At 64.1% G+C, this 55,092-nt stretch carries 58 protein-coding genes and 1 pseudogene; 24 read left to right on the forward strand and 35 right to left on the reverse strand.

Features of this window, described 5'->3' with window-relative positions; translation table 11 throughout:
- Positions 1–70 precede the first annotated feature (70 nt).
- Positions 71–1,048, reverse strand: coding sequence for a magnesium transporter CorA family protein (locus AC0L20_RS23710; RefSeq protein ID WP_473292720.1), 978 nt, complete (start codon positions 1,046–1,048; stop codon positions 71–73).
- A gap of 336 nt (positions 1,049–1,384) precedes the next feature.
- On the opposite strand from AC0L20_RS23710, the gene AC0L20_RS23715 reads away from it, so the two are divergent.
- Positions 1,385–2,071: a L,D-transpeptidase gene (locus tag AC0L20_RS23715; protein ID WP_456765485.1), complete on the forward strand. Its 687-nt coding sequence runs from the start codon at positions 1,385–1,387 to the stop codon at positions 2,069–2,071.
- A gap of 37 nt (positions 2,072–2,108) precedes the next feature.
- Here the strand turns inward: AC0L20_RS23715 and AC0L20_RS23720 are convergent, their stop codons facing one another.
- Positions 2,109–3,218, reverse strand: a complete 1,110-nt coding sequence (locus tag AC0L20_RS23720; protein WP_473292723.1) for an extensin family protein — start codon at positions 3,216–3,218, stop codon at positions 2,109–2,111.
- 65 nt (positions 3,219–3,283) lie between these two features.
- On the opposite strand from AC0L20_RS23720, the gene AC0L20_RS23725 reads away from it, so the two are divergent.
- Together AC0L20_RS23725 and AC0L20_RS23730 are read left to right on the forward strand one after the other, a co-directional pair.
- Entirely contained in the window at positions 3,284–4,912 is a 1,629-nt protein-coding gene (locus tag AC0L20_RS23725) for a fatty-acid--CoA ligase (RefSeq protein WP_473292725.1), read from the forward strand.
- 172 nt (positions 4,913–5,084) lie between these two features.
- Positions 5,085–5,939 carry a DUF1499 domain-containing protein gene (locus AC0L20_RS23730; RefSeq protein ID WP_007594716.1) on the forward strand — a complete coding sequence of 285 codons (855 nt, stop codon included), beginning with the start codon at positions 5,085–5,087 and terminating at the stop codon, positions 5,937–5,939.
- Positions 5,940–5,946: 7 nt separating this feature from the next.
- On the opposite strand, the gene AC0L20_RS23735 is transcribed toward AC0L20_RS23730, so the two are convergent.
- From AC0L20_RS23735 to AC0L20_RS23750, 4 genes are all read right to left on the reverse strand, one after another.
- Entirely contained in the window at positions 5,947–6,870 is a 924-nt protein-coding gene (locus tag AC0L20_RS23735; RefSeq protein ID WP_473292729.1) for an MBL fold metallo-hydrolase, read from the reverse strand.
- A gap of 177 nt (positions 6,871–7,047) precedes the next feature.
- Complete coding sequence (locus AC0L20_RS23740; protein WP_354057047.1) at positions 7,048–8,262, reverse strand: acyl-CoA dehydrogenase; 1,215 nt, start codon at positions 8,260–8,262, stop codon at positions 7,048–7,050.
- Between the two features lie 183 nt (positions 8,263–8,445).
- A complete protein-coding gene (gene ribB, locus AC0L20_RS23745) occupies positions 8,446–9,522 on the reverse strand; it encodes a 3,4-dihydroxy-2-butanone-4-phosphate synthase (RefSeq protein WP_027568700.1) in 1,077 nt (358 codons plus the stop codon).
- 174 nt (positions 9,523–9,696) lie between these two features.
- Positions 9,697–11,424, reverse strand: a complete 1,728-nt coding sequence (locus AC0L20_RS23750) for a cation:proton antiporter domain-containing protein (protein ID WP_473292731.1) — start codon at positions 11,422–11,424, stop codon at positions 9,697–9,699.
- A 67-nt stretch (positions 11,425–11,491) separates the two neighbouring features.
- On the opposite strand from AC0L20_RS23750, the gene AC0L20_RS23755 reads away from it, so the two are divergent.
- Positions 11,492–12,019: a DUF3124 domain-containing protein gene (locus AC0L20_RS23755; protein ID WP_473292734.1), complete on the forward strand. Its 528-nt coding sequence runs from the start codon at positions 11,492–11,494 to the stop codon at positions 12,017–12,019.
- A 65-nt stretch (positions 12,020–12,084) separates the two neighbouring features.
- Positions 12,085–13,317, forward strand: coding sequence for an aminotransferase-like domain-containing protein (locus tag AC0L20_RS23760; RefSeq protein WP_473292735.1), 1,233 nt, complete (start codon positions 12,085–12,087; stop codon positions 13,315–13,317).
- A gap of 4 nt (positions 13,318–13,321) precedes the next feature.
- Here AC0L20_RS23760 and AC0L20_RS23765 read toward each other — a convergent pair whose 3' ends face one another.
- Positions 13,322–13,594 carry a helix-turn-helix domain-containing protein gene (locus tag AC0L20_RS23765; RefSeq protein ID WP_018456224.1) on the reverse strand — a complete coding sequence of 91 codons (273 nt, stop codon included), beginning with the start codon at positions 13,592–13,594 and terminating at the stop codon, positions 13,322–13,324.
- Positions 13,595–13,752: 158 nt separating this feature from the next.
- Between AC0L20_RS23765 and AC0L20_RS23770 the strand changes: the two genes are divergently transcribed.
- Entirely contained in the window at positions 13,753–14,205 is a 453-nt protein-coding gene (locus tag AC0L20_RS23770) for a hypothetical protein (RefSeq protein WP_473292741.1), read from the forward strand.
- Positions 14,206–14,301: 96 nt separating this feature from the next.
- Positions 14,302–14,529 (forward strand): hypothetical protein, encoded by a 228-nt coding sequence (locus tag AC0L20_RS23775; RefSeq protein ID WP_247466757.1) that lies wholly within the window; start codon positions 14,302–14,304, stop codon positions 14,527–14,529.
- A 68-nt stretch (positions 14,530–14,597) separates the two neighbouring features.
- On the opposite strand, the gene AC0L20_RS23780 is transcribed toward AC0L20_RS23775, so the two are convergent.
- The 8 genes from AC0L20_RS23780 to AC0L20_RS23815 form a co-directional block, all read right to left on the reverse strand.
- On the reverse strand, positions 14,598–15,416 hold the full coding sequence (locus tag AC0L20_RS23780; protein ID WP_473292744.1) for an aldo/keto reductase: 819 nt from the start codon (positions 15,414–15,416) through the stop codon (positions 14,598–14,600).
- 147 nt (positions 15,417–15,563) lie between these two features.
- Positions 15,564–17,129 (reverse strand): alkaline phosphatase D family protein, encoded by a 1,566-nt coding sequence (locus AC0L20_RS23785; RefSeq protein WP_473292746.1) that lies wholly within the window; start codon positions 17,127–17,129, stop codon positions 15,564–15,566.
- A gap of 119 nt (positions 17,130–17,248) precedes the next feature.
- On the reverse strand, positions 17,249–17,662 hold the full coding sequence (locus AC0L20_RS23790) for a hypothetical protein (protein ID WP_473292855.1): 414 nt from the start codon (positions 17,660–17,662) through the stop codon (positions 17,249–17,251).
- A 113-nt stretch (positions 17,663–17,775) separates the two neighbouring features.
- Entirely contained in the window at positions 17,776–18,777 is a 1,002-nt protein-coding gene (locus tag AC0L20_RS23795) for an NAD(P)H-dependent flavin oxidoreductase (protein WP_473292749.1), read from the reverse strand.
- Between the two features lie 93 nt (positions 18,778–18,870).
- Positions 18,871–20,490, reverse strand: a complete 1,620-nt coding sequence (locus AC0L20_RS23800; RefSeq protein ID WP_473292753.1) for a DHA2 family efflux MFS transporter permease subunit — start codon at positions 20,488–20,490, stop codon at positions 18,871–18,873.
- A complete protein-coding gene (locus AC0L20_RS23805) occupies positions 20,487–21,641 on the reverse strand; it encodes an HlyD family secretion protein (RefSeq protein WP_456765497.1) in 1,155 nt (384 codons plus the stop codon). The genes AC0L20_RS23800 and AC0L20_RS23805 overlap by 4 nt, the downstream gene beginning before the upstream one ends.
- A 200-nt stretch (positions 21,642–21,841) precedes the next feature.
- Positions 21,842–22,000 (reverse strand): hypothetical protein, encoded by a 159-nt coding sequence (locus tag AC0L20_RS23810; protein ID WP_007594751.1) that lies wholly within the window; start codon positions 21,998–22,000, stop codon positions 21,842–21,844.
- A 24-nt stretch (positions 22,001–22,024) separates the two neighbouring features.
- Positions 22,025–22,399, reverse strand: a complete 375-nt coding sequence (locus tag AC0L20_RS23815; protein ID WP_456765499.1) for a PRC-barrel domain-containing protein — start codon at positions 22,397–22,399, stop codon at positions 22,025–22,027.
- A 156-nt stretch (positions 22,400–22,555) separates the two neighbouring features.
- Here AC0L20_RS23815 and AC0L20_RS23820 point away from each other — a divergent pair, with 156 nt between their 5' ends.
- The 7 genes from AC0L20_RS23820 to AC0L20_RS23850 all read left to right on the forward strand — a co-directional run bounded on the left by AC0L20_RS23820 (position 22,556) and on the right by AC0L20_RS23850 (position 27,844).
- Positions 22,556–24,343: a thiamine pyrophosphate-requiring protein gene (locus tag AC0L20_RS23820; protein ID WP_473292761.1), complete on the forward strand. Its 1,788-nt coding sequence runs from the start codon at positions 22,556–22,558 to the stop codon at positions 24,341–24,343.
- 8 nt (positions 24,344–24,351) lie between these two features.
- Complete coding sequence (locus AC0L20_RS23825; protein ID WP_473292765.1) at positions 24,352–24,579, forward strand: hypothetical protein; 228 nt, start codon at positions 24,352–24,354, stop codon at positions 24,577–24,579.
- Positions 24,580–24,668: 89 nt separating this feature from the next.
- Entirely contained in the window at positions 24,669–25,220 is a 552-nt protein-coding gene (locus tag AC0L20_RS23830) for a DUF4142 domain-containing protein (RefSeq protein ID WP_085352563.1), read from the forward strand.
- A 206-nt stretch (positions 25,221–25,426) separates the two neighbouring features.
- The gene (locus AC0L20_RS23835; RefSeq protein ID WP_473292769.1) at positions 25,427–26,317 is read left to right on the forward strand and encodes an SDR family oxidoreductase; all 891 of its coding nucleotides are present in this window, start codon (positions 25,427–25,429) and stop codon (positions 26,315–26,317) included.
- A gap of 110 nt (positions 26,318–26,427) precedes the next feature.
- Positions 26,428–27,012, forward strand: a complete 585-nt coding sequence (locus AC0L20_RS23840; RefSeq protein ID WP_473292771.1) for a phosphatase PAP2 family protein — start codon at positions 26,428–26,430, stop codon at positions 27,010–27,012.
- The gene (locus AC0L20_RS23845; protein ID WP_456765503.1) at positions 27,009–27,356 is read left to right on the forward strand and encodes a DUF3147 family protein; all 348 of its coding nucleotides are present in this window, start codon (positions 27,009–27,011) and stop codon (positions 27,354–27,356) included. Before AC0L20_RS23840 ends, AC0L20_RS23845 begins: the two co-directional genes overlap by 4 nt.
- Entirely contained in the window at positions 27,356–27,844 is a 489-nt protein-coding gene (locus AC0L20_RS23850; protein ID WP_473292776.1) for a DUF3147 family protein, read from the forward strand. Before AC0L20_RS23845 ends, AC0L20_RS23850 begins: the two co-directional genes overlap by 1 nt.
- On the opposite strand, the gene AC0L20_RS23855 is transcribed toward AC0L20_RS23850, so the two are convergent.
- Positions 27,841–28,008, reverse strand: coding sequence for a hypothetical protein (locus AC0L20_RS23855; protein WP_473292780.1), 168 nt, complete (start codon positions 28,006–28,008; stop codon positions 27,841–27,843). The two genes, AC0L20_RS23850 and AC0L20_RS23855, sit on opposite strands and share 4 nt — an antisense overlap.
- 175 nt (positions 28,009–28,183) lie before the next feature.
- Between AC0L20_RS23855 and AC0L20_RS23860 the strand changes: the two genes are divergently transcribed.
- Positions 28,184–28,432, forward strand: a complete 249-nt coding sequence (locus AC0L20_RS23860; RefSeq protein ID WP_456765506.1) for a hypothetical protein — start codon at positions 28,184–28,186, stop codon at positions 28,430–28,432.
- A gap of 136 nt (positions 28,433–28,568) precedes the next feature.
- On the opposite strand, the gene AC0L20_RS23865 is transcribed toward AC0L20_RS23860, so the two are convergent.
- Together AC0L20_RS23865 and AC0L20_RS23870 are read right to left on the reverse strand one after the other, a co-directional pair.
- Positions 28,569–28,775 (reverse strand): hypothetical protein, encoded by a 207-nt coding sequence (locus AC0L20_RS23865; protein WP_007594775.1) that lies wholly within the window; start codon positions 28,773–28,775, stop codon positions 28,569–28,571.
- Between the two features lie 318 nt (positions 28,776–29,093).
- Positions 29,094–29,288: a hypothetical protein gene (locus tag AC0L20_RS23870; protein ID WP_027516515.1), complete on the reverse strand. Its 195-nt coding sequence runs from the start codon at positions 29,286–29,288 to the stop codon at positions 29,094–29,096.
- Between the two features lie 96 nt (positions 29,289–29,384).
- On the opposite strand from AC0L20_RS23870, the gene AC0L20_RS23875 reads away from it, so the two are divergent.
- A complete protein-coding gene (locus AC0L20_RS23875; protein WP_473292785.1) occupies positions 29,385–29,897 on the forward strand; it encodes a DUF4142 domain-containing protein in 513 nt (170 codons plus the stop codon).
- A gap of 17 nt (positions 29,898–29,914) precedes the next feature.
- Here the strand turns inward: AC0L20_RS23875 and AC0L20_RS23880 are convergent, their stop codons facing one another.
- Entirely contained in the window at positions 29,915–30,196 is a 282-nt protein-coding gene (locus tag AC0L20_RS23880) for a hypothetical protein (RefSeq protein ID WP_473292789.1), read from the reverse strand.
- A 279-nt stretch (positions 30,197–30,475) separates the two neighbouring features.
- On the opposite strand from AC0L20_RS23880, the gene AC0L20_RS23885 reads away from it, so the two are divergent.
- Together AC0L20_RS23885 and AC0L20_RS23890 are read left to right on the forward strand one after the other, a co-directional pair.
- Positions 30,476–36,763, forward strand: a complete 6,288-nt coding sequence (locus AC0L20_RS23885; RefSeq protein WP_473292791.1) for a HAMP domain-containing protein — start codon at positions 30,476–30,478, stop codon at positions 36,761–36,763.
- Positions 36,764–36,776: 13 nt separating this feature from the next.
- Positions 36,777–38,267, forward strand: a complete 1,491-nt coding sequence (locus AC0L20_RS23890; RefSeq protein ID WP_473292793.1) for an HWE histidine kinase domain-containing protein — start codon at positions 36,777–36,779, stop codon at positions 38,265–38,267.
- Here the strand turns inward: AC0L20_RS23890 and AC0L20_RS23895 are convergent.
- The gene (locus AC0L20_RS23895) at positions 38,264–38,485 is read right to left on the reverse strand and encodes a hypothetical protein (RefSeq protein WP_018456200.1); all 222 of its coding nucleotides are present in this window, start codon (positions 38,483–38,485) and stop codon (positions 38,264–38,266) included. The two genes, AC0L20_RS23890 and AC0L20_RS23895, sit on opposite strands and share 4 nt — an antisense overlap.
- 138 nt (positions 38,486–38,623) lie before the next feature.
- Between AC0L20_RS23895 and AC0L20_RS23900 the strand changes: the two genes are divergently transcribed.
- Complete coding sequence (locus AC0L20_RS23900) at positions 38,624–38,881, forward strand: hypothetical protein (protein ID WP_473292795.1); 258 nt, start codon at positions 38,624–38,626, stop codon at positions 38,879–38,881.
- Between the two features lie 95 nt (positions 38,882–38,976).
- On the forward strand, positions 38,977–39,225 hold the full coding sequence (locus AC0L20_RS23905; protein WP_007594791.1) for a hypothetical protein: 249 nt from the start codon (positions 38,977–38,979) through the stop codon (positions 39,223–39,225).
- Between the two features lie 89 nt (positions 39,226–39,314).
- Here the strand turns inward: AC0L20_RS23905 and AC0L20_RS23910 are convergent, their stop codons facing one another.
- Entirely contained in the window at positions 39,315–39,524 is a 210-nt protein-coding gene (locus AC0L20_RS23910; RefSeq protein ID WP_473292859.1) for a hypothetical protein, read from the reverse strand.
- Positions 39,525–39,542: 18 nt separating this feature from the next.
- Positions 39,543–39,764: a hypothetical protein gene (locus AC0L20_RS23915; protein ID WP_473292798.1), complete on the reverse strand. Its 222-nt coding sequence runs from the start codon at positions 39,762–39,764 to the stop codon at positions 39,543–39,545.
- A gap of 115 nt (positions 39,765–39,879) precedes the next feature.
- Here AC0L20_RS23915 and AC0L20_RS23920 point away from each other — a divergent pair, with 115 nt between their 5' ends.
- Together AC0L20_RS23920 and AC0L20_RS23925 are read left to right on the forward strand one after the other, a co-directional pair.
- Positions 39,880–40,092: a DUF3072 domain-containing protein gene (locus AC0L20_RS23920; RefSeq protein ID WP_473292802.1), complete on the forward strand. Its 213-nt coding sequence runs from the start codon at positions 39,880–39,882 to the stop codon at positions 40,090–40,092.
- An 86-nt stretch (positions 40,093–40,178) separates the two neighbouring features.
- Positions 40,179–40,493 carry a DUF6496 domain-containing protein gene (locus tag AC0L20_RS23925; RefSeq protein WP_473292805.1) on the forward strand — a complete coding sequence of 105 codons (315 nt, stop codon included), beginning with the start codon at positions 40,179–40,181 and terminating at the stop codon, positions 40,491–40,493.
- A gap of 6 nt (positions 40,494–40,499) precedes the next feature.
- Here the strand turns inward: AC0L20_RS23925 and AC0L20_RS23930 are convergent, their stop codons facing one another.
- Both AC0L20_RS23930 and AC0L20_RS23935 read right to left on the reverse strand, forming a co-directional pair.
- A complete protein-coding gene (locus AC0L20_RS23930; protein WP_007607279.1) occupies positions 40,500–40,862 on the reverse strand; it encodes a hypothetical protein in 363 nt (120 codons plus the stop codon).
- Positions 40,863–41,131: 269 nt separating this feature from the next.
- Complete coding sequence (locus AC0L20_RS23935) at positions 41,132–42,667, reverse strand: Do family serine endopeptidase (RefSeq protein WP_473292808.1); 1,536 nt, start codon at positions 42,665–42,667, stop codon at positions 41,132–41,134.
- Between the two features lie 208 nt (positions 42,668–42,875).
- Between AC0L20_RS23935 and AC0L20_RS23940 the strand changes: the two are divergent.
- Positions 42,876–43,711 (forward strand): annotated as a pseudogene (locus AC0L20_RS23940) (universal stress protein).
- Between the two features lie 115 nt (positions 43,712–43,826).
- On the opposite strand, the gene AC0L20_RS23945 reads toward AC0L20_RS23940, so the two are convergent.
- The 9 genes from AC0L20_RS23945 to AC0L20_RS23985 form a co-directional block, all read right to left on the reverse strand.
- Positions 43,827–44,039 carry a hypothetical protein gene (locus AC0L20_RS23945; protein WP_456765519.1) on the reverse strand — a complete coding sequence of 71 codons (213 nt, stop codon included), beginning with the start codon at positions 44,037–44,039 and terminating at the stop codon, positions 43,827–43,829.
- A 198-nt stretch (positions 44,040–44,237) separates the two neighbouring features.
- Positions 44,238–44,975: a ribulose-phosphate 3-epimerase gene (gene rpe, locus AC0L20_RS23950; protein ID WP_473292813.1), complete on the reverse strand. Its 738-nt coding sequence runs from the start codon at positions 44,973–44,975 to the stop codon at positions 44,238–44,240.
- Positions 44,972–45,907, reverse strand: a complete 936-nt coding sequence (gene cbbX, locus AC0L20_RS23955) for a CbbX protein (protein WP_473292815.1) — start codon at positions 45,905–45,907, stop codon at positions 44,972–44,974. The genes rpe and cbbX overlap by 4 nt, the downstream gene beginning before the upstream one ends.
- Before the next feature lie 98 nt (positions 45,908–46,005).
- Complete coding sequence (locus tag AC0L20_RS23960; protein WP_473265135.1) at positions 46,006–46,413, reverse strand: ribulose bisphosphate carboxylase small subunit; 408 nt, start codon at positions 46,411–46,413, stop codon at positions 46,006–46,008.
- 11 nt (positions 46,414–46,424) lie between these two features.
- A complete protein-coding gene (locus AC0L20_RS23965) occupies positions 46,425–47,885 on the reverse strand; it encodes a form I ribulose bisphosphate carboxylase large subunit (RefSeq protein ID WP_027516500.1) in 1,461 nt (486 codons plus the stop codon).
- A gap of 30 nt (positions 47,886–47,915) precedes the next feature.
- Positions 47,916–49,001, reverse strand: coding sequence for a class II fructose-bisphosphate aldolase (gene fba / locus AC0L20_RS23970; RefSeq protein WP_473292820.1), 1,086 nt, complete (start codon positions 48,999–49,001; stop codon positions 47,916–47,918).
- A 14-nt stretch (positions 49,002–49,015) separates the two neighbouring features.
- Complete coding sequence (tkt, locus tag AC0L20_RS23975; protein ID WP_473292823.1) at positions 49,016–51,037, reverse strand: transketolase; 2,022 nt, start codon at positions 51,035–51,037, stop codon at positions 49,016–49,018.
- Positions 51,038–51,053: 16 nt separating this feature from the next.
- Positions 51,054–51,929: a phosphoribulokinase gene (locus AC0L20_RS23980; RefSeq protein ID WP_473292826.1), complete on the reverse strand. Its 876-nt coding sequence runs from the start codon at positions 51,927–51,929 to the stop codon at positions 51,054–51,056.
- A 12-nt stretch (positions 51,930–51,941) separates the two neighbouring features.
- The gene (locus tag AC0L20_RS23985) at positions 51,942–52,979 is read right to left on the reverse strand and encodes a class 1 fructose-bisphosphatase (protein WP_473292829.1); all 1,038 of its coding nucleotides are present in this window, start codon (positions 52,977–52,979) and stop codon (positions 51,942–51,944) included.
- A gap of 121 nt (positions 52,980–53,100) precedes the next feature.
- Between AC0L20_RS23985 and AC0L20_RS23990 the strand changes: the two genes are divergently transcribed.
- Positions 53,101–54,072: a LysR family transcriptional regulator gene (locus tag AC0L20_RS23990; RefSeq protein WP_473292831.1), complete on the forward strand. Its 972-nt coding sequence runs from the start codon at positions 53,101–53,103 to the stop codon at positions 54,070–54,072.
- A 257-nt stretch (positions 54,073–54,329) separates the two neighbouring features.
- Here the strand turns inward: AC0L20_RS23990 and AC0L20_RS23995 are convergent, their stop codons facing one another.
- Both AC0L20_RS23995 and AC0L20_RS24000 read right to left on the reverse strand, forming a co-directional pair.
- The gene (locus tag AC0L20_RS23995; protein ID WP_473292833.1) at positions 54,330–54,539 is read right to left on the reverse strand and encodes a hypothetical protein; all 210 of its coding nucleotides are present in this window, start codon (positions 54,537–54,539) and stop codon (positions 54,330–54,332) included.
- A gap of 138 nt (positions 54,540–54,677) precedes the next feature.
- On the reverse strand, positions 54,678–55,088 hold the full coding sequence (locus tag AC0L20_RS24000; protein WP_473292835.1) for a DUF4118 domain-containing protein: 411 nt from the start codon (positions 55,086–55,088) through the stop codon (positions 54,678–54,680).
- Positions 55,089–55,092 lie beyond the last annotated feature (4 nt).

Consider the following 55,092-nt stretch of genomic DNA (forward strand, 5'->3'; position numbering starts at 1 on the left):
CCGCAATCCCGCTCTATTCTGCGACACCAGACACTGTGTCTCTGCGTCCCGCGTAAGGTCTCGGTAGCTATTACAGCCACTTCTTCCACTTGAAGATCCAGTACGGAACGATCGCCGCGATCAACATCAAGACCAGCGCGTACGGATAGCCGTGCGCCCATTCGAGTTCCGGCATCGACTTGAAGTTCATGCCGTAGATCGAGGCGATCAGCGTCGGCGGCATCAGGACAACCGCCATGACCGAAAACAGTTTGATGATGTTGTTCTGCTCGAGATTGACGACGCCGAGCATGGCGTCGAGCACGAAGGTGATCTTGCTGGAGAGATAGGAGGCGTGATCGGTCAGCGAGACCACGTCACGCTGCATGGTCTTGAGCTGCTCGCGCATGTCCTTCGACCATTTCACGCCCTCCACCACTGCGGAAAGGAAGGCGACGACGCGGCCGATCGAGACCAGGCTCTCGCGAACCTTGGAGGTCAGGTCGCCCTTGCGGCCGATCGAGATCAGGATTTGCGAATATTGCTTGGCGTGACCGTGGCGCTCGCTCTCCGGCTCGAAGATGTCATGCGAGACCTGATCGATCTCGGCGCCGCAGCGCTCCAGGATGTCGGCGCAGCGGTCGATCACGGCATCGAGCAGTTCCATCAGCACCATCTCGCCGGTGATGGCCGGCGTGCAGGAACGGGCCAGCTTGGCCTCGACCAGCGCAAAGGGCTTGGGCTGGTCATAGCGCACCGTTACCAAGCGGTGGTCGCCGAGAATGAAGGTCACCGCCGTGGTCCGGGGCATATCGGTATCGGAGTGGCACATCAGCGTCGCGGTCATGTAGCGCGCGCCGTTCTCCATATAGAGGCGGCTGGAGATCTCGATCTCCTGCATGTCTTCCCGGGTCGGGATCGCGATCCCCGACAGCTTCTCGACGGCTTTGTCCTCGGCCGCGGTTGGGTTGACGAGGTCGATCCAGACCGCATGCTCCGGTACTGCCGCGAGATCCTCGACGATGGCCTTCTTGAGGGAGGACTCGGAGGGAACAAACACAGAAAACATGCACAACTCCAGGAGGGGCCTGCGACAGACTGACAGCCCTTAGCGCGATTCTGACAAGTTGATGATGACAAGCACATTAACGGGGCGTTTGCATTTGTGGCGACGCCGTGGCCCAACTGTGGCACAGAATCGACACATGCGCCCGTTTTGCCCAGAAACCGACTCTGGCCCGCAAAACTTGCGGCAGAAAAGCCACAGGTAAGGTCTTGCAGCGCGGGAGAAGCTTCGTAAGGCTGGAATTGTGGCAGATTTCAACGATAATAGGGCCAACGGAATCGTGGAATTGGGCTTGCTCAAGCCCTGCGAAAGCTTGCTGTTGTTGATTGGAACCAAATCATGTCGTCGCTGAAAGTTACGCTCGGTATTTTGGCCGCTGGCCTGATGCTGTCGGGCTGCATGCAGGCCACACATTACGAGGCGACCGACACCAAGGCGTTCAAGCCGAAAGACAAGGAACTCCTCGCCAAGGTCAGGTATGAGAAAACTGCGGTCGCAGAGCCGTTCCGCCGCGCTATCGTCGATTACCACCGCAAGGAATCGCCGGGCTCGATCGTGGTCGATTCCGACAACCATTACCTCTACTACGTCATGGATGGCGGCAAGGCGATCCGCTACGGCATCACCGTCGGTGAAGAAGCGATGGCTTGGTCGGGCATCGCCAAGGTGGGCAGCAAGACCGAGTGGCCGGCCTGGCACCCCACCCCCGGCGAAATTTCGCGCCTGGGCGTGCCCACCTTCGTCGCCCCCGGTCCGGACAATCCGATGGGCTCCCGCGCGATGTATCTCTACTCCGGCGGCAAGGACACATTGTTCCGCATTCACGGCACCAATCAGCCGGAATATATCGGTGCCTCGATCTCGTCGGGCTGCATCCGCCTGACCAACGAGGACGCGATCGATCTCTATGATCGCGTCAAGGTCGGCACCCTCGTTGTGGTGCTCGAGCCCAAGCACGGCGACTCGCCCTACAATTCACGGCTTGCGCTCGGCAGCAGCCAAACCGGCCAGGCGGGCAGCTACTGATCAGGTACCTGATCTCAGACCTTCAAAAGCGCCGGTTTCACCGGCGCTTTTTTGTTGCCGGCCTGTGTGGCTGGGTTTTGTTGCCGTCGGCCGCAGGCTTGTCCGCGGGCGCAGGAGATGTCTCCGCCGCCTCGTCGTCCAATCCTTGCTTGGCCTCGGGCTTCGCTTCGGGTTTGGCCGCGACCTCACGCGGCGGCGCCTCCTCGGGCCGTTCCGCCGGCAGCAGCGGGGCAATTTGCGGCAGGGGATCCCAGACGTTCCACTGACATATCCGGTAGTCGTTGCGCCGCTGCGCCAGGTCGAGATGGATATGGTCCTCGTGGTACCAGTCCGAGCCGGGGCCGAGCACGGTCGAAAAGCGCGAGCAGACCGAATGCAGCACGCGCTCGCGCACCTCGCGCGACATGGTGCGATCGGTCAGGCCGATCGACTGCCCGTTAGCGAGCTTGATGGCGCGGACATCGATCGCATTGGCCTTGCCGTGCTCGGACAGCATGGCGCCGACAACGCGGTTGCGGCCGCGGCACTCGAAGCTGTCGAAATTGTCGAGATCGCTGATCGTCGAGCCGAGGCTCGCGGCCAGCGGCACCACGTCCTTGCGCACCCAGTCGGCGATTGCGGACGCCATGGTGCAGCGGAGGATCGCCGCCGGCTTGACCGCCACCCTGCGCTTGTCCGGCAGCACGATGGCTTCGAGCCGCACCAGATCCTCACCGCCGCAGGCGCCGGGGCCGCGGATATCCGGGATCGAGGGCGCGATCGCAATCTCCTCGGTCAGCGCGAGGCGGCACGCCGAGGCCTGCTTCTCGGGCGGCGGCGCGGCCTCGGCGGGCTTGGCGGCGCCAGGTTTGTCCGCAGAAGGCTTGCCCTCGGTCTCCGCAGGAGCCTCGTCCGATGCCTTTGCTGAGGCCTTGGGCGCCTCCTCGGGGCGAGGCCTCGGGAGCGGGATCTTGCCAGAGATATTGCCGGAATGAACCGCCGCGCGCGACCGTGGTGCGGCAATACCAAAGATGTCCAGCGGAGACCCATATTTGCGCGCCTCTGCCCGGTCTCCGAGCCCGAGCGCAACGGTAACCATTGCCGCGCCGATGGACATATAGCCGCGACAAGACCATTTGCGGCGAAAGGCGGGCAGGCTAAGACTCATGACAATTCTTTGGCCCAACGCTGAGAGCGACAATCCGCCCAGCGGCTTCTCGGAGGAACGACGGAATGCTTGGTTTGATGCAAGACTGGCCCCTGCTCTGCCACCGGATCATCGAACACGCCGCCAAGATTCATGGCAAGCAGGAGGTCGTGACGCGATCGGTCGAGGGACCGATCCATCGCACCACCTATGCCGATATCCACAAGCGGGCGCTCAAGGTCTCGCAGATACTGGAGCGCGACGGCATCAAGCTCGGCGACCGTGTCGCAACGATCGCCTGGAACACCTGGCGCCATCTCGAGGTCTGGTACGGCATCATGGGGATCGGCGCCATCTGCCATACCGTCAATCCCCGCCTTTTCCCCGAGCAGATTGCCTGGATCATCAACCATGCGCAGGACCGCATCGTGATGACCGACATCACGTTCATTCCGGTCCTGGAGAAGATCGCCGACAAGCTGACAAGCGTGGAACGCTACGTCGTGCTCACCGACAAGGCGCACATGCCGCAGACGACGCTGAAGAACGTGGTCGCCTACGAGGACTGGATTGCGGAGGCCGACGGCAAGTTTAAATGGAAGGACTTTGACGAGAACACGGCGGCCGCGATGTGCTACACATCAGGCACCACCGGCGACCCCAAGGGCGTGCTGTATTCGCATCGCTCAAACGTGCTGCACGCGCTGATGGCGAACAATGTCGATGCGCTCGGTACCAGCGCCTCCGAGACCATGCTCCCCGTGGTGCCGCTCTTCCACGCCAACAGCTGGGGTATTGCCTTCTCCGCGCCCTCGCAGGGCACCAAGCTCGTCATGCCCGGCGCCAAGCTCGACGGCGCCTCGGTCTACGAGTTGCTCTCGACCGAGAGGGTGACACATACCGCCGGCGTGCCCACGGTTTGGCTGATGCTGCTCCAGCACATGACCGCCAACAATCTGAAGCTGCCGGACCTGAAGATGGTGATCTGCGGCGGCTCGGCGATGCCGCGCTCGATGATCAAGGCCTTCCTCGACATGGGCTCGAACGTCCGCCACGCCTGGGGCATGACCGAGATGAGCCCGATCGGCAGCGTCGCGGCGCTGAAGCCGCCGTTCCAGAATGCGACCGGCGAGGCGCGGCTCGACGTGCTCCAGATGCAGGGCTACGCGCCGTTCGCCGTCGAGATGAAGATCACCGACGATGCCGGCAAGGAGCTGCCGTGGGATGGCACGACCTTCGGCCGCCTCAAGGTCGCCGGCCCGGCCGTCGCCAAGGCCTATTACCGGGTCGACACTGACATCCTCGACGAGGACGGCTTCTTCGACACCGGCGACGTCGCGACCATCGACGAAGCCGGCTACATGCGGATCACCGACCGCTCCAAGGACGTGATCAAGTCCGGCGGCGAGTGGATTTCCTCGATCGAGCTGGAGAACCTCGCCGTCGGCCATCCAGCCGTGGCGGAAGCCGCCGTGATCGGCGTGTTCCATCCCAAATGGGACGAGCGTCCGCTGCTGATCGTGCAGCTAAAGCAGGGCCAGCAGGCCAGCCGCGAGGACATCCTGAAGTTCATGGACGGCAAGATCGCCAAATGGTGGATGCCCGACGACGTTGCCTTCGTCGACGGCATCCCCCACACGGCGACGGGCAAGATCCTGAAGACCGCGCTGCGCGATCAGTTCAAAGAATACCGCTTCCCGAACGCGGCGGCGTAGCCGGCCAAACCAAACACCGTCATTCCGGGCGATGCCAACGTCATCGAACCCGGAATGACAGGCCGTAACATCCCGGGAACCCTTGAATTTGCCTCGGGGCCGTGGTCTCAACGGCCCATCGTCGTGCCCGATCGGCCGGCATCGCCCTCAAGACCCCGGCAGAGCTCACCCGATGGCCCGCAGGTTTTCCGCTCCCTATCAGTCGGAGCCCGTGTCCAGTCTCGCGAGCTGGGCGCGCAATCTGGCCGTGTTCGCGGTGGTGGCGGTGGTGGTCTCGATCATCATCGTCCGGTTCGGCTTCCTGGAGATGAAGCCGGCACTCGCGACCTTCTTCGGCGGGCTCGGGATTGCGGCGCTCTCGATCCTGTTCGGGCTCGCCGGCTTTGCCGCGATCTGGCAGAACGGCTCGCGCGGCATGGCGCGCATCCTGCTTGCCTTCCTGATCGACGGCGCGATCCTCGCCTATCCGGCTTATCTCGGCCTGCAATACCGCAAGCTGCCGGCGATCCACGACATCACCACCGACCCGATCGACCCTCCGCGCTTCGACGCGCTGGCCCGCCTGCGCACCGGCGATGGCGCCAATACCGCGGTGTATGCCGGCCTCTACTCGGCCGAGCAGCAGCGTCAGTTCTATCCTGATATCGAGCCGATCGAGCTCGAGATTTCGGTCGACCGCGCCTATGCGATCGCGCTTCAGCTCGTCAACAAGCGCAAATGGCTTGTGATCGACGAGCGCGCGCCGCAGCCGCCGCGCCGCATCGGCCGTATCGAGGCGGTGGCGCGCTCGCCGATCATGGGATTCCGCGAGGACATCGCGATCCGCGTCGTGCCCGACGGCGAGGATTCCCGCGTCGATATTCGCTCCGCCTCGCGCTATTTCGAGAGTGACCTCGGCAGCAACGCCGCGCGCGTGAAGAAATTCATCGACGATCTCAACACCGCCGCCGATGCCGACGCACTCAAGCCGGTGAAGAAGACGCCGGTGGCGCCGCCGAAGGCGCCGGCGAAAACTGTGAAGAAGTAACGGAACGCTAGGCGTTCGCCATCCGATAGGTCCCGCCGATCACGGGATCGCCGTCCGTCGCCACCACGCCGCGGGCGACCAGATCTTCCAGATGCGCCAGCACGGAGTAGCCCGCCGCAGTGGTGAGCCTCGGGTCGATGCCGATATAGATCGCCCGGACCATGGTCGGGATGTCGGTCTCGCCCTTGGCAAGGCGGTGCAGGATGGAGGCCTCGCGCGCCTTGCGGTGACGGATCAGGAAGCGCACGAAGCGCGGACCGTCCGGAATTTCGGGCCCGTGGCCGGAGAAATACACATCCTCCTCGCGCGCGGCGAGACGATCCAGCGATTCCATGTAGTCGATCATCGAGCCGTCGGGGGGCGCCACGATCGAGGTCGACCACCCCATCACGTGATCGCCGACGAAGTTGAATTTCCGCTCGGGCCAGGCAAACGCAAGGTGATTGGCGGTATGACCGGGTGTCGCCACGGCCTCGAGCCGCCAGTCGTCGCCTTCGACCACGTCGCCGTGGGCGATCCTGATATCGGGCGCGAAGTCGCGATCGGCACCGGATTCCGGGTTGTGCTTCTCGCTCTCGAAACGCGGGCGCGAGGCGCGGTGCGGGCCTTCGGCGTAAACTGGCGCGCCGGTCGCCCGCTTGATCCGCGCGGTGTTCGGCGAATGGTCGCGGTGGGTGTGGGTGACGAAGATATGGCTCACCGTCTCGCTGCTGACAGCATCGAGCAGCGCCGCCGCATGCGCCTCGTCGTCCGGACCGGGATCGATGATCGCGACATTGCCCCGGCCCACGATGTAGCTGACCGTGCCGGTGAAAGTGAACGGGCTCGGATTGTTACAAAGCACCCGCCGCACGCCGGGGCGGACTTCCTCGACGATGCCGGGCTTCAGCGGAAAGTCGCGGTTGAACGGGACGTCGTCATTGTCGGACATGGCTTGCTCATACCTTGCTGACTTCGTCATGCCCGGCCTTGTGCCGCGCATCCACGTTCTTCGCGTGGTCTAAGACGTGGATGGCCGGGACGTCTAGCGCGAAGACGCGCTTCGCGCTTCTGCCCGGCCATGACGCAATTCGAGAGTTCAGCCGCATCGCCCATTCAGGCGGTTTGCTCAGAAAAACGCCTGAATACCCGTGATCGCGCGGCCCAGGATCAGGGCGTGGACGTCGTGGGTGCCCTCGTAGGTGTTGACGGTCTCGAGGTTGTGGACGTGGCGCATCACGTGATACTCGATCGAGATGCCGTTGCCGCCGTGCATGTCGCGCGCGACGCGGGCGATGTCGAGCGCCTTGCCGCAATTGTTGCGCTTCATGATCGAGATCATCTCGGGCGCGAACTTGCCCTCGTCCATCAGGCGGCCGACGCGCAGCGAGCCCTGGAGGCCCAGCGCGATCTCGGTCTGCATGTCCGCGAGCTTCTTCTGCACGAGCTGGGTCGCGGCGAGCGGCTTGCCGAACTGCTTGCGGTCGAGCGTGTATTGGCGGGCGCGGTGCATGCAGTCCTCGGCCGCGCCGAGCACGCCCCAGGAGATGCCGTAGCGGGCGCGGTTGAGGCAGCCGAACGGGCCCTTGAGGCCGGAGACGTTGGGCAGCAGCGCGTCTTCCGGAACCACGACGCCGTCCATCACGACCTCGCCGGTGATGGAGGCGCGAAGCGACAGCTTGCCGCCGATCTTCGGTGCCGACAGGCCCTTCATGCCCTTCTCCAGCACGAAGCCGCGGATCTGGTTGTCGTGCGCGGCCGACTTGGCCCAGACCACAAACACGTCGGCGATCGGCGCGTTAGAGATCCACATCTTGCTGCCGGTCAGCCGATAGCCGTCAGACACCTTCTCGGCGCGGGTTTTCATGCCGGCCGGATCGGAGCCGGCGTCAGGCTCGGTCAGCCCGAAGCAGCCGACCCACTCGCCGCTGGCGAGCTTCGGCAGGTACTTCTTGCGCTGGTTCTCGTCGCCATAGGCGTAGATCGGATACATCACCAGCGAGGACTGCACCGAGTTCATCGAGCGGTAGCCGGAATCGACCCGCTCGATTTCGCGCGCGACGAGACCATAGGCGACGTAGCCTGCATTGGCGCAGCCATATTCCTCCGGCAACGTGATGCCGATCAGGCCGAGCTCGCCCATCTCATTGAAGATCTCGCGATCCGTCTTCTCTTCGAGATAGGCCTTGGCGACGCGCGGCAGCAGCTTGTCCTGGGCGTAGGCGCGCGCGGTGTCGCGCACCATGCGCTCGTCTTCGGTGAGCTGCTCGTCGAGCAGGAACGGATCGTCCCATTGGAAAGAAGCCGAACTCGGCTTGTCCTTGGCCTGAGGGCGCGCGGTCATGAAACGTCCTTTCGTCTGGTTCCGTCAAAATTTGCCCGACAACGTAAAGCGCCGCGGCAACAAGTGCAATTGCGTTGCAGATGATCGGGTCTGCGTGAATCCCGGGGGCCCGCGAGGCGCGCCTCGGGGGATGCGCTTCGCGCACCCCGGGGGATGCGCTTCGCAAACCCCGAGATGACAGCGCTAGCTTTCGAGCAGCTCGTTGGCGACGATCTCGATGCCGAAGCCGGAAAGGCCCTTGTAGTCGTGCACCGAGGAGGTGAGATGCCGGATCGAGGTGACGCCGAGATCGCGCAGGATCTGTGCACCGACGCCGACTTCACGCCACTGCCGGTTGCGGTCGGCCTCGGTCGCGCTCTCGTCGGGCAGCGGCGCCACGGGGACACCGGCCGCACCGTCGCGCAGATAGACCAGAACGCCACGGCCGGATGTCTTGAAGTGCTCGAGCACCGCCGCCATGCGCTTGTGGCCGGTGAAGATGTCCTTGACGATGTTCGGCTTGTGAAAGCGTGTCAGGACGTTCTTGCCGTCGCCGACGCCATTGTAGACGAAGGCGACGTGGGCGATGGAATCGAACGGCGAGCGGTAGGCATAGCCCTGCAGCGGCCCGATCGGGCTTTCGGTGACGAAGGTGGAGACCCGCTCGATCAGCTTCTCGCGCACCTGGCGATAGGCGATCATGTCGGCGATGGTGACGTGCTTGAGCTTGTGTTGGGCGGCGAAGCGGGCGACCTGCTCGCCCTTCATCACGCTGCCGTCGTCGTTCATCAACTCGCTGATGACGCCGACCGGCGGCAGGCCGGAGAGCTTGCACAGATCGACCGCGGCCTCGGTATGGCCGGAGCGCAGCAGCACGCCGCCGTCCTTGGCGATCAGCGGGAAGATGTGGCCCGGACGGGCGAAATCGTTGGCGCCGGCGTTGGGATTGGATAGCGCGCGGCAGCACGAGGCGCGCTCCTCAGCCGAGATGCCGGTGCCGCCGTCGGGCTTGTAGTCGATCGAGACTGTGAATGCGGTGGTGTGCGCGGAATCGTTGTGGGCCACCATCGGATCGAGCCGCAGGCGGCGCGCGTCTTCGGTGGTGATCGGCGCGCAAACGATGCCGGAGGTGTGGCGGATGATGAACGCCATCTTCTCGGCGGTGCAGAACGAGGCGGCGACGATCAGATCGCCCTCGCCCTCGCGGTCATCGTCGTCGGTGACGACCACGAGCTCACCCCGGGCAAAGGCCTGCAAGACTTCCTGGACGTTATCCGGCATTTCCCAATCTCTATCGGTTATGGCCCGGAGGCTTAGCCGGACTTGGGCCGGGGCGCTAGTGTCCCCGGCGCAACCGCATATGCCGGACCGCAGCCCTGCCCGGCGGGCGGCTTGCACCGGGCATTCCAGAGATATGGGCGCGGAAAAGCCCGGTGAGAAGCCGGCCGGGCTCGATCAGGGCAGCACTTCGCGCCGCTCGCCGAGCCGCTGATCGAGCTCGGCACGCTTGTCGGCCAACAGGCCGGCTTGAGCGGCCTCGATCACCGTGAACAACTCATGGGCGTCGCTGAGCCTGGTCACGGTGACATAGCTGGCGCCAGCCGCGTAGAGTTCGTCCACATCCGACAACAGATCGGCCGTGGCAATGATCATGGCGGTCGGGTTGAGGGTGCGGACGTGGCGGACCAGTTTCTCGTTGCTGGCACCCTTCAGAAGCGCATCCGGTACGCTGAGGATGATCATCTCGGACTTGCCGACGCCGGCATGGAGCAGCGTGTCGGCGCTGCTGATATCGCCATAGATCACGTGCAGGCCGCGCGAAAGCAGCGTCTGGTACACATTGGGGTTGAAGTCGATCACGGTGATCTGCTCGAGCAGCACCGGTGCCTGCCGTTCGATCTCGGCCAGCAGCGCGCTCGCCGCACGGAAAAAGCCGAGGATGACGATGCGGCGCGCCTCGCCATGGCCTTCGTGCCCTTCCTCGCCTTGGCCGTTGCCGTGGTCGAGATCGCGCAGGCCGATCCGCTTCAGGGGGCCGATCGCCCAGCGGGTGATCTCGTCGCTGCGGGTCATCACGAAGGTCGAGAGCACCGCCAGCACCACGAAGGCGAAGGAGGCCGCATTCGCCGTCTCGGCCGCGATGTGGTGGGCGGCGACGCCGGTCTGGATCACCACCAGCGAAAACTCGGAGATCTGCGCGAGATTCAGGGCCGGCAGCAGGCTGGCGCGTAGGCCCTGCTTCATCAGATAGAGCGGGGCGAAGGTGGTGAACAGGCGGCTCACCACCGTGAACCCCGCGATCATCAGGGCAAGCCCGATCACGGAGAGGCCGGGCACCGGAATGGTCATGCCGAGCGCAACGAAGAACAGCGTGATGAAGAAATCGCGAAGCGTAGTGACCTTGGCCGTGACGTCGAGCGCATAGGGAAAGGTCGAGAGCGAGACGCCGGCGATCAGGGCGCCCATCTCGCGGGACAGCGACAGCCGCTCGGCGGTCTCGGCGACCAGGAAGCACCAGGCGAGCGCGCCGAGCAGGATCAGTTCGGGGCGGCGGGCGATCTGGTGAAACAGGCGCGGCAGCACGTAGCGGCTCACCAGCAGCGCGGCGGCGACCAGCACCGCGACGCGGCCGATCGAGAGCAGGATGACGCTGATTTCCAGATTGGCAAGGCTCGGCTGCACCGCCAGAAAGAGAATGGCGAAGATGTCCTGCAGCACCAGCACGCCGAGGGTGATGCGGCCCGGCAGCGTGTCGAGCTCGCGCTTCTCGTAGAGCACCTTGACGATGATGACGGTGCTCGATAGCGCGCAGGCAACACAGAGGTAAACCGCATCGAACTGTCCGCCGCCGAGCGACAGGCCGATGCCGGCGAAGAACAGCACCCCGAGCAGGCAGCCGCCGAGGAGCTGGCCGCCCGCCGCGAACAGGATGACCTTTCCCGCCCGCACGATCTTCTTCAGGTCGATCTCCAGGCCGATCATGAACAGCATGAAGATCAGGCCGAGCTCGGAAATGACGCTGATCGATTCCTGCGACTTGACCCAGCCAGCGCCAAATGGACCAATGCAGAAGCCGGCGATAAGGTAGGCCAGGATCAGTGGTTGCCTGGAGAAGTGGGCAAGCAGGCCCAGCATCCAGGCAAACAGGATACAGAGAGTGATGTCGCGAATGAGCTCGTGCATGCCAGATTGGTCCGTTTTGCCGCACCCTAGTGATCGAGTGCGGCGCGGCAAGCGAGCAATTCGTCACATGCGGATGGGGCTCGCCATTGCAATGCTGCTATGCCCCCTCGCCTCCTCAGTACCGGCAGCCGCTCAATCCAAGGTCAATATCGAACAAAGCTTTGCCGATTCCCTCACCACACTGCCAAAAGAAGAACTCGCCGTCTCCGGCGGGTTCTACGTGCCCGCCTACTCCAGCGTCGCGATGAGCCAGGGCAAGCTGCGCGTCGACTTCTCGGTGACCCTGAGCGTGCACAACGCCTCCGAGACGCAAGCGCTGGTGGTCAAACGCATCGCCTATTTCGACACCGCGGGCAAGCAGGTCGAGAGCTATCTGAAGGCGCCCGTCGCGTTGAAGCCCCTCGCCACCGTCTCGATCTTCATTCCGACCGACGACGTACGCGGCGGGACCGGAGCCAATTTCCTGGTCGATTGGGCCGCAACAAGCGAGATCGCCGAGCCTGCCGTCGAGGCCTTGATGGTTGGCGGCGTCGCCAATGCGCATTACGCTTTCATCAGCCAGGGCCGTCCGACCCGGACGGTCGGCAAGAAATAAGCAAGAAGCACGACTGACCGGCGCAAAGCCGGCAGCCTGACAAGAATAGAACGAGGAACGCTCCCATGACGTCCAGCTTCGATTTTGCGCCCCTGTTTCCCGCAGGGCTGCCGGCCCCCTCTGCGCGCTGGACGGGCCTCGCCAAATACAGTTTTGTCGGCGGCAATAACGACTCCGAGCAGCTGCCCCTCGATCAGCTGATCGAGGCGGCTAACCTGGCTCTGCAACGCGAAGGCCGCTCGCTTGCCACTTACGGGTTGGCACATGGTCCCCAGGGCTATCTGCCCTTGCGCGAATTCCTGGTGACGAAACTCAAGCGCGATGCCGGCATCAACTGCACGGTTGACGATCTCCTGATCGTGTCCGGCTCGCTGCAGGCGCTCGACCTCGTCAACGCCACGCTGCTGACGCGCGGCGATACCGTGATCTTCGAGCAGGATAGCTATCAGGGCTCGCTGACCCGTTTGGCACGGCTCGGGGTCAACGTGGTTGGCATTCCCCTCGACAAGGACGGCATGCGCATGGATGTGCTGGCCACGACGCTCGCCGAACTCAAGGGCCGCGGCATCCGGCCGAAATATATCTACACCATTCCCACCGTGCAGAACCCGACCGGCAGCATCATGCCGGAGGGCCGCCGCACCGAGCTGTTGCGGCTGTCTACAGAATACGGCGTGCCAATTTTCGAGGACGATTGCTATGCCGATCTGGTCTGGTCAGGGCAGCGGCCGCCGGCGATCCATGCGATGAGCCCGAACGGCGGCGTGATCCATATCGGCTCGTTCTCGAAGTCGATCGCGCCCGCGTTGCGCGTCGGCTTCATCGTCGCGCCATGGGATGTGATGTCGCGGATGCTGGCGCTGAAGACGGACGCCGGCTCCGGCGCACTGGAGCAGATGGTGCTCGCCGCCTATTGCAAGCCGCATTTCTCGACCCACGTGCCGGCGCTGACGAAGGCGCTGCGCACCAAGCTCGATACGCTGATGGAGGCTGTCAACGAGCAGTTCGGGACGGCAGCCGAGTTCGAGGAGCCCAAGGGCGGCATCTTCCTGTGGGTGAAGCTGCCCGATCAGGTGGATACGCTGAAGCTATATCAGGCCGCGCTTGCCGCCGGTGTATCGATCAATCCGGGGCCGGAATGGTCGACTGACAAGAACCATTCCAGATCGCGACTGCGGCTGTGCTTTGCGAGCCCCTCGCATCAGCAGATCCGCGAGGGCGTCGCCGTGCTGGCCGATATCTGCCGCAAGGAGTTCGGCGTGCCGGCCCGCAGCGCCAATGTGGAGAAGCGGGCCTGAACCTTCAGACGATCTGGGGCTGGCTGCCGTGGATCGCGGAGGCCAGCCGCAGCAGCAGGACGATCGAGACGTTGCCCTTGCCGGCCTCGATCTGGGCGATGTAGCGCTCGGAAATCCCGGAGCGGCGGGCCAGCTCCCGCCGCGACAGGACGCAGCGCATGCGCGAGGACTTCAAGCGGTCGCCCAGCTCGGCCAGAAATGCACTCTCGGAATAAGGCGGCACGGCACAGCTCCCCGGCAGCACCTCGCCTGCGAAATCCCTGACTTGATTCAGCATCGGTCTATCCAGTTTCGCCTTCGGGAACGCCATCCTACCGGGGAAACGGGCCGCCTCATTGACGCGGATCAAATTCGCGCGCGAATGGCGGTCAGCGTGGACGATTGCGCGCAGGATGCTACACTTCGGAATTATTCGGAGGTGGGGCTTTTCAGGACATGACGAGTTGTTTGAGCCGCTGGATCGCGGCAGCAGTGCTGTGGGTTGCGTTCACGCCCCCGGCCGGTGCCGAGTCGCTTGCGGCGACGGTCGAGCAATGGGGCCTGCTCGGCTCATGGGCGGTCGATTGCGCGGTCCGGCCCGACCGCGACAAGGGCGCGCTGTTGACCTACGAGATCCGGAAGGACGGAAGGGTGATGTACCGGCGCAATTTCGGCGAGGCCAAGGACGAAAACGAAGTGGTATCGGCGATGGTCAGCGCCGATGGCCTGCTCAATGTGATGGTGTACTTCCCCTTGCTGCAGCAGACGCGCGAGTTTGGCCTGCTCCTTTCGAAGCAAGGCAGCTTGCGCGCGATCTACAATCGCAGCGAGCGCGGCGAGTACACGATCAGGGACGGCAAATACGTCGCGACCGGCGCGCCAACACCTGCACAACAGCACTGCGATTAACCGACCTGAACAGGCGTTCAGAATTCTCCTGCGATTCCTCCGGAACGTTCCCGCGAATGCGCCGTTTAGATTTGCATTCCATTGGAGGAGGACATCATGAAGAAGATTGGTTATGTGCTTGCCGCTGTCGGCGCGCTCGCGGTTGCACTGCCGACGCTCGCCAGCGCGGAGACGGTGGTCATCAAGCGCGGAGGTCATCATCACGGCATGTACGGCGCCCGCGCCGAATACGGCATGCATCGCGATCACGGCTGGCATCGCGGCTGGCGCCATCGCGACCGCGTCGTCGTGATCAAGCGTGGTCACCGTCATCATTGGGACTAATGCGCAACGCAATATGGAAATGGCCCCTCACGGGGCCATTTCTTTGCGTGTACCAAACGCTGGCGCGGTCAGTCCCATGCCGGCGCGAAACCGGGATTGACGCAGCGCTTGTCCTTCGGCAGCGCGGCGATCCTGTTGCGGTCGGCATCGTCGAGCGTGATCTTCAGCGCGTCGAGATTGGCCTGCTGACTCTCTCGCCGCGAGGCTTTCGGGATCGCGGCGACACCGTCTTGGTCGAGCAGCCATTTCAGCGCGACCTGCGCGGCGGTCGCATTGTGCCTGGCGCCGATCTCGGCCAGCACCTCGTCTGACGCGATGCGTCCCTGCGCCAGCGGGCAATAGGCGACCAGCGGGATCGACTTGGCGTTGAGATAGGCCAGCACCTTCGATTGATCGAGCATGGCGTGGTATTCGATCTGATTGCATGCGATCGGCGCCTTGATGTCCTCGACCGCGATCTTGAGCAGCGCCGTGGTGAAATTGGCGACGCCGATCGCCCGCGTGCGCCCCTCCTCCTTCAGCTTCATCAAGGTCTCGAACACCGCGCCCCAGTTCGCCGCCTTGGAGGGCCAGTGCACGAGATAGAGATCGACATGGTCGAGCCTGAGCTTGGTCAGGCTGGTGTCGAAGGCGCGGCGGATGGCGTCGGGGCTGAGGTTCTCGTGCCAGACCTTTGTCGTGACGTGCAGCTCGCCCCGCGGCAGCCGGGCCGCGGCGAGCGCCGCGCCGATCGATTCTTCGTTGCCGTACATCTCGGCCGTATCGATATGGCGATAGCCGATCGACAGCGCACTCTCGACCGCCGCACGGCAGGCATCGCCCTGCATGCGAAAGGTCCCGAGGCCGAGCTTGGGCATGCTGATGCCCTGTGTCTTGAGATGGTCCATGAAAAGGCTCCTGACATCGTTCAGCCCGCCGGAGGCCAGCAGCGATGCTGCGTGAGCAGACTCTTTGGGGGTGGAAAAGAGGTGGCGGGAATGGACAGCATAGCGCGGCAGGCGCAATGCGGCCAATCAAGATCGGGTTAGCACCCCTCAGGAATGCTGCGCCACCACGGCTGGACGCGCCTGCGGCTGCGGCACGATATCGACCGACCAGAGGTCGCGGTTGTCGACGTCCTTCAGCGTCACGGTCATCACGCCGGTCCGGCCATCGATGTCGACCTTGCCGAAGAACTGCAGTCCGAAACAGGGCGCGAGGTTTTCGCCCTGCGCCTCGCTGCACCCGTTCTGGTACATCGCGACCGGACCAAAGGTATTGTCGAGCTCGCCCGGACTCCAGGTGCCGGCATGCAACGGTCCCGAGACGAACTCCCAGAACGGTTCGAACTCCTGGAATTGCGCCCTGTTCGGATCGTAATAATGCGCGGCGGTGTAATGCATGTCCGCGGTGAGCCAGACGATGTTGCGAATTCCGGCGCGCTTGATCGACGCGAGAAGATCGGCGATCTCGTGCTCACGCCGGTCGGGCGACCCATTCCCCAGTGCAACCGCATCGAGGCTGACCAGCCCGATCGGCAGGTCGGCCGCGATCACCTTCCAGGTCGCGCGCGAGGCGGCGAGCTCACGCTTCAGCCAGGCGAGCTGTTCGGCGCCCAGGATCCAGCCGCGGTGATCGTCGCCCTTGTTCCAGCTATCGTCGCGATAGCTGCGCATGTCGATCATGAAGACGTCGAGCAGCGGGCCATAGGCGATCTTGCGATAGACCCGCCCCTTTCGCGCGCCGATGTCGCGGATCGGCATGAAGTCGAAGAAGGCGCGGCGGGCGCGCGCCACCAGGCGCGGGGTGCCGTCATCCTCATGGCCGGCGGCGTCATAGCTGCCGGTCGGCGACCAATCGTTGGTGACCTCGTGGTCGTCCCATTGCGCGAACATCGGCACCTCGGCATGGAAGGCGCGGAAGTGCTCGTCGAGATGGTTGTATTTGTAGTTGCCGCGGAACTGCGCCAGCGTGTGCGCGACCTCGGATTTCTCCTCGGTCACGACATTGCGCCAGATCTCGCCGTTCGGCAGCTTCTGCTCGGAGGCAATCGTGCAATCGGCGTAGATGTGATCGCCGGAGTGGATGAAGAAGTCCGGACGATTGTCGAGCATGGTGCGATAGCTGCGATAGCCGCCGCGCGATGTGTCGATGCCCCAGCCCTGCCCCGCCGTATCGCCGGACCACAGGAACGAGATCGACCGGCCGGCGGCCGGCGCAGTGCGGAAATGGCCGATGCGGCTTTCGCCGGCGATGCCGGTCGCGATGTCGTCGAAGCGCACACGATAGAAGATGTCCTGCCCGGGCGGCAGATCGTTCAGCAGCAGCTTTGAGGTGAAGTCGGCATCGGGCGACGCATCGCGCGAAGCCGACGCGATGACGGTCTTGAAGCTTTCCACGGTCGAATAGTCGACCTGCATCCGCGCGGGCCGGTCGGCGCGCGCCCAGATCACGGCGGAGCCATCCGAGATGTCGCCGGACTGGATGCCGCCTGCGATCTGCGGACGATCCGCGGCGCGGCTGAGATGCGGCGTTGCGAGCGCGGCAACGGCGAGGCTCGAGGAGGAACGGACCAGGAATTGCCGCCGGGTCCAGGCGCGCGAGGCGCGGAGCGCTACCATTCAGGAAACCTTCGTCGACTAGCGACGGAAGGTGCCTGCGTCGTTTGACCCCCGGCTTACGGTTTCTTGACCGCGGGCCTACGGTTTTAGGACGTGCGGATGACGGCTCGAAGCTGAACCTAATGCTTCCAGTTGCAGATGCCGCCGCTGCGGCACGGCCAGGTCTGGATGCGGGTGTCCATCGCCTGCGCGTCGAGCGGATTGCCGTGGCGATGCGCGAGCTTGGTGCGTGCCGCGCCGCGTGGCTGCGCGGGCTTGGCGTGTGCAACCTTCGGCTCCGACACGCGCACGCGTTCGGCAGCGACCTTCTTCGGCACGTCGACCGGCTCGGCGCGCGCCTGCGCCTCGTTGCCACCGCGCGCTTCCAGCGCGACCGGCGCGAATTGGGTTTCGGGCCCGAGCCGCTTCGGCGATAACACCGCCTTCGAAAGATCGAGGCCGAGATATTCGTCGGGCTTGTAGTCGTCAGCGCGCGCGACGCCGCCCCATGCGAGCACGAGGGCAACGGCAATTGCAAAAGGAGCGCTCTTCATAATCACGGACGCCTCCTGAAATCGATTGTTAAGAGGTAATTTACCTCTATTTAGGAGGCGTCGCGCGCAATTCCAGCGGTCAACTGCCGCCGTGGTTAAGAAGTTTGGCGGTGTCAGGCGACCTTTCGCGGTGCACCCGTCCCTTCAAGAAACCCCATCAGACGGGTGCGGATGATGGTTTCCGCCTCAGCCATGATCCTGTCGACGAGTTCCTTGCAGGTCGGGATATCATGGATGAGGCCCGCGACCATGCCGCAGCTCCAGGCGCCCGCGTCCATCTGTCCGTCCAGCATGATCCTGGGATAGACGCCCGCGACCTGATCGTGGATGTCGTCGATCTTCAGCTTGTCGCCTTTCTCGCGTTCGATCTCGAGCAGGCGGTCGACATTGGCGTTCTTCAGCACGCGCTCGGTGTTGCGCAGGCTCCGCATGATCAGGCGGGTATCGAGCTCGGTCGCCGCGACCAGCGCGTTCTTGACGTGCTGATGCACCGGGGCTTCCTTGGTGGCGATGAAGCGCGTGCCCATGTTCATGCCGGCCGCCCCCAGCGACAGCGCCGCGACGAGGCTGCGGCCGTCGGCCATGCCGCCGGACGCGACGAACGGAATCTTCAATTCCTCAGCCGCGCGCGGCAGTAGAATCATGTTGGGAATGTCGTCCTCGCCGGGATGGCCGCCGCACTCAAAACCGTCGACGCTGACCGCGTCGCATCCAATGCGCTCGGCCTTCAGGGAGTGGCGCACCGACGTGCATTTGTGGATGACCTTGATCCCGGCGGCCTTCAGCGCGGGCATGTAGGCTTCCGGGCTGCGGCCGGCGGTCTCCACGGACTTGATGCCGCCTTCGACGATGGCGGCGATGTACTCCGGATAGGGCGGCGCGGCGAAGGTCGGCAGGAAGGTGAGGTTCACGCCGAACGGCTTGTCGGTCATGTCGCGACAACGTGCGATCTCTTTTGCCAGCAGCTCCGGCGTCTTCTGCGTGAGACCGGTGATGATGCCGAGCCCGCCGGCATTGGAGACGGCAGCCGCCAGCTCGGCAAAGCCGACGAAATGCATGCCGCCCTGGATGATGGGGTGCTCGATGCCGAACAGTTCGGTGATCGCGGTCTTCACTTAAATTACCTCCCGGGCTTTTGCTTGACGCTCGAGCCAGTCTAGCCGGACTTTTGCGCCGCGGTCACCCTTTCTCTCCGAGCGACCGTTGGCTCAATGCCCCCGCGCGGGAGCGCCCAGCTTGATCGGGCGCAGCACCGCGGCGGTCGGGATCATCAGCACCGCGATAATCGCGAGCGTCCAGAACACGTCGATATAAGCGAGCAAATCGACTTGGTGCTGCAAGGTGCGGCCGACCCAGGCGACCGCCTGCGAGGCCGCATCGCTGGCATTCGAGCCCTGAGCCTGGAAGAAGCGGGTCATGGTCTCGATGGTCTGCTGGTAGCCGAGATCCGATGGCGCGGCGTGCTCGATCAGGCGGCTCTGGTGGAATTGCTGGCGCTGCGCCAGAATTGTCTGCGCCAGCGCGACCCCCATGGAGCCGCCGATATTGCGGGCGACATTGATCAGCGCCGAGGCCTGATTGGTCTTGTCGGGCGGCACGCCGTCATAGGACGCGGTCGTGACCGGCAGGAACAGGAAAGGCAGACCGAGCGCGAGGAAGATGCGCGACATCGCGGCATAGCCGTAGGTGATGTCGCCGGTGAGGCCGGTGAGATGCCACATCGAGAACGCGACGATGGTGGCGCCGAGCATGATGAGGTATTTCGGCTGCACGCTGCTGACGAGACGGCCCACCACCGGCATCAGCACCAGGGTCGCGATTCCGCCCGGTGACAGTGCGAGACCCGCCAGCATCGCGGTGTAGTTCAAATCGCTCTGGAGCAATTGCGGCAAGAGCTGCGTCGTCGAGATCAGCACCGCGCCGGTCGCAAGCATGACCAGGAAGCAGGCGGCGAACTGGCGGCGGCCGAGCAGGCGGAGATCGACGATGGGATCCTCGCGCGTCAGCTCCCAAGGGATCAGCGCAAGCAGTGACACGGCCGAAAGCACCGCGAAAAACACGATCATGTTCGAGCCGAACCAGTCGCTGCGCTGGCCCTCGTCGAGCACGTATTCGAGCGAGCCGAGCCCGATCGCGACCAGCAGGAAGCCGACATAGTCGACCCGCAGGCCCTTGCTCAGCAGCTTCTCCCTCTCCTCCTCCGCGCCCGACGGCTCCTTGACCAGCGTGCCGACCAGGAACAGCGACAGCATTCCCATGGGGACGTTGATCAGGAACACCCAGTGCCAGGTATAGGTATCGGTGATCCAGCCGCCGAGCGTCGGACCGACCACGGGCGCGACCACGACGGCGACGCCATAGATCGCGAAGGCCTGGCCGCGCTTGTGCGGCGGGAAGGAGTCGGCGAGGATCGCCTGCTCGCTGGTCGCCATGCCGCCGCCGCCAAGGCCCTGCAGAATGCGGAACAGCACCAGCGCCTGCAAATTCCAGGCAAAGCCGCACAAAAGCGAGGAGACCGTGAAGATCGCAACGCAGATCATGTAGAAGCGCTTGCGGCCAATCACGGTCGACAGCCAGCCCGAGATCGACAGCACGATGGCGTTTGCGACGAGATAGCTGGTGATGACGTAGGTGCTCTCGTCGATGCCGACGGCAAGCCCACCGGCGATGTGGCGCAAGGCAACGTTGGCAATGGTGGTGTCGAGCACCTCCATGAAGGTCGCGATCGAGACGACGAATGCGATGAGGTAGGGATTATGACCGCCCGCCGCCGAGCGCTCCGGCGACCAGCCGCCCGCGGACGCGCCCCCTTGCGCCGTCTCGGTCATCGCACCCTGGTCCAGGGCACGACCGACATGCCGGGACCAACAGGCAAATCGGCCGGCCAGCTGTCGACCACGATCTTCACCGGCACGCGCTGCACCACCTTGACATAATTGCCAGTGGCATTCTCCGCCGGCAGCAGGCTGAACGCGGTGCCGGAGCCCGGCTGCACCGACTCGACATGACCGGTCAGCTTGCGCCCGGGATAGGCGTCGATGCGGATCTCGACAGGTTGTCCCGGCCGCATGTCGTTGAGCTGGGTCTCCTTGTAGTTGGCGACGATCCAGACCTCGTCGGGCACGAACATCATCAGGCTCTGGCCCGCGTTGACGAAGGTGCCCTTGGCGCCGCTGAGTTTGACGACGCGGCCGGACTGCGCCGCAACGACACTGGTGTATTGCAGGTTCAGCTTGGCCTGATCGAGCTGCGCCTGCGACTGCTCGAGCTGCGCCCGGGCGCCCTCAAGCTGCGCCTGCAGCGTCTTGATGCCGACTTGCGCGGCCGTCACAGCGGTCTTCGCGCGCTCGGTGTTGGCCTGCTGCGCCTGAAGATCGGAGCGGGTCTGCTGCTGGCGCTGCACGGTGCCGGCGCCCTTCTCGACCAGATCCTGGGCGCGCGCGAATTCTTCCTGCGAGAACTGAAGCTGGGCCTGGGCCTGTTCGAGCTGCGCCTCCGCCTGCTTGATCTGCTCCTGCTGCGAGACGATCTGCGCCTCGACATTGGCGATGTTCGCCCTGGCGACCGCGACCTGCGCATTGGCCTGATCGATGGCGATGCGATAGTCGCGCTCGTCGATCTTGGCGAGAAGGTCCCCGGCGTTGACATGCTGGTTGTCCGTGACCGGGATGTCGGTCACGTAGCCGCCGACCTTGGAGGCCACGGAAAAGCTGCGCGCGGCGACGAAGGCGTCGTCGGTGGATTCATAGTGGCGTACCTGGAGCCAGTAGAGCAGTCCGCCGATCAGGGCCGCGAGCAAGACGATCGTGGCAACGGTTGCCAGCAACCAATGCTCGCGAATCCGCTCTCGCAGCGACGGCGCCTTCGCCGGCTTCTGGTCCTCGGCGTCACGGGGCTGATCGGGAGAGGTCTTTGGAGCTTCCTTCGCCCTCTGCGGCTGCTCCGCGGACGGCCCACGCTCCCGGGTCTGAGCATCCACGGTGAACACCTTTCTCGGGGATCAAACTGACGGCAGAGCCGCCAAAAGCCGCTCACGCGCCGCGAGCCCAACTGCAACTCCTGATCATGGTTCCGCTTGTTGCGAGCACCATCGCGTTCGTGAACGCCCTGCCCAAAATAGAAGCGCGGCACAGTGGGTGCCGCGCTCGCCTCGACGTCTCATGGGAACGGCACCTCGTCTCAGTGCGTCTTCGTCGCGTGCCATTTCTCGAGATCTGGCTTCACCTCGTCCGATCCCTGCTCTTTTTCCGGAGTGCCCTTCCAGGGCTTGTCCGTCTGCTTGTGCGAACCCCAGTCGCTCTGCTGCCTGGGATCGTCGTTGGGCCGTTCCTTGCTCATCGGGCTTCCTTTCGGTGGAAACGCTTACGCGAAGGGGACGCCGTAATAGGAGTTGATGCCGCGAACCGCGGCGTCATCACCCCAGTTCCAATCACTCCGTTCGCCATATTTCGGCGCGCCTTCCAGTTCCTTGGTGGTGATGCCGGTGACATAACCGCCGAGCTCCGTGTCGTATTTCAGCGACTGCCACGGCAGCGGATAGTGGTCGTTGCCGAGGCCCAGAAATCCGCCGAAGCCGAGCACGGCGTAAGACACCTTGCCGCTGATCTTGTCGATCATCACGCGTTCGATCGAGCCGATTTTGTTGCGATCGGCGCCGTAGACCGATGTTCCCTCGACCTTGTCGCTGCCGATCAACCGACCCATTTCGTCCTGGTCCAGTTCGCCCTGATTCAACATCTCAATTCTCCTCTCAGCCAGTGTGGAGACAACCCGAAGAGGTGCGCGATCGTTCCGGCATGTTCCGTCAGACTTGAGGAACATCGCCGGAAACGGGCGGTTCTCTCAACTTCAAATCCCGGAACCCAAATACCGGAAAACGAAGGGCCGCCCTCGATGTCCCAGACCGTCTCCGACTTCATCGTTCAACGTCTGCATCAATGGGGCGTGCGCCACCTCTTTGGCTATCCCGGCGATGGCATCAACGGCGTATTCGGCGCCCTTCAGCGCGCTGAGGGCAAGATCGGCTTTGTCCAGGCGCGGCATGAGGAGATGGCCGCTTTCATGGCAAGTGCCTATGCGAAGTTCTCGGGCCAACTCGGGGTCTGTATCGCAACTTCGGGCCCCGGCGCCTCGCATCTGATCACCGGGCTCTACGATGCCCTGCTGGATCACCAGCCCGTGCTCGCGATCGTCGGTCAGCAGGCACGCAATGCACTGGGCGGTCATTATCAGCAGGAGCTCGATCTCGTCTCGATGTTCAAGGATGTGGCTGGCGCGTACGTCATGCAGGCCTCCTCGCCGGCGCAGATCCGGCATCTGATCGATCGATCGATCCGGATCGCGCTGGCCCGGCGGACGCCAACGGTGATCATCCTGCCCAACGATATCCAGGAGGAGCCCTACGAGGATCCGCCGCGCGCTCACGGCACCCTGCACTCCGGCGTCGGCTATAGCGCGCCAAGCATCAAGCCTCGTGACGCTGACCTCGACCGTGCCGCCGAGGTGCTCAACGCCGGCAAGAAGGTCGCGATGCTCGTCGGCGCCGGCGCGCTCCACGCCACCGAGGAGGTGATCGCGGTCGCCGACCGCTTGTCCGCCGGCTGCGCCAAGGCGCTGCTCGGCAAGGCGGTGCTCCCTGACGATCTGCCCTGGGTCACAGGCTCGATCGGCCTGCTCGGCACCGAACCGAGCTACAACATGATGATGGAATGCGACACGCTGCTGATGGTCGGCTCCGCCTTTCCATATTCCGAGTTCTTGCCGAAGGAAGGCGCGGCGCGCGGCGTGCAGATCGACATCGACGCCAGCATGATGTCGATCCGGTTTCCCATGGAGGTCGGCCTGGTCGGCGATGCCGCCGAGACGCTGCGCGCCCTGCTGCCGCGGCTCGCACCCAAGACCGACGGCGCCTGGCGCCAGGGAATCCAAGAGGACGTCGCAAAATGGTGGAAGACGCTCGATGATCGGGCACATCAGCCCGCAGCACCGGTCAATCCGCAGCTCGTCGCCTGGGAGCTGTCTCCGCGCCTGCCCGACCGCGCCATCATCACCAGCGATTCCGGTTCCTGCGCCAACTGGTTCGCGCGCGACCTGAAGATGCGCCGCGGCATGACGGCCTCACTCTCAGGCGGCCTTGCCTCGATGGGTGCCGCGGTGCCCTATGCACTCGCCGCGAAATACGCCCATTCCGACCGCCCGGTGATTGCCCTCGTCGGCGACGGCGCGATGCAGATGAACAACATGGCCGAACTGATCACCGCCGCGAAGTATTGGCGCGACTGGAAGGATCCGCGCTTCATCGTCTGCGTCTTCAACAACGAAGACCTCAACCAGGTGACGTGGGAGCAGCGCATCATCAACGGCGATCCGAAATTCGAGGCATCGCAGCGCATCCCGAACGTGTCCTATTCGCGCTTTGCCGAGCTGATCGGCCTCGCCGGCATCTATGTCGACAGCCCGCAGCTACTAGCCTCGGCTTGGGACCAGGCGCTGGCGAGCCAGATGCCGGTGGTGCTGGAGGTGAAGACCGACCCCGAAGTGCCGCCGCTGCCGCCGCACATCACCTTGCAGCAGGCCAAGAACTTCTCTCTTGCGCTGATGAAGGGCGATCCCAACGAGAGCGGAATGATCAAGGGGGCGGCGCGGCAGGTGTTGGAAAAGATCCTGCCTGGAAGTGAATGAGGTGAAGCATGAGCGATTTCCGCGATATCCAGCATGGCGTCAACGATCCCGTCGATGGCCTCGACGTGAAGCGGCAGATCAACGACCACCGGACGCCGCATGAACGGGCACAGCGCCATGCAGACGTGCGTGCCGAGGCCACCGCGACGCCGACCGAGCCGTTTCTGCCCGAACGGCTTCGCCGCAAGCCGACCGACCCGATCAACCCACGGAGCGGGCGGAGACCGACGGATTAGCCATTAGGAACTTCGGCCCCTGCAGCGTGTTGGTGGCCGCAACGTCGCGCGCGGCGAGAGGCCGCGCGTCCATTCGAAGGGATCGGACCATGAAACGAATGATTATCGCAGCTGCTTGCGTGCTGCTCGCAGGGCCCGCGCTCGCCCAGTCGCTCGGCGAGAAGACCGGCGTCAACTCGGCGCTCGGCGTCGCTCCTGCCACCGCCGACTTCGTCAAGGAAGTCGCCATCAGCGACATGTTCGAGATCGAATCGAGCAAGCTTGCCGAGCAGAAAGGCAACGCGCAGGAGAAGACCTTTGCGCAACAGATGGTGACTGACCACACCAAGACCAGCAGCGAACTCAAGGGCCTGGTCAGCGGCGGCAAGGTGCAGGCGACCCTGCCGACAGCACTCGACAGCTCGCATCAGAGCAAGCTCGACAAGCTCAAGAGCGCGAATGGCAAGGATTTCAGCTCGGATTACAATTCGTACCAGGTCAGCGCCCATGAGGACGCGGTCTCGCTGTTCGAGCGTTACGCCAAGGGCGGCGACAATTCCGACCTGAAGGATTGGGCCGGCAAGACGCTGCCGGCGCTCAAGCACCATCTCGACATGGCCAAGGAGCTCGGCAAGGCGCCGAGCGTCGGCCAGACCAAGTAAACATCTTCCGAGGACGCCGGCTTGCGGGCCGGCGTCCTCTCGTTTTGCAACGATGCCCCTCTCCGCGCATTGAGATCGAAATCGCGGAGATCGTCATGACACATCACGACAAGGCTTCAGTATCCCGCCGGCACGTCGTTCAGGCGGCGAGCGCAACGCTTGCTGCCGCTTCGCTGGCCTCTTCCACAGCGAAAGGAGACGCGTCTATGGCTGAGCAGAAACTCGTCGATCCCGTCAGCCGCTTTCCAAAGCCGCCGTTCAAGAAGCAGTCGCAGCCCTGGCCTGGCCTCGCCGGCAAGATGGAGCCGCCCCCGGATCACGGCGAGACCAGCTACAAGGGCTCCGGCCGGCTCGCCGGCCGCAAGGCGCTGATCACCGGCGGCGATTCCGGCATGGGCCGCGCCGCTGCGATCGCTTATGCACGCGAAGGCGCTGACGTCGCCATCAACTATCTACCGGCGGAAGAGCCGGATGCGCAGGACGTCATCGCGCTGATCAAGAAGGAAGGGCGTATCGGGCTCGCGATTCCCGGCGACCTCAAGGATGAGGCTTTCTGCAAGAAGCTGGTCGAGCAGGCCGTCCAAGGTCTCGGCGGACTCGACATCGTTGTCTGCAACGCGGCGCGGCAGCAGACACGTGCGTCCATTCTCGATGTCTCCTCGGAAGATTTCGATGCGACCATGAAGACCAACATCTATGCGCCGTTCTGGATCATCAAGGCGGCACTGCCGCATTTGAAGCCCGGCTCGTCCATCATCGGCACGACCTCGGAGCAGGCGTACGATCCCTCCCCCGATCTCTACGATTATGCGCAGACCAAGGCGGCGACGATGAATTACGTGAAGTCGCTGGCGAAGCAGCTCGCCTCCAAGGGCATTCGCGTCAATGGCGTCGCCCCGGGACCGATCTGGACGCCACTCCAGGTCTCCGGCGGCGCCACGATGGAGAAGCTCGAAAAATTCGGCGGCATGACGCCACTCGGCCGTCCCGGGCAGCCCGCCGAACTGGCCTCCATTTACGTGCAGCTTGCCGCAGCCGACGCGAGCTATGCGACCGGCCAGGTCTATGGGTCCGCTGGTGGGTCGGGACAGCCGTAGTCACGCGAGTTGGTCTTGGCTGCAGGCTGATGTCTCGAGGCAGAGCCAGGAACCTTCTTTGTCTCCAGGCTTTACAAAACTGTCACAAAGGACATTACGCTTGCAGACAGATGGCATTGGTAGAGGTCAAACCCAGCCGGATCGATACCGCGATCGCGGATACGATTGCTGATCACACCAATTCAGGCGTCGAGCACACGGCGCAGACGTTAACCTGGGCCGCCGACGAGCACGTGCTGCTCGCGCTGGCCGCAATAGGCTGGCTTTATACTCACATTCGGCAGCCGCAACAGCGGCCCGTGGCAAATCACATTCTGGCCGTGTCGCTGGCGACGGCCGTCCTGCCGCATGTCCTGAAATCCGTGTTCGATCAGACCAGGCCAGACCGACTGACCATCCGCGGACACGGGCATGGAGTACCCATCTCAGGACAGGCGCGCGACGCCTTCCCGTCCGGTCACGCGGTCCATATGGGCGCCCTTGCCTCGGCGGCGGGCTTGCTGCCGAAGACGCCGCGCCGATTGCTGCGCACGGTTGCGATCGCGCTATCGCTGACACGGATCGCGGTGCTCGCGCATTGGGCAAGCGACGTGATCGCAGGCTTTGCGCTTGGCGCGGCCGTAGAGAGACTTTTGCGGCCATGGACACTGACGCAATCGTTCCGCAAGCAAGTCGATCGGCGGGAAAAGCCGTGACCGAATATGTCGTGCGCTTCATCGCCGGTGGCATCATCGTCTCCGCTTTTGCGATCCTGGGCGATATGCTCAAACCCAAAAGCTTTGCGGGATTGCTCGGCGCAGCACCGTCGGTCGCACTGGCGACGCTCGGCATCGCCGTCGTCCAGCACGGCCCGCAATATGCCGCGGCCGAAAGCTGGACCATGATCTACGGCGCGGTCGCGCTCGGCTGCTACAGCGTCGTCGTCTGCCATCTGCTGATCAGATACCGTCTGTCCGCGCTGCCCGCGACCGTCCTCGCTGTTATCGTGTGGCTTGCGGTCGCCTTCGGCCTGCTCGCCGGCTTCGGAGGTGCGGCCTGATGCCCGTCAAGCTGTCGCTCTCCGCGCTGAAGCAGACACGCTGGTACGAATACGGCATTCGTTTCCTGCTCGGTGGCTTGGCGACCGTGCTCACGGGGGTTCTGGGTGCGCGCTTCGGTGTGTCCGTCGGCGGACTTTTCCTTGCGCTTCCCGCTATCTTCTGCGCCAGCGCAACGCTGGTCGAAAGCCATGAACGCCGCACCAAGGAGAAGGCCGGCCTCAGCGGCACGCGCCGCGGGCAAGAGGCCGCCGCGCTCGACGCGGCTGGCGCCGCCTGGGGAAGCATCGGTCTCCTGGCATTCGCCGCCGTCTTTCATTTCACCGTGGCCGCGAGCGTTCCGGGCGCTTTCGCTGCCGCGTTGATAGCCTGGGCCGTCGTTTCGGTCTTGGCCTGGTGGCTCAGGCGCAAGCTGCGCATCGTCTCCCGCAAGCCGCACCGGTCAGCCCATTCGCTATCAGCAAAGGGCTCTCCCCTTACGAAGCGCTAGCCCGCTTTGGCATGCGTTGACGGCTGCAAACTCGGCGGTTGAAGGCCCGGACTGTTGGCCCAGCGCTCGACCTGCTCGATGACCTTCTGGTGGCTGGGGCGCACCGGCTTGGGTGCTGCGCTCTCTTCGACATGTTTGCGGGGCAATCTGACTTCGTTCGTCATGACGTCTCTCCCATTTGCCGGGAGCATACACCTGCCCAGGGGCCTTTGCATCATGTAAGTTATTGATTTTACTATATTATTTTACTAACTTGGCGCCATAGCCGCATCCTATGGAACCGCGGTGGAATGAGTTCGTTGAGTAAACTACTCAACTTGCTCATTTGGATGATTGATCATGAACGACCTTCGCGCCGAGCGGCTCCAGGTCATGCTGTCACCGGAAGAACTGGCCGCGGTCGACGACTTCCGGTTCAAACATCGCATGCCGACGCGAGCCGCGGCTGTGCGCGAGCTCCTCAAGCTCGGACTGGCCACCGCCGCTGTCGATGCAGGGCCTAATGTCAAATCGAGCCGGTTCGGAGTTTTCGGCCGCGGCCCGGATGGCCACACGCAACCCCATCCGCAGGGCGATGCCGAGGATTAGTCCAGCCTGATGCTCAAGCAAACGGCCCCGGCACGGGTGCCGGGGCCGTCCTTGGAGATTACTTCCGGATCACCGGGGGCATGACAACCGGAAGCAATCCCTCGACTCTTTACGTGCGAATTCGTTCCTGATGGAATTAGCCGCTCGGCGCGTCGCCGGAATCATCCGGCGCCATGCCGGAGCCGGGCGTCTTGCTGTTGTCATTCAGCTTGGGATCGCGCGTGGCCTCGCGAGAGGGCGAGCCCTTTGGCTCCGACTTGTGCACGGTCTGCGCACGCTGCTTGTCCCGCGGCTGCTGTTCACCGCGCTGATCTCTGATGATGCCTTGGTCGGAATGGGCCATGATAGCTCTCGCCTCGTTGCTGTCTCGAAGCGCCTACGCGCCGGAGCGTCGAAGGTTCCGGACGCGCGAGACGAGACTGCGGCTAGCTGTGCGCCGAGTGCACCGGGGCCGATGCATTTTCATGATGCACCTGCCGTACCGTCGTCACGGTGGCGAACGCGACCGACACCCCAAAGGCGAGAATGAGCGAGAGAAGAGCCAGACGTGGAGCCATTGCAAAAACCTCCCGGAATAGGAAATCAACGCGATCGACTGTTACGAATGATCCTGCTTGCCGTCCGTGAGCAGTCTCACACGCAGATCCACGAAACGAGAGCGTTACGCATCCTGCTTTTGACGGATGCGGGCTGGAACAGGCGGCACCTCGCCGTCGAGCCAATCCTGCTCGTTGGCGAGTGCCGTCCACGCGTTCGCCATGCGCAGAAAACGATTGTGTGACGGCTGTCCTTCGGCGCGCTCAGCGAGCTGGAGGCAGTTGTCGGCGTTATCCCTGAAGATCTCGGACTGTTTCATCAACATGAATTGGGGACGGAACCGTCGCGTCGCAACCGCCCTTACCGGATCGTAACATCTGCGGAACTTTCGACTGGCGTCCGCCATTGGATATCCATGCGGATTCTTCTCGCGATGGTTTTGGCATTCATCAGCACGGCCGCGCTTGCCGACAGCACCGGGGAGCGAAGGCCGGCTGGCCGCACGCCGACCGCAACCGAGACCATCAGCGATCTCTACAGCTTCAGTCGCTTCCAGCAGGGTCTGCTGGAGAGCACCGACCTGAAGGGCAATGCCGAAGTCAAGAACCTCGCCGCCCTGCGCGCCGAAGAAGCGGCCCGGCGCGACAAGGCTCTGAAGCCAATTCAGGAAGCGATCGGCACCGAACCGCGCGTCACCAAGACGACCCCGGCGAGCGCGAGCCTGGTCGAGCCCGAAACTTCGGACGGACCGACTTTCGTCAGAAGCTTCTATGCCGCGCAGATTCCCGAGTATGAATCGGTGATCGATCTACTCGAGCGCTATCTGAAGGCGCCCGATAATGCCGCACTTGCAGCCTTCGCGCGCGAGCAGCTCCCGATGTTGCGCTCGCAGGTCAAGGACGCCGAGCGCACCATGGCGGACAAATAGGGCTGCCAAGTAGCCCCTTACTTTTGCCGGCTCTCCGGCCGCGCGCTGCGGTTGCCCTCCAGCATCTTGTCTCGGCCGGCATCCCCATTGTCATCCTTGCCGCCCGAACTCGACGTGCCGCTACCGCTGGGATTGGACCGGGTTGACGTACCCGTGGTTGGTGTGTCCGCGCGTGGGGTGGCGGAGCTTGCGGCGGGATCGCCGGTGACGGCCCCGCGACCGCTGGGGGTCCCGCCCTGCGCGAACGCCGATCCCGCCAACAACATCACGGTCCCGATGACGGCAAATCCTGCTTTCATGTGCGCTCTCCCTGCATCTGCGGGCTAACGGCACGCCCGGCGCTCCGTTCCGGAAGGCAGATGACCAAGTCGCTGAAACGAACCGATCTGCCGACCTGGAAATATTGGAACCGGATGGAACCATTCTGGGGGATGGCACTTAGGTTAATCGGGCTGAGCAAAGCAGGTTCCACTTTCGGGCGCCGTGACGTTGGCGCTTGATTTCGAATTTGGCTGACGCTCTATTTTGATAATCCGCGTCTTGCCTGGGAATCGGCCGACGCCTGCGGGGGACAAATTATGAGCGACCTCGATCCCGGATCTGCATCACGTTCCGGTCGTCGCGTTCCAAAGCCAAAAACCAACGGCATGTCGGAGCCCGATTCCCGGGCAGAATTGCTGCTGGCCCTGCAGGCCATGCGCAACGGCGATTTCTCCGTGCGCATGAGCGGCGACTATCTCGGCATCGACGGCAAGCTCGCCGACACCTTCAATGACATCATCGCCGCCAATCAGCGCATGGCGCAGCAGCTCGAGCTGGTCGGCCAGGTCGTGGGCCGCGAGGGCAAGACGCGCCAGCGCGTGAAGTTTGGGCTGGCCTCCGGCTCCTGGGCCGACATGGAAGGCTCGGTCAATACGCTGATCGACGATTTGCTGTGGCCGACGCGCGAGGTGACGCGCGCGGTCGCAGCCGTGGCGCAGGGCGACCTGCTCCAGACCGTCAAGCTCGACGTCGATGGCCGACCCCTGCGCGGCGAATTCCTGCAGTCGGCGACCATCGTCAACACCATGATCAAGCAGCTCGGCGTGTTCACCTCCGAGGTGACGCGCGTGGCGCGCGAGGTCGGCACCGAGGGCAAGCTCGGCGGCCAGGCCCAGGTGCCAGAAGTGACCGGCGTCTGGAAGGATCTGACCGAGAGCGTCAACTCGATGGCGAACAACCTGACCAACCAGGTTCGCAACATCGCCGAGGTGACGATCGCAGTTGCGAACGGCGACCTCTCGAAGAAGATCACGGTCGACGTCCGCGGCGAGATCCTACAGCTCAAGGAAGCCATCAACACGATGGTGGACCAGCTCCGTTCCTTTGCCTCGGAAGTGACGCGCGTGGCGCGCGAGGTCGGCACCGACGGCAAGCTTGGCGGCCAGGCCATCGTGCCCGGCGTCGCCGGTACCTGGAAAGATCTCACCGATAGCGTCAACGCGATGTGCGGCAACCTCACCGCGCAGGTGCGCAACATCGCCAACGTCACCACCGCCGTGGCGCGCGGCGACCTCTCGCGCAAGATCACGGTGGACGTACGAGGCGAAATCCTGGAGCTGAAGGACACCATCAACACCATGGTGGACCAGCTCAACTCGTTCGCCTCAGAAGTGACGCGCGTGGCGCGCGAGGTCGGCACCGAAGGCAAGCTCGGCGGCCAGGCCCAGGTGCCGGGCGTCGCCGGTACCTGGAAGGACCTCACCGACAACGTCAACTTCATGGCGTCGAACCTCACCGCGCAGGTCCGCAACATCGCCGATGTCGCCACCGCCATCGCGAGCGGCGACCTCTCGAAGAAGATCACGGTGAACGTCTCGGGCGAAATCCTTCAGTTGAAGGAAACGCTCAACACCATGGTCGACCAGCTCAACGCCTTCGCCGGCGAAGTCACGCGCGTCGCGCGCGAGGTCGGCACCGAGGGCCGGCTCGGCGGTCAGGCCAACGTGCTCGGCGTCGCCGGCACCTGGAAGGACTTGACCGAGAGCGTCAACTCGATGGCCTCGAACCTCACCGCGCAGGTCCGCAACATCGCCGAGGTGACGACCGCGGTCGCGGGCGGCGATTTGTCGAAAAAGATCACCGTCGATGTCCGCGGCGAAATCCTGGAGCTGAAAGACACCATCAACACCATGGTGGACCAGCTCAACGCCTTTGCCGGCGAAGTCACGCGCGTCGCCCGCGAGGTCGGCACCGAAGGCAAGCTCGGCGGCCAGGCCCAGGTGCGCGGCGTCGCAGGCACCTGGAAGGATCTCACCGACAGCGTCAACTCGATGGCCTCGAACCTGACCGGCCAGGTCCGCAACATCGCCGAAGTCGCGACCGCGGTCGCCAAGGGCGATTTATCCAAGAAGATCACCGTCAACGTGTCAGGCGAAATCCTTCAGCTGAAGGAAACGCTCAACACCATGGTGGACCAGCTCAACGCCTTCGCCGGCGAAGTCACGCGCGTCGCGCGCGAAGTCGGCACCGAAGGCAAGCTCGGCGGCCAGGCCGAAGTCCCCGGCGTCGCCGGCACCTGGAAGGACCTCACCGACAGCGTCAACTCGATGGCGGGCAACCTCACCGCCCAGGTCCGCAACATCGCCGAAGTCGCGACTGCGATCGCCGGTGGCGACTTGTCGCGCAAGATCACCGTGGACGTGCGCGGCGAGATCCTTCAGCTCAAGGACACGTTGAACACGATGGTCGACCAGCTCAACCGCTTCGCGGGCGAGGTGACGCGCGTCGCGCGCGAGGTCGGCACCGAAGGTCGGCTCGGCGGTCAGGCCAACGTGCCCGGCGTCGCCGGCACCTGGAAAGACCTCACCGACAGCGTGAACTCGATGGCGGGCAACCTCACCGCCCAGGTCCGCAACATCGCCGAAGTCACGACTGCCGTGGCGCGCGGCGACCTCTCGCGCAAGATCACGGTCGACGTCCGTGGTGAGATTTTGGAGCTGAAGAACACCATCAACACCATGGTGGACCAGCTCAACGGCTTTGCCGGTGAAGTCACGCGCGTCGCGCGCGAGGTCGGCACGGAAGGCAAGCTCGGCGGCCAGGCCGAGGTGCCCGGCGTTGCCGGCACCTGGAAGGATCTCACCGACAACGTCAACTTCATGGCCTCGAACCTCACCGCACAGGTCCGCAACATCGCCGAGGTCGCGACCGCGATCGCCGGCGGCGACCTGTCGAAGAAGATCACGGTGGACGTGCGCGGCGAAATTCTGCTGCTCAAGGACACCTTGAACACCATGGTCGAGCAGCTCCGCTCCTTCGCCGCGGAAGTGACGCGCGTCGCGCGCGAGGTCGGCACCGAGGGCCGGCTCGGCGGCCAGGCCGTCGTACCCGGCGTCGGCGGCACCTGGAAGGACCTCACCGATAACGTCAACCTGCTGGCCGCGAACCTCACCACCCAGGTCCGCAACATCGCCGAAGTCACCACGGCCGTCGCGCGCGGCGACCTGTCGCGCAAGATCACCGTCGACGTGAAGGGCGAAATCCTCGAGCTCAAAAACACCATCAACACCATGGTGGATCAGCTCAATGCGTTCGCCGGCGAAGTCACGCGCGTTGCCCGCGAGGTCGGCACCGAAGGCGAACTCGGCGGCCAGGCCCAGGTGCCCGGCGTCGCCGGCACCTGGAAGGATCTCACCGACACCGTCAACTTCATGGCGGCGAACCTGACCGAGCAGGTCCGCGGCATCGTCAAGGTGGTGACCGCGGTCGCCAACGGCGATCTGAAGCAGAACCTCACCGTGAAATCAAAGGGCGAGGTCGCGGCGCTCGCCGACACCATCAACAACATGACCGAGACGCTCGCGACCTTCGCCGACCAGGTGACGTCGGTGGCGCGCGAGGTCGGCGTCGAGGGCCGGCTCGGTGGTCAGGCCGACGTGCCCGGCGCCGCGGGCACCTGGAAGGATCTCACCGGCAACGTCAATCTCCTGGCGGCCAACCTCACCTCGCAGGTGCGTGCGATCGCGGAAGTGGCGACCGCCGTGACCAAGGGCGACCTGACGCGGTCGATCCAGGTCGACGCCCGTGGCGAGGTCGCGGAGCTGAAAGACAACATCAACACGATGATCACGAACCTCCGTCTCACGACGGACGTGAACACCGAGCAGGACTGGCTGAAGACCAATCTGGCGAAATTCACCAACATGCTTCAGGGCCAGCGCGACCTCACCACCGTCGGTCGCCTGCTGCTGACCGAATTGTCGCCGCTGGTGAACGCGCATACCGGCGTGATCTATCAGGTCGAGAACGAAGACAGTCCGCGGCTCCTGCTGCTTGCCTCGTATGCCGGCGACGGCGTCTATCCGTATCCGCGCGTGCTGCCATTCGGCGACGGCCTGATCGGCCAATGCGCGCTCGACCGGCGCCCGCGCGTGATTGCGGACATTCCGCCCGACGTGGTGCCGATCAATTCGGCGCTGCTTCGCGTCGCGCCGAAGAACCTCGTGGTGCTGCCGGTGCTGTTCGAAGGCCAGGTCAAGGCGGTCATCGAGCTCGCCTCGCTCACTTCGTTCACGACCTCGCAGATGACCTTCCTGGAGCAGCTCACGGACTCGATCGGCATCGTGCTCAACTCGATCGAGGCGACGATGCAGACCGAAGGCCTGCTGAAGCAGTCGCAGCAGCTCGCCGGCGAGCTCCAGACCCAGCAGCGCGAACTGCAGCAAACCAACGACCAACTCGAACAGAAGGCGCAGCAGCTCGCCGAGCGCAACGTCGAAGTCGAACGCAAGAACCAGGAGATCGAGCAGGCCCGCCGCGCACTGGAGGAAAAGGCGACCGAGCTCGCGCTGACCTCGAAGTACAAGTCCGAATTCCTGGCCAATATGAGCCACGAGCTGCGCACGCCGCTGAACTCGATCCTGATCCTCGGCCAGCAGCTCACCGACAATCCGGACGGCAATCTTACCGGCAAGCAGGTCGAATTCGCCCGCACCATCCATGGCGCCGGCACCGACCTGCTCAATCTCATCAGCGACATTCTCGATCTCTCCAAGATCGAGTCCGGTACGGTGACGGTCGACGCCGAGGAAATCCTGACTGCGAACCTGCTCGAAACGGTCGGGCGGCCGTTCCGTCACGAGGCGGAGAACCGCAACCTTTCGTTCAAGATCGACGTCGATCCGAATCTCGCGCGCAGCCTCGTCACCGACTCCAAGCGCCTGCAGCAGGTTTTGAAGAACCTGCTCTCCAACGCCTTCAAGTTCACCGCCGAGGGCGAGGTCCGCCTGAAGGTCGCCGCCGCGGTCGGCGGCTGGAGCACGGACCATCCCGTGCTGAACTCGGCACCGGCGGTGATCGCATTCGAAGTGTCCGATACCGGCATCGGCATTCCCCTGGAGAAGCAGAAGCTGATCTTCGAGGCGTTCCAGCAAGCGGATGCCGGCACCAGCCGCAAATATGGCGGCACCGGCCTCGGCCTTGCGATCAGTCGCGAGCTCGCAAGCCTGCTCGGCGGCGAGATCCACCTGCGCAGCTTGCCGGGCAAGGGCTCGTGCTTCACGCTTTACCTGCCGCTGAAATATTCCGGCCCGACGCTCGCGCCCCGCGCGGCGCCCCAACACAGCCAGCCGCCGGCGCTGCAGCCCGCGACAGCCGAACCGCAGCGCGTGATCGAGCAGCTTCCCGACGACCGGCTCAACCTCGAACCCGGCGACAGCATCCTCCTGATCGTCGAGGACGACCCGCACTACGCCCGCGTGCTGGTCGACCTCGCCCGCGACAAGGGCTTCAAGGTGCTGGTTGCCGCCCGCGGCGCGGAGGCGCTGGAGCTTGCCAAGCAGTACCAGCCGAGGGCCGTCTCGCTCGACGTATTCCTGCCGGATATGCTCGGCTGGACCGTGCTGAGCCAGCTCAAGCACAATCCGCTGACCCGCCACATCCCCGTGCAGATCATCACGCTCGACGAGGACCGCCAGCATGCGCTGGCGCGCGGTGCGTTCTCCTTCGTCAACAAGCCGACGACGACCGAGGGCGTCTCGGCCGCGCTGACGCAGATCAAGGAATATGCGCGGCCACGGCGCAAGCGGCTGCTGATCGTCGAGGACAACGAGGCCGAGCAGCTCTCGATCCGTGAGCTCCTGCACCACGACGACATCGAGATCGTGACGACCGGCACCGGTGCCGACGCGCTCTCGATGCTGCGTGAGAACCCCTGTGATTGCGTCGTGCTCGACCTGCGCCTGCCCGACATGACCGGCTTCGAGGTGCTGGACCAGATTCGGAACGACGACGCGCTATCGAATGTCCCGGTCGTCGTCTTCACAGGCCGCGAGCTGTCGGCCGAGGAAGATGCGGAACTCCACACCATGGCGCGGAGCATCGTGGTCAAGGGTGTGGAATCGCCGGAGCGTCTGCTTGACGAGACCGCGCTGTTCCTGCACCGCGTGATCACGGAACTGCCGGTCGAGAAGCAGCGCATGCTCGAGAAGCTGAACAGTTCCGACGAGGACCTGATCGGCAAGACCGCCCTGCTCGTCGACGACGACGCCCGCAACATCTTCGCGCTGTCGAGCGTGCTGGAGCGGCGCGGCATGAAGGTGCTGACGGCCACGACCGGCAACGAGGCGGTGGCCCTGGTTGAATCCAATCCGGAGATCGCCATCGTGCTGATGGACATCATGATGCCGCAGATGGATGGCTACCAGACCATCGGCGTCATTCGTGAAAATCCGACCTTCGCCCGTCTTCCGATCATCGCGTTGACGGCCAAGGCCATGAAGGGCGACCGCGAGAAATGCCTCGAGGCCGGCGCGTCCGACTATCTCGCCAAACCCGTCAACACCGATCAATTGCTGCTTGCAATCCGCATGTGGCTGCACCGCTGAGTTGGATGCCCGTATGGACCACGAAAAGGTCAACATCCTCCTCGTCGACGACCAGCCGGCCAAGCTGCTCGCCTATGAGGTGATCCTGAAGGATCTCGGCCAGAACCTCGTGATCGCTTCGTCCGGTCGCGAGGCTCTGGAGGTGCTGCTCAAGACCGAGATCGCGGTGATCCTGGTCGACGTCTGCATGCCCGAGCTCGACGGCTTCGAGCTCGCCGCGATGATCCGCGAGCACCCGCGCTTTCAGAAGACCGCGATGATCTTCATCTCGGCCATTCAAGTCAGCGACATCGACCGCCTGCGCGGCTACGAGATGGGCGCCGTCGATTACGTCCCCGTGCCGGTCGTGCCGGAGGTGCTGCGCGCCAAGGTCAAGGTGTTTGCAGAGCTCTATCGCAAGACGCGGGAACTCGAACGACTGAACCAGGATCTCGAGGACCGCGTGCGCGCACGCACCGCCGAGCTGGAGAATTCCACCGCAAAGCTGCGCGAGAGCGAAGAGCGGCGCAGCATGGCGATCGCCGCCGGTAAGATGGGTTCCTGGGACTGGGACTGGATCACCGGCGACTGGATGTGGGACGAGGGGCAATACCGCATCTTTGGTGTTGGCCCGGACAGCTTCGAGGTGAATCCGGCCAACGTTCAGGCGCTGTTGCATCCGGATGACGTCGATCAGTTGCGCAAGGCGATCGCCGAATTCAACAAGGGCACACGCTCCTATGAAACGGAGTTCCGCATCGTGCGGCCCGACGGCGATGTGCGCTGGTGTGTCGGCACGGCCGCCGCCACGGTTGACGATAGCGGTCGGGTCATGCGCGTCAGCGGCGTGACGGTGGACATCACCGAACGCAAGCGCGCCGAGGAACGGCAGACTCTCCTGGCGCGGGAGGTCGATCATCGCGCCAAGAATGCGCTGGCGCTGGCGCAATCGATCGTGCGCCTCACCCGCGCCGACGAGGTCAAGGCCTATGTCAGCGCCGTCGAGGGACGCATCAATGCACTGGCGCGCGTGCATACGATCCTGTCGCTGTCGAGCTGGCAGGGTGCCGAACTCTCGAAGCTGATCGACGAGGAGCTCGCGCCCTATTCCCTCGGCGGCCAGATCAAATTGGCGGGGTCAGAAGTTCAGTTGCTGCCAGCAACCGCCCAGACGCTGGCGCTGGCACTGCATGAGCTTTTCACCAACTCGGCGAAGTATGGCGCGCTCTCGACGCGGACGGGACGGCTCGCGATCGGCTGGCAGGTCGAGGATGAGCTGCTCACGCTGACCTGGGAGGAATCCGGCGGCCCACTCGTCATGACGCCTAAATCCCGCGGCTTTGGGACGCGGAGCCTGCTTGCGAGCGTCGAGTCCCAGCTCGGCGGGCAGGCGCGATTCGATTGGCGCGCCGAGGGTCTGTTGTGCCGGCTCGAGGTGCCGCTGGTGCGCAAGACTGCCGCGACGACGGCGCCCGGCAACTTCGAAGCCGCCAGCTCCGCCGAATTGCAGCGCGCGTCCGGCTAACCGGAGGCCGCACTCTTCCTGCGCTGCGTCGTTTGCGGCTCGCGCGCGACCCGTCCTTCGAGCCAGGCTTCCGTTTGGGCGAGATCGCGCAGAGCCTTGGCATAGCGGCACGCCGCACTTCGCTCCGCGCCGCGGGGCAGCTTGCGCGCTTTGCGGAGGATGTCCGCGGCGGCGTTACGATAAGCCAGAGAGCGATAGAGAAAGACCACCTTACCCATATCGAATGTTCCCGTGTTGCAGGGTCATTCTCGCCCACCCGGCATGAACGTCGGATGAAGCGGGCGATAACGATTCCTTCATGCGGGTGGAACCGGCACGTGTCGCAGGCGTTGCTTGCGAGATCGGGATAGAGTTCCATGCGCGCGAAAAAGTCGTCGGACCTGATCTCTCCGAGCGGGCTCGTCAAGCTGATGACGCACGCCATGATGGGCGCAGCCCTCGGGCTCGCTTTCAGCCTCGTGCTCGTGCTGTCCAATCCAGCTGTCGCCAATTTGCTGAACAACGGCGGCAGGCAGGCCGTTGTCGTTTTCGCCCTCACATTGGTGACGACGTTCGCGATCGGCGCGACACTGACCGGCGTCGTATTCATGCTCGCAGAGGACAAGCAATCTTGAAGGATGCGAGATTTACCGGAACTTCTTTGTTCGGAACTCCTGCGACGAATGGCAGTTGGCTGCCTGCGTCAATTCAACTCAGGGAGTTCCCGCATATGAAGACCACTAAGCTCGCTCTTGCCGTGATGTTGGCAACCGGCCTCGCCGCCGCACCGTTCGCCGTGCAGGCCAAGTCGCACAAGGCAAAACACGGATCCTCGATGTCATCGTCGCAAACCACCACAGGCGCCAACACCAAGTCCTCCAAGGGTGCTGATCCCTCCGGTCAGGGCGGCTCCGGTCCCGGCTCCGATCAGGGCGGCACCATGACGAACAACAAGGGCGGCATGAGCAACACCAAGTAGGTGTTCCCCGACATCATGAAGGCCCCGCGATCGCGGGGCCTTTTGCTTTGGTGTTCCAACGAACTTTCTCGGGCCGCGTTGCGCACGCTTCAGCTGCGATGGCTACCCAGGATGTCAGGATGAACGCCGGCGGGATCAGCTCTCACCAGATGATCGAGTCGTGCGCGCTTGCGCGCGATCAAGAGCTGGGCCGCGGCGTCGTCGAGCCCCTCGCGTTGCAGCTGCCGAATGGCAGAGCCCAGTTCGAGAATCTCGGCGCGCAGCTTTAGAATCCGGTACGCATCCGGGTCTTCCTCCACCATGCGCTCCCAAAGCTTTCAGCGGCGCGCGATCACGCGCAGAGGACTACCTGATGCCTTCGCGGAACGAAGGCTCATCCTGTCGCGGACATTCGGCAGGACATCGCCGCCACCTGCAGCCTTCCATTCGCCGATCAGCAGATTGATTTTCCGGCGCAGATCCATCTGCGCCAGGGCCTTCTCTGTGCAGTCGCGATCGCGCTCGACGAGCTCGCGCACGGACACTTCGATATCGGCCATTTCCAGCCTCAAGGCGCTGATTTTACGTCGAATTTCATTAATTCTGTTGTCCATGGCTTGTTAGAACAAAATAAGAACATATAGTCAAGTCACGATTTCAGAAGGGAGAAGCGACATGCAGGTTCAGGGTAAATACGACGCCAAGACTTTCCTCACCGCTAAGACTTTCCTCGCCGAGCAGATGACGCGGGCGCAGGGCCTCCGGCTGAAGCGACTGAGCGAAGAGGCGTATCAACCTGCGCAATATGCGCGGGATCTGTCCTCCAGCGAGGCAGCGCGGCGCATTCAGGTGCTGGAAGCGGAGATCGAGCTAGCGGATTCGTTCTAGACTAAGCCGCGTATCCGGGACGTGCATGCGCGCTTTCGGAACCATGCCTGTCCCGGATTGTTTTCCCAGGCCAAGGGAGAACATGCATGGCACGCAAGGCAAAGAAGCGCCGCTACTCGCGCAGCTCCGGCAGCGATGTCGAAGGCGAGATGAAGCGCTACAAGAAGGGTACCGCGAAAAGCGGACCTGGCGGTCGAGGCGGACGCGTGAAGAGCCGAAAGCAGGCGATCGCGATCGGCCTGTCGAAGGCGCGCAAGAAGGGCAAGAAGGTCCCAAAGAAAGCCGCGAAGCGGAAGACGTCCAAGAAGACGTCGAAGAAAACGTCGAAGAAGACTTCAAGGAAAACCAAGAAGACTTCGAAGAAGACGGCGAAGCGCAAATCCTCCAAACGGTCGCGCTGACCTCCGTCAGATCATGCTGCCCGGCATGAAGCAGCGGATCGAAACGCCGAACGCGGTCTTCACCGGCCACACCATGGTGCGGCCGGCCCGGTTCGGCTCGGTGATCACGGCTTCGTCCGGCACCTCGACCCACTCGCCGTCGAGCCGCACGCGATAATGTCCATTGTGCGAGTCCCAATCGGGATCGGCGACGGCAAACCCATCTGCATCCGAGCAGCACGGACCGAGATGACTGCGCAGGCCGTCGAACCATGGCTTGAGGGGAGAGTCCGCGTAGCGGCCGTCGTCACGCCCGAGAGCGTTTCCGCCCCATAGCACGAATGGCGCCACGAGCAGCGCAGTCCTGAGCGAGAGCTTCAATCGATCCATGTCGGCACCGATCAAATACGAATTGCCGGCCGGTCCAGCTCAGCGGCGGCAAGTTCGAAGTTCCACGCTTGTAATCGTCGGCGGCTTCATTGCCGCCGAGTCCATACGAGATCCGCAATTGTGATGAGCGAACACGGCTTTTTCGGACGAACCGGGTCATCCTCCCTGCCGTTAACGAGAATGTTATCGGCGCATCCGGAATCCTGAAGGCGAACAGGAAAGGCGGCCCGTGGGCCGCCTTTTTGGAGTGGCGCCGATCGACGTTCGCCTTATGCGAGCGGCACCGCGACGAACCGGGTCGCCTGCGCGCTTCTGACCTGCAGCAGCACGCTGCGCTTGCCGGACGATTTCGCCTGCGCCAGCTCCGAACGGACATCGCCGATATTGGCGACGGCCTTGCCGCCGACATTGAGGATGACGTCGCCGGTCTGGATGCCGCGCTGCGCGGCCGGCCCTTGCGGATCGACTTCGGTGACGACGACGCCCTTCTGGCCGGCGCCCTGCACGTCGCCGGCCGGAGCCAGGCTGAGGCCGAGACGCGGCGGCATGCCGGCATCTGGCTGCGACTTGCCCTCGTCGGCTCTCGCCTGCCGCTCGTTCGGCAACTCGCCGAGCGCCAGTGTCACCGTCTTGCCGTTGCCCTTGTGGACGACATCGAGCTTCACAGACGTGCCCGGCGCCAGGGTGGCGATGGTGCGGGCGAGATCGCGGGAATCCTTGATCGCGGTGCCGTTGACGGCGGTGATGACGTCGCCCGCCTCGATGCCCGCCTTCGCCGCCGGGCTGCCGTCCTGCGGATTGTCGACGATCGCGCCGCGCGCCTCCTTGAGGCCGAGGCTGTCGGCGATATCCGACGTCACCGGTTGCACCTGCACGCCGAGCCAGCCGCGTGTGACCGCGCCCTTGTCCTTCAACTGTGCGATGACCAACTTTGCGGTCGAGGCCGGAATGTCGAAGCCGATGCCGACCGAGCCGCCGGAGGGCGAGAAGATCGCGGTGTTCACGCCGATCACGTTGCCGTTCATGTCGAAGGCCGGGCCACCGGAATTGCCCTTGTTGATCGGCGCGTCGATCTGGATGAAGTCGTCATAGGGACCGTTGCCGATGTCGCGGCCGCTGGCCGAGACGATGCCGGCGGTCACGGTGCCGCCGAGGCCGAAGGGATTGCCGACGGCGACCACCCAGTCGCCGATGCGCGGCTTCTGGTCGGAGAATTTGACGAACGGAAAATCCTTCTTGCCCTCGACCTTAATCAGCGCGAGATCCGTCTTCGGATCGGTGCCAACCACTTTCGCGCTGTAGATCGTGCCGTCGTCCATCGTCACTTGCACCGACTCGGCGTGATCGACGACGTGGTTGTTGGTCACGGCGTAGCCGTCCGCGGAGATGAAGAAGCCGGAGCCCTCACCCGTGATCATCTGGCGGTGCTGGCGCGGCATCCCTTCCATGCCAGGGCCGCGGAAGCCGAATTGCCGCGAGAACTGGTCGAACGGCGATGCCTCGTCCGAATCCATCCGGTTCTGTTGCAGCATCGCGCTCTTGTCGTTGTCCTGGTCGATCCTGACCCGGACCGAGATGACGGCGGGTTTGACCTTGCTGACGAGGTCGCCGAAGCCCGGCGGTGTCGCGGCGCTCTCCGCGGCCTGGGCGGGCGCGATGAAGGAGCTCGCGCTGAACGGCGAAGAGCCGGGCGCAGTCGCCAGCACGGCCAGGCCAAGTGCGGCCACGGTGCCGAGCAGCGCGAGCCGGCGCGGCCTCAGGACCTTGCGGGACGTTGTGGTGTCGGAATTGACGCGATCGCTCATGTCGATATGTCCATGTTGGGTAAGTCGCCTTGCACCCAACATGGTGGTCGCCACCTTACAGCGTCCCGTCCACGCGATTAAATCTTGGCAAAGTAGCCGGGCAGGCACACGTCCAAAACTCGAGGCTGCACGTTTGATGCAGCTCAACGCGGGCCCTGCGCACCGTGAAAGACTGCGGCCACCGGATGATGTCCATCGGAGGCACGTCATGTACAAAGACATTCTCGTCCACATCCCCACCGAGAGGCCGATGCGCCCGGTGATCGACGGCTCGATCTCGCTCGCAGCGGGCCTCAACGCCCATCTCGATGCAGTCGCGGTTGGTTATGTGGCAACCAGCGCGGCTATATCATGGAGGGCGGCACTGCCGTGGCGGCGGTGTTCGAGATGGAACGCGAAAGCGCAGTGGAGCGGGCCGAGGCAGCGCTCGCGGTATTCAAGAGCGATGCGATGAACGCCGGCATTTCCTACACGTGCCAACCGCTCGGGGCGATGCCGGGGGATGCGGTCGGCTTGCTCGGCGAGATGGCGCGGCTGCACGATCTCAGCATCGTGCTCCAGCCGGATCCGGCGCAAGGCTCACTCGACAACGATGTGCCCCGCGAGATCCTGTTCCAGGCGGGCGGCCCGGTGCTTTTCCTGCCCTACACCTTCCGTGGAGCGTTCAAGGCGAAACGGATCGGCATCTGTTGGGATGGCAGCCGCCTCGCCGCCCGCGCCATGCGCGACGCCGCACCATTCCTGGCCCGCGCCGAGGAGATCGTGATCATTGCGATCAATGAAACAGACATGGTTCCCGACGAAGTCTCGACGCGCAATCTGGCAAGGCACCTCGGTCGGCGCGGACTGTCGACCCGCACCATCAACCTGTCGGCCGCGCGCTCCGACATTCAGCCGACCATGCTGTCGCTGGCAGCCGATGAGAACCTGGATCTCCTGGTCATGGGCGGCTTCGGCCATTCGCGATTGCAGGAGCGGTTCCTCGGCGGCGTCACCCGCGCCATGCTGGAAGCGATGACCGTCCCGACGCTGATGTCGCATTAATCGAGGGCTGATCCAGGACGGGCCGGTCACAAGCCTTGTCGTTCGGGCTGACAACCGCGTCCTTGAGCGGTGCCGGCGTCGGCAAGTTCAGGTCATATTCGAACAAGTCGGACCGTCACGCCGCGGCGGGCCTCTCCCACGCCGTGGCCTCGACGCCGTCCTGGTCGTGTGGCGCATTGCACGCGTCGAAATGCGCCTTGAGTTCGACCTCGGCGAGATATTCGAAATGTTCGGCCTGGCCAAGCAGTTCCCAGCTTTGGAGCGGCCGGTAGGCGGCCTGCTGACGACAGAGGGACGCTAGCGCGCGGTAGCGACGTACGTTATCCATCAGACCCTCCCTCGCATTCACAGAGCTTATTGCCCTTATTTGCGTCAGGCCGATGGCGGTTGTGCAAAAGATTTGCTGCGCCCGCCGCGCGCTAGACGCGCTTGTTTTTAGGCAAACGCGTGTTCGGGCGAAAGTTCCAATCAGCGCGGACTCAACGCTTCGGAACCTTGCCGCGGGCCAATGTGTGCCGGCGGTAGTCTACCGGATGAGCGCGGGCTCACCGGCTCGCATCGTCCGCTCCGAACTATGTTGCAGGTTCGGAACCCTGCCCGCTTCCGCAGCCGCGCGGATGGCCGCAATGTTGCCGGCATAGTCCGCGCTGCTCCTGCCGCGAAACACGGCGGAACCCGCCACAAGCGTATCGGCGCCCGCAGCGGCCACGGCCGCGGCATTGTCGCGCGTGATGCCGCCGTCAACCTCAAGCCGGATCGGCCGCTCGCCGATCATGCTTCGAATACGCCCGATCTTCTCGAGCTGGGATTCGAGGAAGGACTGGCCGCCAAAGCCCGGATTGACCGTCATCACCAGGACGAGGTCGAGACGATCGAGCACATACTCGATCGCGCCTTCGGGAGTGGCGGGACACAGGCTGACGCCGGCTTTCTTGCCGAGCGCCCGGATGGCCTGGAGCGAGCGATCGAGATGCGGACCGGCTTCGGCATGCACCGTGATGAGATCCGCGCCCGCCTTCGCGAACGCTTCGAGATAGGGATCGGCCGGCGCGATCATGAGATGCACGTCGAAGATTTTCTTCGTCAGCGGCCGGATCGCCTTGATGACGTCCGCGCCATAACTGATGTTCGGGACGAAATGCCCGTCCATGACGTCGCAATGAATCCAGTCGGCGCCCGCAGCGTCGATCGCCGCGATCTCCTCGCCGAGGCGTGCGAAATCCGCAGCCAGGATCGACGGCGCGATGAGGATTTCTCTCGTCATGGCTTCGCACTCCTCTGCGCGTCCGCACCGCCGCTGAAGACGCGGCTCGCCAGGACATCCATGGGATCGATGGTTTCGAGGTCGGCGATCTCGAGCATGCGATCGAGATCGGATACCAGGCGATCGGCCTGCCGCAGGCGGATGCGGTCGACGGCGTTGCGGATCGAGCGCGCATTGGAGAAGAACGGCTGGGTCCGGCGCAGCGCGATGTATTTCTCGAACGCCTCACGCGCCGCCGCCGACAGGCGATAACCCCGTTCCTTCAGCATCAGCTCGGCGATGACGAGCAGCTCGGCTTCCGCATAGTCCGGAAAGTCGATGTGGTGGGCGATGCGCGAACGGAAGCCGGGATTGGAGGCGAAGAAGCTCGTCATCCGCTCGCCATAGCCGGCAAGGATCACGACGAGGTCCTCGCGCTGGTTTTCCATCACCTGGAGCAAAATCTCGATCGCCTCCTGGCCGTAGTCGCGCTCGTTGTCGGGACGGTGGAGATAATAGGCCTCGTCGATGAACAGCACGCCGCCCATCGCCTTCTTCAGGATCTCCTTGGTCTTCGGAGCGGTGTGGCCGATATACTGGCCGACGAGATCATCGCGCGTCACCGAGATCACCTGCCCGCGCCGCACGAAGCCGAGGCCGTGCAGGATCTTCGCCATGCGCAGTGCGACGGTCGTCTTGCCGGTGCCGGGATTGCCGGTGAACGACATGTGCAGCGTCGGCGGCGACGAAGCCAGTCCCGCACGCTGCCGGATACGTTCGATCAGCAAGAGCGACGCGATCTGGCGCACGCGGTTCTTCACCGGCTTCAATCCTATCAGCTCCTGCTCGAGCTGTTGCAGCGTGCCGGTGATTCCAGCCTCTTCGGCCTCCTTGCGGAGATCGAAACTGGTCTCGCCGGGCTCAGTGGTCATTGCATGGGGAACATCCAGCATCGGCACCTCGAAGAAAAGGGCTTCGCCGCGGGAGAGCGGCGAAGCAGTGGTCCGCCAAGGAAACGGAGCAGGGAGTGCTCCGCGCGGAGGAGAATGAGTTAGGTTGGCGCGTGCGCGGGCTGCCGGCGCATGGTGGTGTAGCGGATCGCGCGTCCGCCCACCTCCTGCCGCACCAGCTCGAACTCGGCCTCCTGCGGCGGGCGATTGACGATGAACGAGATCCGAACCGATTCCCAGCCATGGCTGGAGTCGAAGCCGCTGAGACGGATGTAGCGGTCGCCATACACTCTGCGGCATTCGGCGAGCTCCATCATCACGCCGGCGGCGTCCTGGAGATCGAACATCGGCAGGCCCCACATCTCCCAATAGGTGTTGCGGGGATGTGGATCGTCGGTGAACTCGATGTTCACCGCCCAGCCATTGGTCAGGCAATACTGCACCTGCTTGGTGATCTGGTCGTCGGTCAGATCGGGCAGGAACGAGAAGCAGCCTTGGGTCAGCTTCATGTCAAATCTCCTCAAACGGTTTCGAGCGCGGTCGGCACGAAGTCCGGCGTATCGGTGGATTCATAATTGAAGGAGACGTCCTTCCAGACCTCGAGTGCAGCTTTCAGCGGCGTGCAGGTCTCGGCCGCCCTGGCCAGGATCTCCGGACCTTCATGGACGTAGTCGCGCCCCTCGTTGCGGGCGAGGATCATCGCTTCCAGCGCGACGCGGTTGGCGATCGCGCCGGCCGCGATGCCCATGGGATGGCCGATGGTGCCGCCGCCGAACTGCAGCACGACATCCTCGCCGAGCAGGTCGAGCAGCTGATGCATCTGGCCGGCATGGATGCCGCCGGAGGCGACCGGCATCATCTTGTTCAGGCTCGCCCAGGACTGGTCGAAGAACAGGCCGTGTTCGAGTTTGGTCGGGTTGAAGTCTTCGCGGCAGACATCGTAATAGCCGCGCGTGGTGTTCGGATCGCCCTCGAGCTTGCCGACCACCGTGCCGGCATGGATGTGATCGACGCCGGCGAGCCGCATCCACTTGGCGATGACGCGGAACGACACGCCATGGCTTTTCTGCCGCGTGTAGGTCGAGTGACCGGCGCGATGCAGATGCAGGATCATGTCGTTGCGCCGCGCCCATTTCGCCATCGACTGGATCGCGGTGTAGCCGATCACGAGGTCGATCATGACGATGCACGACCCGAGCTCCTTCGCGAACTCCGCGCGCTCGTACATGTCCTCCATCGTTCCCGCGGTGATGTTCAGGTAGGTGCCCTTCGCCTCGCCGGAGGCCGCCTGCGCCCGGTTCACCGCCTCCATGCAATAGAGGAAGCGATCGCGCCAGTGCATGAAGGGCTGCGAGTTGATGTTCTCGTCGTCCTTGGTGAAGTCTAGCCCGCCCTTCAGCGCCTCGTAGACGACGCGGCCATAATTACGGCCCGAAAGCCCGAGCTTCGGCTTCACGGTCGCGCCGAGCAGCGGCCTCCCGAACTTGTCGAGCCGCTCGCGCTCGACCACGATGCCGGTTGCCGGTCCCTGGAACGTCTTCACATACGCGACCGGGAAACGCATGTCCTCCAGCCGCAGCGCTTTCAGTGGCTTGAAGCCGAACACGTTGCCGATGATCGAGGCCGAGAGGTTGGCGATCGAACCAGGCTCGAACAGGTCGAGATCATAGGCGATGTAGGCGAAATACGAGCCCGGCGTGCCCGGCACCGGATCGACGCGATAGCATTTCGCGCGATACTTCTCCGCGGCGGTCAGGCGATCGGTCCACACCACCGTCCAGGTCGCTGTCGAGGATTCGCCGGCGACAGCGGCCGACGCCTCGATCGGATCGACGCCCTCTTGCGGCGTGACGCGGAACAGCGCGATGACGTCGGTGTCCTTTGGCACGTAGTCGGGCTCCCAATAGCCCATGCGCTTGTATTCCATCACGCCGGATCGGTATCTTTCCTTGCCGCGGACGGTTCCTGCATGTGCATTCATGGCTCTCTCCTGCTCTTTCTCTCTGAATGATTAGGCCGCGACGGGCTCGCGGGCGTCGATGCTCGGATCGAGTTCTCCGGCGCGGTAGCGCCGCGCCATCTCGCTCAAGGGAATGACCTTGATCTTGCTTGCGTGGCCAGCGGTGCCGAACTGCTCGAAGCGCTCGCGGCAGAGCTCGCGCATCGCATCCATCGCGGGCTTGAGGAATTTGCGCGGATCGAACTCGGAGCGCGTTTGCGCGGCGACCTTGCGGAACACCGCGGTCATCGCCAGCCGGCAGTCGGTGTCGATATTGACCTTGCGCACGCCGCTCTTGATACCGCGGACGATCTCCTCGACCGGCACGCCCCAGGTCTGCGGCATCTCGCCGCCGAACTGGTTGAACATATCCTGGAGCGGCTGCGGCACCGAGGAAGAGCCGTGCATCACGAGATGCGTGTTCGGCAGCCGGCGGTGGATCTCCTCGACCACCCGCATCGCCAGAATGTCGCCATCCGGCTTGCGGCTGAATTTGTAGGCGCCGTGCGAGGTGCCCATCGCGATCGCGAGCGCATCGACCTTGGTGGCGCGGACGAAGTCCACCGCCTGGTCGGGATCGGTCAGCAGTTGGTCGTGGCTGACCTCGCCCTCGACGCCATGGCCATCCTCCTGCTCGCCGCCGCCATGTTCGAGCGAGCCGAGCACGCCGAGCTCGCCTTCGACGGAGGCACCGACCCAATGAGCGAGATCGACGACGCGGCGGGTGATCGCAACGTTGTAGTCGTAATCGGCCGCGGTCTTGGCGTCGGCCTTGAGGGAGCCGTCCATCATCACCGAGGTGAAACCATGGGCGATCGCGGACGCGCAGGTCGCCTCGTCGTTGCCATGGTCCTGGTGCATGCACAGCGGGATGTCCGGATAGGTCCGCTCCAGCGCGTCGATCATGTGCGAGAGCATGAGGTCGCCGGCATAGCTGCGCGCGCCGCGCGAAGCCTGGATAATCACGGGCGCATCGACCTCGGCCGCCGCCTGCATGATGGCGATGCCCTGCTCCATGTTGTTGATGTTGAACGCCGGCACCGCGTAGCCGTGACTGGCGGCGTGGTCGAGTAGCTGACGAAGGGTGATACGGGCCACGACAATTTCTCCTGTTATTGCTTGCCGGCGCGGGCGATCGCCCGCCGAGCGGCTTCCGCAACGCTTTGCGGCGTGATGCCGAATTCGCGGTAGAGCACTGGGGCTGGCGCCGAGGCACCGAAGCCGCGCATGCCGACGAATTCGCCGTCAGTGCCGATCCATCGATGCCAATCGCCGGCGACTGCCGCCTCGATGCCGATCCGTGGCGCGGTGCCGAGCACGGCAGCGCGGTAGTCCTCCGGCTGCTCCTCGAACAACGCGAAGCAGGGCGCGGAGACCACGGCCGCGCGGACGTGCTCGGTGGCGAGCAGGCGGGCCGCCTCCAGCGCAATAGACACTTCCGAACCCGTTGCGATGAGCGTCACGTCTCGGCCGCCCTCTGGCGAAACAATGAGATAGGCGCCCCGTGCGACGCGGTTCTTACCGCGGACATCGCTGCGGAAGGTCGGCAGAGCCTGACGGGACAGGCACAGCACGGAGGGACGATTTTCAGATTGGAGCGCGCAGTCCCATGCTTCCAGCGTCTCAACCGCGTCGGCCGGCCGGAACACGAGGAGGTTCGGAATGACGCGGAGCGCCGCGAGATGCTCGACCGGCTGGTGCGTGGGGCCGTCCTCACCGAGGCCAATGGAGTCGTGGGTCATCACATGAATGACGCGGATCCGCATCAAGGCCGCAAGGCGGATCGCCGGCCGGCTGTAATCGGAGAAGGCGAGGAAGGTCCCGCCATAGGGAATGAAGCCGCCGTGCAGCGCGAGGCCGTTCATCGCGGCCGCCATGCCATGCTCGCGGATGCCGTAATGGATGTAATCGCCGGCGAACGCGTCGCACTTGACCGGGGTCTGCACCTTGACATGCGTCAGGTTCGAATGCGTCAGGTCCGCCGAACCACCGACAAATCCGGGAATCGTCCCTGCGATGGCCTCGAGCACCTGTTGCGACGCCTGCCGCGTCGCGAGCTTCGGACGCTCGGTGGCAAAGCGTTCGCGCAATTTCGCCGAGGCCTGGGCATAGGCGGTCGGCAGGGCAACCGCTTTGCCCTCGACAAACAGATCGCGCTGCTCGGCCGTCGCGCATTCATAGCGATCGAGCCAGGCGAGACGCTCGACCTGCCCGCGCTGCCCGATCATCCGCCATGCTTTCAGGATCGGGATCGGCACCACGAAGGGCTGATAGTCCCAGCCGAGCGTTCGCCGCGCCGCCGCGGTCTGCTCGGTGCCGAGCGGCGCGCCATGCGCCTTCTCGGTGCCCTGACGATCCGGCGCACCATAGCCGATGATGGTGCGGCAGGCGATCAGCGACGGCCTTGCACTCTCACGCTCCTCGGCAATCGCCTGTGCAACTGCTTCGGGATCGTGCCCGTCGACACGACGCACCGACCAGCCGGAGGCAGCGAAGCGCGCGAGCTGGTCGTCGGAGGTCGCAAGCGACGTCGGGCCATCGATGGAGATGCCGTTGTCGTCGAACAGCACGATCAGGCGGCCGAGCCCGAGATGGCCGGCGAGCGAAATCGCTTCCTGGCTGATGCCTTCCATCAGGCAGCCGTCACCAACGACCACATACGTAAAGTGATCGACGAGGCCGTCGCCATGCCGCGCATTGGCCATGCGCTCGGCTAGCGCCATGCCCACTGCGGTCGCAATTCCCTGCCCCAGCGGACCGGTCGTCGTCTCGACGCCCGGCGTATGGCCATATTCCGGATGGCCCGGCGTCTTCGAGCCCCATTGCCTGAAGGCCTTGATGTCATCGAGGCTGAGGTCGCCGCCGGTGAGATGGAGCAATGCATAGAGCAGCATCGAGCCATGGCCCGCCGACAGCACGAAGCGATCGCGGTCCGGCCAATGGGGGTGAGCCGAGTCGAATTTCAGGAACCGCGAGAACAGCACGGTCGCGACATCGGCCATGCCCATGGGCAGGCCGGGATGGCCGGATTGCGAGACTTCGATGGCGTCGACCGCGAGGAAGCGGACGGCGTTGGCGAGATCGCTGTGCGAGACCGGCGTGAGGTCGGCGTCGGCGTGGACGGAGATGTTCATCGGATCCTCCCCTTATTCACTTCAGGTTTCGCTTGCGCTCGATGAGCTGCATGATCAGCGGCGTCAGGATCAGCTGCATGGCAAGATCGAGTTTCGCGCCGGGGCACACGATCGAATTGGCACGCGACATCCAGCTTTGCGGCAGCATCGAGAGCAGATAGGGGAAGTCGATGCCGCGCGGGTTCTTGAAGCGGATCACGACCATCGATTCGTCCGGCGTCGGGATCCAGCGCGCGATAAACGGATTGGAGGTGTCCACCGTCGGCACGCGCTGGAAGTTGATGTCGGTCTCGGAAAATTGCGGGCAGATGTAGTGGATGTAGTCGGGCATCCGCCGCAGAACTGTGTCGGTGACGGCCTCGGTCGAATAGCCTCGCGCACTGCGGTCGCGGTGCAGCTTCTGGATCCATTCGAGATTGATGACGGGCACGACGCCGATCTTGAGGTCGGCATAGCGCGCGACGTTGACCTTGTCGGTGACCACCGCGCCGTGCAGGCCCTCGTAGAACAGCAGATCGGAGCTCTCCGGCAGCCGTTTCCATTCGGTGAAGGTGCCGGGTGCGGTGCCATGCAGCGCGGATTCCTCGGCGTCGTGGACGTAGTGCCGCGTCGTCGCCGTACCGGTCTCGCCATAGTCGCGGAACGCCCGCTCCAGCTCCTCGAACAGATTGGTCTCGGGGCTGAAATGGCTGAAATGCCTGTTGCCGCGATCGGCCTCCTTCGCCATCTGCGCGCGCATTTCCACGCGATCGTAACGATGGAAGGCGTCGCCTTCGATGTAGGCGGCGTTGACCTTCTCGCGGAAGAATATCTGCTCGAAAGTCTTCTTGACCGACGTGGTGCCGGCGCCGGAGGAGCCGGTGATGGAGATGATCGGATGCTTCCTGGACATGGGATGCCTCGCCTACAGCCGGAAGAAGCCGCGCCGCGCGAACAGCGGTGCGGAGACGCTGGCGACCAGCAAGGGATCGCAATGGAGTTCCTCGACGCGCTGCACCTCGTTGCTCGAGCCCATGATCAGCGGCACGCGCTGATGCAGGCTCTGCGCTGAGAGGTCGAGGATGCGTTCGCGCCCAGTCGACGCCGAGCCGCCGGCCTGCTCGACGATGTAAGCCATCGGGTGCGCCTCGTAGACGAGGCGCAGGCGGCCGTCGCCATAGCCGGGCCGTGCATCGGAGGGATAGAGGAACACGCCACCGCGGGTGAGGATGCGATAGGCCTCGGCAACCAGCGAGCCGACCCAGCGCATGTTGAAATTGTGGTTGGCCTGCCCTTCCACACCGGCGAGGCATTCGTCGACGAAGGCGCGCACCGGCTGTTCCCAATGCCGGCGGTTCGAGGCGTTGATCGCGAACTCCTCGCAGGTCTCGGAGATCTGCACGGCGCTGCGCGCGAGACGGAAGCAACCGGACTTGCGGTCCAGCGTGAAGATATCGACGCCCTCGCCAAGCGTCAGCACCAGCGAGGTCTGCGGGCCGTAGGTGACGAACCCCGCCGCGAGCTGCGCCGAGCCGCGCTGATGGAAGGCGAGCGCGAGATCATCGGGCGCCGGCAGGATCGAGAAGATCGTGCCCACGGTCATGTTGATGTCGATGTTGGAGGAGCCGTCGAGCGGATCGATCGCGACGCAAATCTTGGCATTGCGGTCGCCGATCTGTGGTTCGCGCATCTCCTCTGACGCCAGTGCCGCGATCGGCAGCTTGCCGAGGCAGCGGCGCAGGATCGCGTCGGCCTGCACGTCGAGATCGCGCTGGACGTCACCGTCGCTGTTGCGGCCGGTGGTCAGGCCCGATGCGTCCGCAAGGTCTCCGGTGGCGATGAGATCGGCGATCTCGATCGCGGCCGCCGCGATGGCGTCGACTGCGGCCGCTACGGCCAGCGCATGCGGCGCCGTCTCGGAATACCGCTGAAGGTGGTCGTCCAGCCTGAGTTGCCCGGTCATCTGCGTCCATCCCCTTTGCCGGTGCCGTATCCAGTTCCCTCCTCGCTGGAGGTCGGTGCGGTCAGTGCCGACAACGACGAGATTGACAGGGGTGGCTTAATAAGGAAAATTTCTATTCATAATGAGCGCCAAAGAAATATCTTATAATGCCCATACAGCGGCGCAGCTCCGGCATCTGACGATCCGGCAGCTTCGCTCGCTCGCGGCGCTCGCCGCCAAGGGCAGCGTCACGGCAGCCTCGACCCAGCTCGGCCTGACACAGCCGGCCGTGACCCAGCAACTGCGCCAGCTTCAGGATCTCGCCGGCCTGCCGCTGCTGCAGCGGACCGGCGACGGCATGCTGCTGACGGAGGCGGGCAAGGAGGTGCTCACCCTCGCAGAGCGCGTCGAAGCCGCAATCACCGACTGCCAGGGTTCGCTCGACCTGCTTGCGGGGCGAACCGGCGGCACGGTCCATCTCGGCGCTGTCTCGACCGCAAAATATTTCGTGCCGCACGCGATCGCGGCATTCTCGAAGCGGTATCCGAAGATCGAGCTCAAGCTCACGGTCGGCAATCGCGAGGAGATCCGCGAGGCCATGCACGGCTACGACCTCGACTTCGCGGTGATGGGTCGGCCACCGGCCGACGTCAGCGTCGACGTCCGGCAGCTCGGGCGCAATCCGCACATCATCGTCGCGCGGAAGGGGCACTGGCTGGAGAAGGATTCCGGCCTCAACCTCACCGACCTCGTGCACGAGACCTTCCTCACCCGCGAGCCCGGCTCGGGGACGCGGACGCTGATGGAAGGCATGTTCCAAAGGTCGGATCTCGAGCCGATCATCGGCATGGAGATGAGCAGCAACGAGACCATCAAGCAGGCTGTCATCGCCGGGCTCGGCATCGCCTTCATCTCGGCCCACACCGTGGCGCACGAGCTCACCGAGGGCCGGCTGATCGTGCTCGACGTCGCGGGCCTGCCGATCGTGCGGCAATGGTACGTGATCCGCCGCAGCGACAAGGTGCTGTTGCCGCCGGCCCAGGCGATGTTCGATTTCTTGGGATCGGAGGGGTCGAACTATCTGCCCGAATTGCCCGAATTCGGCGCGCGATAGTCCGCCGAAATTCAGCCCATCAGCTTCATCGCGACCGTGGCCGCGAGAATGACGATGATCTGGAGCAGGCGCTCGGTCGTGAAGATGCGGTTGAAGGTGGTCATCGCTTGCCCCGGCCGAATTGGGATGTCTCTGTCGGGACGTTGCTAGCATAGGCGGGGGTCGAGATAACTCCGTAGTCGACCCGTGTTTTCCGTGCACGACCCGACGACCGACCCTTCGGCGAGCCTGCCCAAGGCCGCGCCGATGGTTAACGATCAGGCCGCACGGGTCGCAGCGTAATCCATCCGCGCGGCGAAATAGGCTTCCAGCTCCAGCAGCGCCCGTGCTTCCCAATCCCTCGCCTGCTCGAGCAGCGACCAGCTCTGGTCCGGGCGGAATGCAGCGGTCTGGCGATAGAGCGACGCGATACCGCGGTAGCGGCGCACGTTCTCCAAGATGGCGTGACCGGTTATTGGGCCGTTCATGTCCGAAAACTCCCTCGTCATTCCCGGGGGAGAAATTGCGGCCAAATCTTTTTCGAAAAGTTAGCGCCGCGCGGCAAGCGCGCGAATGGTTTCCGGACTGTTGCCCGCGCGCAACGTGCGCGGCCGTACAAGGTCGATCTATTGCGAATTCGTTGCCGCGCTCTCGCTGCGCGGCTTCAATCCACCGCGGTTGATGATCTCGCGGCAGAGATCGGCAAGGCCGATCACCAGCACCGCGAGCAGGCAGAACAGCTTGATGGAATCGGCATGCGCGCTGGTCAGAGAATTGAACTCGAAGAAGGGCGGCATGAACGCCCACCACACCAGCGGAATGGTGAGCACCGCAGCGAACGCCGCCGCCGGCGCGCCTGCGACAAGACCGAGCACGAACAGGCTGGGCAGGAACGCCGCGAAATAGAGTTTTGCGCCGAGCGCGACACAGACGCCCTGGAGCGCAGCCGACATCGCGACAACGACGAATCCAAGCAGAAACGCCTGCCACGACCATGGTCGTACCCGCGGTACGCCAACCAGCCCCGCACGCCTCATCAGC

The organism is Bradyrhizobium sp. Kon58 (assembly GCF_055807455.1).

Coding starts and splice junctions, on each gene's coding strand:
- AC0L20_RS23765 (WP_018456224.1), bottom strand. CDS start 13,594: ATGCTGAATCAAGTCAGGGATTTCGCAGGCGAGGTGCTGCCGGGGAGC.
- AC0L20_RS23980 (WP_473292826.1), bottom strand. CDS start 51,929: ATGTCCAGGAAGCATCCGATCATCTCCATCACCGGCTCCTCCGGCGCC.
- AC0L20_RS23895 (WP_018456200.1), bottom strand. CDS start 38,485: ATGGGTAAGGTGGTCTTTCTCTATCGCTCTCTGGCTTATCGTAACGCC.
- AC0L20_RS23780 (WP_473292744.1), bottom strand. CDS start 15,416: ATGGACCATCTCAAGACACAGGGCATCAGCATGCCCAAGCTCGGCCTC.
- tkt (WP_473292823.1), bottom strand. CDS start 51,037: ATGAACATCTCCGTCCACGCCGACGCCGACCTCACGCCGGTCTCGCAC.
- AC0L20_RS23890 (WP_473292793.1), top strand. CDS start 36,777: ATGGACCACGAAAAGGTCAACATCCTCCTCGTCGACGACCAGCCGGCC.
- cbbX (WP_473292815.1), bottom strand. CDS start 45,907: ATGCTGGATGTTCCCCATGCAATGACCACTGAGCCCGGCGAGACCAGT.
- AC0L20_RS23960 (WP_473265135.1), bottom strand. CDS start 46,413: ATGAAGCTGACCCAAGGCTGCTTCTCGTTCCTGCCCGATCTGACCGAC.
- AC0L20_RS23850 (WP_473292776.1), top strand. CDS start 27,356: ATGCCCGTCAAGCTGTCGCTCTCCGCGCTGAAGCAGACACGCTGGTAC.
- AC0L20_RS23815 (WP_456765499.1), bottom strand. CDS start 22,399: ATGTTGAATCAGGGCGAACTGGACCAGGACGAAATGGGTCGGTTGATC.
- AC0L20_RS23720 (WP_473292723.1), bottom strand. CDS start 3,218: ATGAGTCTTAGCCTGCCCGCCTTTCGCCGCAAATGGTCTTGTCGCGGC.
- AC0L20_RS23830 (WP_085352563.1), top strand. CDS start 24,669: ATGAAACGAATGATTATCGCAGCTGCTTGCGTGCTGCTCGCAGGGCCC.
- AC0L20_RS23885 (WP_473292791.1), top strand. CDS start 30,476: ATGAGCGACCTCGATCCCGGATCTGCATCACGTTCCGGTCGTCGCGTT.
- AC0L20_RS23860 (WP_456765506.1), top strand. CDS start 28,184: ATGAACGACCTTCGCGCCGAGCGGCTCCAGGTCATGCTGTCACCGGAA.
- AC0L20_RS23875 (WP_473292785.1), top strand. CDS start 29,385: ATGCGGATTCTTCTCGCGATGGTTTTGGCATTCATCAGCACGGCCGCG.
- AC0L20_RS23715 (WP_456765485.1), top strand. CDS start 1,385: ATGTCGTCGCTGAAAGTTACGCTCGGTATTTTGGCCGCTGGCCTGATG.
- AC0L20_RS23820 (WP_473292761.1), top strand. CDS start 22,556: ATGTCCCAGACCGTCTCCGACTTCATCGTTCAACGTCTGCATCAATGG.
- AC0L20_RS23770 (WP_473292741.1), top strand. CDS start 13,753: ATGACGAGTTGTTTGAGCCGCTGGATCGCGGCAGCAGTGCTGTGGGTT.
- AC0L20_RS23965 (WP_027516500.1), bottom strand. CDS start 47,885: ATGAATGCACATGCAGGAACCGTCCGCGGCAAGGAAAGATACCGATCC.
- AC0L20_RS23785 (WP_473292746.1), bottom strand. CDS start 17,129: ATGGTAGCGCTCCGCGCCTCGCGCGCCTGGACCCGGCGGCAATTCCTG.
- AC0L20_RS23990 (WP_473292831.1), top strand. CDS start 53,101: ATGAGCGCCAAAGAAATATCTTATAATGCCCATACAGCGGCGCAGCTC.
- AC0L20_RS23800 (WP_473292753.1), bottom strand. CDS start 20,490: ATGACCGAGACGGCGCAAGGGGGCGCGTCCGCGGGCGGCTGGTCGCCG.
- AC0L20_RS23865 (WP_007594775.1), bottom strand. CDS start 28,775: ATGGCCCATTCCGACCAAGGCATCATCAGAGATCAGCGCGGTGAACAG.
- AC0L20_RS23945 (WP_456765519.1), bottom strand. CDS start 44,039: ATGGATAACGTACGTCGCTACCGCGCGCTAGCGTCCCTCTGTCGTCAG.
- AC0L20_RS24000 (WP_473292835.1), bottom strand. CDS start 55,088: ATGAGGCGTGCGGGGCTGGTTGGCGTACCGCGGGTACGACCATGGTCG.
- AC0L20_RS23790 (WP_473292855.1), bottom strand. CDS start 17,662: ATGAAGAGCGCTCCTTTTGCAATTGCCGTTGCCCTCGTGCTCGCATGG.
- AC0L20_RS23760 (WP_473292735.1), top strand. CDS start 12,085: ATGACGTCCAGCTTCGATTTTGCGCCCCTGTTTCCCGCAGGGCTGCCG.
- AC0L20_RS23755 (WP_473292734.1), top strand. CDS start 11,492: ATGCGGATGGGGCTCGCCATTGCAATGCTGCTATGCCCCCTCGCCTCC.
- AC0L20_RS23995 (WP_473292833.1), bottom strand. CDS start 54,539: ATGAACGGCCCAATAACCGGTCACGCCATCTTGGAGAACGTGCGCCGC.
- AC0L20_RS23905 (WP_007594791.1), top strand. CDS start 38,977: ATGAAGACCACTAAGCTCGCTCTTGCCGTGATGTTGGCAACCGGCCTC.
- AC0L20_RS23710 (WP_473292720.1), bottom strand. CDS start 1,048: ATGTTTTCTGTGTTTGTTCCCTCCGAGTCCTCCCTCAAGAAGGCCATC.
- AC0L20_RS23825 (WP_473292765.1), top strand. CDS start 24,352: ATGAGCGATTTCCGCGATATCCAGCATGGCGTCAACGATCCCGTCGAT.
- AC0L20_RS23775 (WP_247466757.1), top strand. CDS start 14,302: ATGAAGAAGATTGGTTATGTGCTTGCCGCTGTCGGCGCGCTCGCGGTT.
- AC0L20_RS23735 (WP_473292729.1), bottom strand. CDS start 6,870: ATGTCCGACAATGACGACGTCCCGTTCAACCGCGACTTTCCGCTGAAG.
- AC0L20_RS23740 (WP_354057047.1), bottom strand. CDS start 8,262: ATGACCGCGCGCCCTCAGGCCAAGGACAAGCCGAGTTCGGCTTCTTTC.
- AC0L20_RS23750 (WP_473292731.1), bottom strand. CDS start 11,424: ATGCACGAGCTCATTCGCGACATCACTCTCTGTATCCTGTTTGCCTGG.
- AC0L20_RS23920 (WP_473292802.1), top strand. CDS start 39,880: ATGCAGGTTCAGGGTAAATACGACGCCAAGACTTTCCTCACCGCTAAG.
- AC0L20_RS23930 (WP_007607279.1), bottom strand. CDS start 40,862: ATGGATCGATTGAAGCTCTCGCTCAGGACTGCGCTGCTCGTGGCGCCA.
- AC0L20_RS23725 (WP_473292725.1), top strand. CDS start 3,284: ATGCTTGGTTTGATGCAAGACTGGCCCCTGCTCTGCCACCGGATCATC.
- AC0L20_RS23880 (WP_473292789.1), bottom strand. CDS start 30,196: ATGAAAGCAGGATTTGCCGTCATCGGGACCGTGATGTTGTTGGCGGGA.
- AC0L20_RS23855 (WP_473292780.1), bottom strand. CDS start 28,008: ATGACGAACGAAGTCAGATTGCCCCGCAAACATGTCGAAGAGAGCGCA.
- AC0L20_RS23985 (WP_473292829.1), bottom strand. CDS start 52,979: ATGACCGGGCAACTCAGGCTGGACGACCACCTTCAGCGGTATTCCGAG.
- AC0L20_RS23810 (WP_007594751.1), bottom strand. CDS start 22,000: ATGAGCAAGGAACGGCCCAACGACGATCCCAGGCAGCAGAGCGACTGG.
- AC0L20_RS23730 (WP_007594716.1), top strand. CDS start 5,085: ATGGCCCGCAGGTTTTCCGCTCCCTATCAGTCGGAGCCCGTGTCCAGT.
- ribB (WP_027568700.1), bottom strand. CDS start 9,522: ATGCCGGATAACGTCCAGGAAGTCTTGCAGGCCTTTGCCCGGGGTGAG.
- AC0L20_RS23925 (WP_473292805.1), top strand. CDS start 40,179: ATGGCACGCAAGGCAAAGAAGCGCCGCTACTCGCGCAGCTCCGGCAGC.
- AC0L20_RS23835 (WP_473292769.1), top strand. CDS start 25,427: ATGGCTGAGCAGAAACTCGTCGATCCCGTCAGCCGCTTTCCAAAGCCG.
- AC0L20_RS23870 (WP_027516515.1), bottom strand. CDS start 29,288: ATGAAACAGTCCGAGATCTTCAGGGATAACGCCGACAACTGCCTCCAG.
- AC0L20_RS23900 (WP_473292795.1), top strand. CDS start 38,624: ATGCGCGCGAAAAAGTCGTCGGACCTGATCTCTCCGAGCGGGCTCGTC.
- AC0L20_RS23935 (WP_473292808.1), bottom strand. CDS start 42,667: ATGAGCGATCGCGTCAATTCCGACACCACAACGTCCCGCAAGGTCCTG.
- AC0L20_RS23840 (WP_473292771.1), top strand. CDS start 26,428: ATGGCATTGGTAGAGGTCAAACCCAGCCGGATCGATACCGCGATCGCG.
- AC0L20_RS23915 (WP_473292798.1), bottom strand. CDS start 39,764: ATGGCCGATATCGAAGTGTCCGTGCGCGAGCTCGTCGAGCGCGATCGC.
- rpe (WP_473292813.1), bottom strand. CDS start 44,975: ATGACGAGAGAAATCCTCATCGCGCCGTCGATCCTGGCTGCGGATTTC.